Annotated in this window: 50 protein-coding genes (2 of these 50 only partly in view); 33 read left to right on the top strand and 17 right to left on the bottom strand. The window is 72.7% G+C overall.

All coding sequences use genetic code 11. The features are described from left to right. Window positions 1-1,468, bottom strand: the 5' portion of a protein-coding gene (locus TAE01_RS11140) for an aminopeptidase P family protein (protein ID WP_147066387.1). Its footprint begins 74 nt before the window's first position; only the first 1,468 of its 1,542 coding nucleotides appear in the window; the start codon lies at window positions 1,466-1,468; the stop codon falls past the left edge of the window. A 64-nt stretch (window positions 1,469-1,532) separates the two neighbouring features. On the opposite strand from TAE01_RS11140, the gene TAE01_RS11135 reads away from it, so the two are divergent. From TAE01_RS11135 to TAE01_RS11110, 6 genes are all read left to right on the top strand, one after another. After that, entirely contained in the window at window positions 1,533-2,375 is an 843-nt protein-coding gene (locus TAE01_RS11135) for a serine hydrolase (RefSeq protein ID WP_147066385.1), read from the top strand. A gap of 50 nt (window positions 2,376-2,425) precedes the next feature. Beyond that, window positions 2,426-3,979: a threonine/serine exporter family protein gene (locus tag TAE01_RS11130; RefSeq protein ID WP_246111283.1), complete on the top strand. Its 1,554-nt coding sequence runs from the start codon at window positions 2,426-2,428 to the stop codon at window positions 3,977-3,979. Window positions 3,980-4,083: 104 nt separating this feature from the next. Next, window positions 4,084-4,638: a MaoC family dehydratase gene (locus TAE01_RS11125; RefSeq protein ID WP_147066383.1), complete on the top strand. Its 555-nt coding sequence runs from the start codon at window positions 4,084-4,086 to the stop codon at window positions 4,636-4,638. Window positions 4,639-4,805: 167 nt separating this feature from the next. Continuing rightward, a complete protein-coding gene (locus tag TAE01_RS11120; protein ID WP_147066381.1) occupies window positions 4,806-5,759 on the top strand; it encodes a type IV toxin-antitoxin system AbiEi family antitoxin domain-containing protein in 954 nt (317 codons plus the stop codon). A gap of 138 nt (window positions 5,760-5,897) precedes the next feature. Beyond that, window positions 5,898-6,776, top strand: a complete 879-nt coding sequence (locus TAE01_RS11115) for a PHP domain-containing protein (protein ID WP_147066379.1) — start codon at window positions 5,898-5,900, stop codon at window positions 6,774-6,776. Between the two features lie 151 nt (window positions 6,777-6,927). Beyond that, complete coding sequence (locus tag TAE01_RS11110) at window positions 6,928-8,178, top strand: acetyl-CoA acetyltransferase (RefSeq protein ID WP_147066377.1); 1,251 nt, start codon at window positions 6,928-6,930, stop codon at window positions 8,176-8,178. On the opposite strand, the gene TAE01_RS20880 is transcribed toward TAE01_RS11110, so the two are convergent. Then, window positions 8,147-8,482 carry a hypothetical protein gene (locus tag TAE01_RS20880; RefSeq protein ID WP_246111282.1) on the bottom strand — a complete coding sequence of 112 codons (336 nt, stop codon included), beginning with the start codon at window positions 8,480-8,482 and terminating at the stop codon, window positions 8,147-8,149. The two genes, TAE01_RS11110 and TAE01_RS20880, sit on opposite strands and share 32 nt — an antisense overlap. On the opposite strand from TAE01_RS20880, the gene TAE01_RS11105 reads away from it, so the two are divergent. The 8 genes from TAE01_RS11105 (at window position 8,366) to TAE01_RS11070 (ending at window position 16,996) form a co-directional block, all read left to right on the top strand. After that, a complete protein-coding gene (locus TAE01_RS11105) occupies window positions 8,366-9,766 on the top strand; it encodes a carotenoid oxygenase family protein (RefSeq protein ID WP_246111289.1) in 1,401 nt (466 codons plus the stop codon). The two genes, TAE01_RS20880 and TAE01_RS11105, sit on opposite strands and share 117 nt — an antisense overlap. Continuing rightward, window positions 9,750-10,754 carry a winged helix-turn-helix transcriptional regulator gene (locus tag TAE01_RS11100; protein ID WP_147066375.1) on the top strand — a complete coding sequence of 335 codons (1,005 nt, stop codon included), beginning with the start codon at window positions 9,750-9,752 and terminating at the stop codon, window positions 10,752-10,754. The genes TAE01_RS11105 and TAE01_RS11100 overlap by 17 nt, the downstream gene beginning before the upstream one ends. 6 nt (window positions 10,755-10,760) lie before the next feature. Further along, window positions 10,761-12,485, top strand: coding sequence for a class I adenylate-forming enzyme family protein (locus TAE01_RS11095; RefSeq protein WP_147066373.1), 1,725 nt, complete (start codon window positions 10,761-10,763; stop codon window positions 12,483-12,485). Next, on the top strand, window positions 12,482-13,420 hold the full coding sequence (locus tag TAE01_RS11090) for an NAD(P)H-dependent flavin oxidoreductase (RefSeq protein WP_147066371.1): 939 nt from the start codon (window positions 12,482-12,484) through the stop codon (window positions 13,418-13,420). Before TAE01_RS11095 ends, TAE01_RS11090 begins: the two co-directional genes overlap by 4 nt. A gap of 52 nt (window positions 13,421-13,472) precedes the next feature. After that, the gene (locus TAE01_RS11085; RefSeq protein WP_246111281.1) at window positions 13,473-14,357 is read left to right on the top strand and encodes a RecB family exonuclease; all 885 of its coding nucleotides are present in this window, start codon (window positions 13,473-13,475) and stop codon (window positions 14,355-14,357) included. Beyond that, complete coding sequence (locus tag TAE01_RS11080; RefSeq protein WP_147066369.1) at window positions 14,350-14,991, top strand: maleylpyruvate isomerase N-terminal domain-containing protein; 642 nt, start codon at window positions 14,350-14,352, stop codon at window positions 14,989-14,991. Before TAE01_RS11085 ends, TAE01_RS11080 begins: the two co-directional genes overlap by 8 nt. A gap of 26 nt (window positions 14,992-15,017) precedes the next feature. Continuing rightward, window positions 15,018-15,845 carry a ParA family protein gene (locus TAE01_RS11075; protein WP_246111280.1) on the top strand — a complete coding sequence of 276 codons (828 nt, stop codon included), beginning with the start codon at window positions 15,018-15,020 and terminating at the stop codon, window positions 15,843-15,845. A 104-nt stretch (window positions 15,846-15,949) separates the two neighbouring features. Then, window positions 15,950-16,996, top strand: coding sequence for an NAD(P)-dependent alcohol dehydrogenase (locus TAE01_RS11070; protein WP_147066366.1), 1,047 nt, complete (start codon window positions 15,950-15,952; stop codon window positions 16,994-16,996). 140 nt (window positions 16,997-17,136) lie between these two features. Here TAE01_RS11070 and TAE01_RS11065 read toward each other — a convergent pair whose 3' ends face one another. Next, window positions 17,137-17,745, bottom strand: coding sequence for a pyridoxamine 5'-phosphate oxidase family protein (locus tag TAE01_RS11065; RefSeq protein WP_147066364.1), 609 nt, complete (start codon window positions 17,743-17,745; stop codon window positions 17,137-17,139). Window positions 17,746-17,949: 204 nt separating this feature from the next. Then, a complete protein-coding gene (locus tag TAE01_RS11060; RefSeq protein ID WP_147066362.1) occupies window positions 17,950-19,770 on the bottom strand; it encodes a DEAD/DEAH box helicase in 1,821 nt (606 codons plus the stop codon). 239 nt (window positions 19,771-20,009) lie between these two features. On the opposite strand from TAE01_RS11060, the gene TAE01_RS11055 reads away from it, so the two are divergent. Next, complete coding sequence (locus tag TAE01_RS11055; RefSeq protein WP_246111279.1) at window positions 20,010-20,750, top strand: ferritin-like fold-containing protein; 741 nt, start codon at window positions 20,010-20,012, stop codon at window positions 20,748-20,750. Window positions 20,751-20,902: 152 nt separating this feature from the next. On the opposite strand, the gene TAE01_RS11050 is transcribed toward TAE01_RS11055, so the two are convergent. The 4 genes from TAE01_RS11050 to TAE01_RS11035 form a co-directional block, all read right to left on the bottom strand. Continuing rightward, entirely contained in the window at window positions 20,903-21,166 is a 264-nt protein-coding gene (locus TAE01_RS11050) for a GlsB/YeaQ/YmgE family stress response membrane protein (RefSeq protein ID WP_147066360.1), read from the bottom strand. A gap of 188 nt (window positions 21,167-21,354) precedes the next feature. Further along, a complete protein-coding gene (locus TAE01_RS11045; RefSeq protein WP_147066358.1) occupies window positions 21,355-21,627 on the bottom strand; it encodes a GlsB/YeaQ/YmgE family stress response membrane protein in 273 nt (90 codons plus the stop codon). Window positions 21,628-21,858: 231 nt separating this feature from the next. After that, window positions 21,859-22,080, bottom strand: a complete 222-nt coding sequence (locus TAE01_RS11040; RefSeq protein WP_147066355.1) for a DUF3107 domain-containing protein — start codon at window positions 22,078-22,080, stop codon at window positions 21,859-21,861. A gap of 56 nt (window positions 22,081-22,136) precedes the next feature. Beyond that, a complete protein-coding gene (locus tag TAE01_RS11035) occupies window positions 22,137-22,838 on the bottom strand; it encodes a TetR/AcrR family transcriptional regulator (protein ID WP_147066353.1) in 702 nt (233 codons plus the stop codon). A gap of 101 nt (window positions 22,839-22,939) precedes the next feature. Here TAE01_RS11035 and moeB point away from each other — a divergent pair, with 101 nt between their 5' ends. The 5 genes from moeB (at window position 22,940) to TAE01_RS11010 (ending at window position 30,190) form a co-directional block, all read left to right on the top strand. Further along, window positions 22,940-24,118 (top strand): molybdopterin-synthase adenylyltransferase MoeB, encoded by a 1,179-nt coding sequence (gene moeB / locus TAE01_RS11030; RefSeq protein ID WP_147066350.1) that lies wholly within the window; start codon window positions 22,940-22,942, stop codon window positions 24,116-24,118. A gap of 10 nt (window positions 24,119-24,128) precedes the next feature. Beyond that, window positions 24,129-24,872 carry an MGMT family protein gene (locus TAE01_RS11025; protein WP_147066348.1) on the top strand — a complete coding sequence of 248 codons (744 nt, stop codon included), beginning with the start codon at window positions 24,129-24,131 and terminating at the stop codon, window positions 24,870-24,872. Window positions 24,873-25,017: 145 nt separating this feature from the next. Further along, window positions 25,018-25,983, top strand: a complete 966-nt coding sequence (locus TAE01_RS11020; RefSeq protein ID WP_147066346.1) for an ABC transporter ATP-binding protein — start codon at window positions 25,018-25,020, stop codon at window positions 25,981-25,983. Beyond that, a complete protein-coding gene (locus TAE01_RS11015; protein ID WP_147066344.1) occupies window positions 25,980-27,395 on the top strand; it encodes an ABC transporter permease in 1,416 nt (471 codons plus the stop codon). The genes TAE01_RS11020 and TAE01_RS11015 overlap by 4 nt, the downstream gene beginning before the upstream one ends. Window positions 27,396-27,397: 2 nt before the next feature. Continuing rightward, window positions 27,398-30,190, top strand: coding sequence for an alkaline phosphatase family protein (locus TAE01_RS11010; protein ID WP_147066341.1), 2,793 nt, complete (start codon window positions 27,398-27,400; stop codon window positions 30,188-30,190). 72 nt (window positions 30,191-30,262) lie between these two features. Here TAE01_RS11010 and TAE01_RS20515 read toward each other — a convergent pair whose 3' ends face one another. After that, on the bottom strand, window positions 30,263-31,582 hold the full coding sequence (locus tag TAE01_RS20515; RefSeq protein ID WP_186815154.1) for an FUSC family protein: 1,320 nt from the start codon (window positions 31,580-31,582) through the stop codon (window positions 30,263-30,265). A 168-nt stretch (window positions 31,583-31,750) separates the two neighbouring features. Between TAE01_RS20515 and TAE01_RS11000 the strand changes: the two genes are divergently transcribed. From TAE01_RS11000 to TAE01_RS10985, 4 genes are all read left to right on the top strand, one after another. Next, a complete protein-coding gene (locus tag TAE01_RS11000; protein WP_147066339.1) occupies window positions 31,751-32,179 on the top strand; it encodes a Fur family transcriptional regulator in 429 nt (142 codons plus the stop codon). 78 nt (window positions 32,180-32,257) lie between these two features. Beyond that, window positions 32,258-34,441 (top strand): catalase/peroxidase HPI, encoded by a 2,184-nt coding sequence (katG, locus tag TAE01_RS10995; protein WP_222594114.1) that lies wholly within the window; start codon window positions 32,258-32,260, stop codon window positions 34,439-34,441. 93 nt (window positions 34,442-34,534) lie between these two features. Further along, the gene (locus TAE01_RS10990; RefSeq protein WP_147066335.1) at window positions 34,535-37,771 is read left to right on the top strand and encodes an ATP-dependent helicase; all 3,237 of its coding nucleotides are present in this window, start codon (window positions 34,535-34,537) and stop codon (window positions 37,769-37,771) included. Next, entirely contained in the window at window positions 37,768-41,235 is a 3,468-nt protein-coding gene (locus tag TAE01_RS10985; RefSeq protein WP_147066333.1) for an ATP-dependent helicase, read from the top strand. The genes TAE01_RS10990 and TAE01_RS10985 overlap by 4 nt, the downstream gene beginning before the upstream one ends. Window positions 41,236-41,355: 120 nt before the next feature. On the opposite strand, the gene TAE01_RS10980 is transcribed toward TAE01_RS10985, so the two are convergent. Continuing rightward, on the bottom strand, window positions 41,356-42,984 hold the full coding sequence (locus TAE01_RS10980; RefSeq protein WP_147066331.1) for a phosphotransferase: 1,629 nt from the start codon (window positions 42,982-42,984) through the stop codon (window positions 41,356-41,358). 132 nt (window positions 42,985-43,116) lie between these two features. On the opposite strand from TAE01_RS10980, the gene nudC reads away from it, so the two are divergent. After that, entirely contained in the window at window positions 43,117-44,121 is a 1,005-nt protein-coding gene (nudC, locus tag TAE01_RS10975; protein WP_307723841.1) for an NAD(+) diphosphatase, read from the top strand. A gap of 45 nt (window positions 44,122-44,166) precedes the next feature. Here the strand turns inward: nudC and TAE01_RS10970 are convergent, their stop codons facing one another. Continuing rightward, the gene (locus TAE01_RS10970) at window positions 44,167-44,436 is read right to left on the bottom strand and encodes a mycoredoxin (RefSeq protein ID WP_147066327.1); all 270 of its coding nucleotides are present in this window, start codon (window positions 44,434-44,436) and stop codon (window positions 44,167-44,169) included. Between the two features lie 74 nt (window positions 44,437-44,510). On the opposite strand from TAE01_RS10970, the gene ppk2 reads away from it, so the two are divergent. The 5 genes from ppk2 (at window position 44,511) to TAE01_RS10950 (ending at window position 49,098) form a co-directional block, all read left to right on the top strand. Continuing rightward, entirely contained in the window at window positions 44,511-45,350 is an 840-nt protein-coding gene (gene ppk2, locus TAE01_RS10965) for a polyphosphate kinase 2 (RefSeq protein WP_147066325.1), read from the top strand. Then, window positions 45,347-47,497, top strand: coding sequence for an ATP-dependent DNA helicase UvrD2 (locus TAE01_RS10960; RefSeq protein ID WP_147066323.1), 2,151 nt, complete (start codon window positions 45,347-45,349; stop codon window positions 47,495-47,497). Before ppk2 ends, TAE01_RS10960 begins: the two co-directional genes overlap by 4 nt. Before the next feature lie 693 nt (window positions 47,498-48,190). Continuing rightward, complete coding sequence (locus tag TAE01_RS10955) at window positions 48,191-48,478, top strand: WhiB family transcriptional regulator (RefSeq protein WP_147066321.1); 288 nt, start codon at window positions 48,191-48,193, stop codon at window positions 48,476-48,478. A gap of 76 nt (window positions 48,479-48,554) precedes the next feature. Then, window positions 48,555-48,689, top strand: coding sequence for a hypothetical protein (locus tag TAE01_RS21090; RefSeq protein WP_281289284.1), 135 nt, complete (start codon window positions 48,555-48,557; stop codon window positions 48,687-48,689). A gap of 202 nt (window positions 48,690-48,891) precedes the next feature. Then, window positions 48,892-49,098, top strand: coding sequence for a hypothetical protein (locus TAE01_RS10950; RefSeq protein WP_147066319.1), 207 nt, complete (start codon window positions 48,892-48,894; stop codon window positions 49,096-49,098). Window positions 49,099-49,158: 60 nt separating this feature from the next. Here TAE01_RS10950 and TAE01_RS10945 read toward each other — a convergent pair whose 3' ends face one another. The 3 genes from TAE01_RS10945 to TAE01_RS10935 all read right to left on the bottom strand — a co-directional run bounded on the left by TAE01_RS10945 (window position 49,159) and on the right by TAE01_RS10935 (window position 52,138). Further along, the gene (locus TAE01_RS10945) at window positions 49,159-50,484 is read right to left on the bottom strand and encodes an ABC1 kinase family protein (protein WP_147066317.1); all 1,326 of its coding nucleotides are present in this window, start codon (window positions 50,482-50,484) and stop codon (window positions 49,159-49,161) included. Between the two features lie 244 nt (window positions 50,485-50,728). Beyond that, entirely contained in the window at window positions 50,729-51,700 is a 972-nt protein-coding gene (locus TAE01_RS10940; protein ID WP_147066314.1) for a hypothetical protein, read from the bottom strand. A gap of 276 nt (window positions 51,701-51,976) precedes the next feature. Then, window positions 51,977-52,138, bottom strand: a complete 162-nt coding sequence (locus tag TAE01_RS10935; RefSeq protein WP_020143053.1) for a DUF5679 domain-containing protein — start codon at window positions 52,136-52,138, stop codon at window positions 51,977-51,979. 189 nt (window positions 52,139-52,327) lie between these two features. On the opposite strand from TAE01_RS10935, the gene TAE01_RS10930 reads away from it, so the two are divergent. Continuing rightward, window positions 52,328-52,879, top strand: a complete 552-nt coding sequence (locus TAE01_RS10930; protein WP_147066312.1) for a M48 family metallopeptidase — start codon at window positions 52,328-52,330, stop codon at window positions 52,877-52,879. A gap of 84 nt (window positions 52,880-52,963) precedes the next feature. Here the strand turns inward: TAE01_RS10930 and TAE01_RS10925 are convergent, their stop codons facing one another. Then, complete coding sequence (locus tag TAE01_RS10925) at window positions 52,964-53,575, bottom strand: NUDIX hydrolase (RefSeq protein ID WP_246111277.1); 612 nt, start codon at window positions 53,573-53,575, stop codon at window positions 52,964-52,966. Further along, complete coding sequence (locus tag TAE01_RS10920; protein WP_147066310.1) at window positions 53,572-55,353, bottom strand: zinc-dependent metalloprotease; 1,782 nt, start codon at window positions 55,351-55,353, stop codon at window positions 53,572-53,574. The genes TAE01_RS10925 and TAE01_RS10920 overlap by 4 nt, the downstream gene beginning before the upstream one ends. 152 nt (window positions 55,354-55,505) lie before the next feature. Between TAE01_RS10920 and TAE01_RS10915 the strand changes: the two genes are divergently transcribed. Next, on the top strand, window positions 55,506-55,976 hold the full coding sequence (locus tag TAE01_RS10915) for a molybdenum cofactor biosynthesis protein MoaE (protein WP_147066309.1): 471 nt from the start codon (window positions 55,506-55,508) through the stop codon (window positions 55,974-55,976). A gap of 14 nt (window positions 55,977-55,990) precedes the next feature. Then, entirely contained in the window at window positions 55,991-57,112 is a 1,122-nt protein-coding gene (locus TAE01_RS10910) for a YlbL family protein (protein WP_246111276.1), read from the top strand. A gap of 43 nt (window positions 57,113-57,155) precedes the next feature. On the opposite strand, the gene TAE01_RS10905 is transcribed toward TAE01_RS10910, so the two are convergent. Beyond that, window positions 57,156-57,536, bottom strand: the 3' portion of a protein-coding gene (locus tag TAE01_RS10905; RefSeq protein ID WP_147066304.1) for a PPA1309 family protein. The gene runs 150 nt beyond the window's last position; 381 of the gene's 531 nt are visible here — the last part of the coding sequence; its start codon lies off the right edge, out of view — the gene reads right to left on this strand; the stop codon is at window positions 57,156-57,158.

Here is a 57,536-nt window from a genome sequence, read left to right as displayed (position 1 = left end):
GGTTCTCGCAGCCGTCCTCGGTGATGAGGACGTCGTCCTCGATGCGCACCCCGTTGCCGCGCAGCTCGGAGGGGACGAGCTCGTCGTCGGCCTTGAAGTAGAGGCCCGGCTCGACGGTGATGACCATGCCCGGCCGGAGCTCGGCGTCGGAGTACTCCTCGCGGGTCGCGAGCGCGCAGTCGTGGACGTCGATGCCGAGGTGGTGGCTCGTGCCGTGGACCATCCACCGGCGGTGGTACTGGCCGTGGTCGGCGTCGAGGGTGCCCTCGACGTCGACGCCCTCGGGGAGCAGACCCCACTCGTGCAGGTGCTCGGCGATGACGCGGATGGCGGCGGCGTGGACGTCGCTGAACTTGTTGCCCGGCCGGCAGGCGGCGATGCCCGCCTCCTGCGCGGCATACACGGCGTCGTAGATCCGGCGCTGCGCGTCGCTGAAGGTGCCGCTCACGGGCAGCGTGCGGGTGATGTCGGCGGTGAAGAGCGAGTCGACCTCGACGCCGGCGTCGAGGAGGAGCAGGTCGCCGTCCTTGACGTCGCCGGTGTTCTTGATCCAGTGGAGCGTGTTGGCGTGGTCGCCGCTCGCGCAGATCGAGTCGTAGCCGACCCCGTTGCCATGGTGGCGCGCGTGCAGGCCGAAGACACCCTCGACCCAGCGCTCGCCGCGGCCCCGACGGACCGCCTCGGGGAGGTCGGCGATGACGGCGTCGAAGCCCTGGTGGGTGCCGGCGACCGCGTCGCGCATCTGCTCGACCTCCCACTCGTCCTTGACGAACCGGAGCGTCGAGAGGAAGGCGGCCAGCTGCTCGTCGGCCTCACGCTGGCGGTCGACCCGGGTCTCGGCCTCTGCGGACTCGGCGGAACCGGCCGCTGCGGCGCGAGCCTTGTCGACGCGGGTCGCGACCTCGGCGTCGGCGTCGCGCACGACCCGGATGGTGACCTCGCCGGCGTCCTTGCCGACGGCCTCGCCGAACTCGTCGATGTGACGGGCCGTCAGGCCGAGCTCGGACTCGATGTCGGCGAGGGTCGGGCGGGCACCGACCCAGAACTCGCCGTAGCGCGAGTCGCCGAAGAACTCCTCGGTGTCGCGCTCGGCGAGCGGGCGGAAGTAGAGCACGGCCTCGTGCCCGTCGCTGCCCTCGCCGTCGGCCGACGCGCGCGGCTCGAGGACGAGCACGGCGTCGGGCTCGCGGTCGCTGCCCAGGCCGGTGAGGTGGGCGAAGGCGCTGTGCGGCCGGAAGACGTAGTCGCAGTCGTTGCTGCGCACCTTGAGGCCACCGGCGGGCACGACGAGGCGCTCGCCCGGGAAGGCGGCGCTCACGGCCTCGCGACGGCGGGCTGCGTGGTCGGCGACCTCGGCCCGAGGGGTCACCTCGGTGCTGCGGGGTGCCCACCCACTGGCGACGAAGGCCCGGAACTCGTCGGTCGTCGGGCGCTTGCGGCTCGGAGAGGTGTTCTGCTCTTCACTCATCACCGCGTCATCGTGACACGCCATTGCACCTCCGTCACAACCAGATTGCGCCTACGGTCCTCTCATGGATCTCTCAGGCAAGGCGGGCCGGCGCTCCTTCGTGCTCGGTTCGGCGGCCCTCGTGCTGCCGACCGCCTCCGTCGCCGGTGCGGCGACGGCATCGGCGGCGGGGATCGACACCGCGGCCGCGCTGCGGTCGGCGCTCTCCTCGTACCTGAGCACGAGGGTCGGCACCCTGGGGCTGCTCCTGCACGACCACCAGACCGGTCAGGAGGTCACCTGGAACACCTTCCGCAACGAGTCGCTCAGCACCATCAAGGTCCTGGTGCTCGTGACGCTCCTGCGCCGCAGCCAGGAGCGCGGGGTGGCCGTGACCACGAGCCAGAGGGACCTCGCGGGCCGGATGATCCGCAACAGCGACAACGCGGCCACCGACTCGCTCATCACCCAGATCGGCAGCGCCTCGATCCTCCGGGTGGCTCGGGACGTCGGGATGTCCGCGACCGTCGTGCAGACGGGCTCGTACGGCTCGTCGTGGTGGGGCTACTCGACGACCGTCCCCGGGGACCTCGTCAGGCTCCTGCGCGTCGTCGTCGTGGGGACGGGCTACCTCACGGTCGTCAACCGCGCCTACGCGCGCCAGCTGATGTCCACGGTGACGGCCACCCAGCGCTGGGGCGTGTGCGACCCGCCGCTGCCGACGAGCGTCTACACGACGGTCAAGAACGGCTGGGGACCGATGACGGGCGGGTACCGCGTCAACTCGCTCGGCTACGTCCACGGCAACAACCGGTGGTACTCCCTCGCGATCCTCTCGCGCAGCCCCAACGGCTTCACCTACGGCCGGGACACGGTCAACGCCGTGTCGCTCATGGTCTACCGCGCGCTTGACGTGCCGCTGCGCTGAGGGTCACGCCCACCCCCGAGGGCCAGCGGCCGGTGGCATACGGTCTGGGGGTGGCCCGCACCGACCGAACCGCCCGGCCGACCACCGCCCACCGGAGCCTGCCCTCGCTGCGGGCGAGCACCCGGCGCGCCATGAGACCGAGTGGGCCGCCCACCGACGAGATCCCGATCTGGACGACGCCCGACGGCGTCGACTCCGTGACGGCCCAGGCGGTCATCGACCTCGCCATGCGCGCGGGGGTGGCGATGATCGCCACCGGCGCCGCCGCGGCCGACGTGACGGCGACCGTGCTGACGCTGACCAAGGCGTACGGCCTCAGCTCGGTGCACGTCGACGTCACCTACACCTCGGTCACCGTCAGCTACCACCGCGGCCCGAACGCCGACCCCATCACCGTCATGCGCATCGTCCGCTTCCGCGTGCAGGACTACACGCGCCTCGAGCGCCTGCGCGGCCTCATCGTCGAGCTGTCCCAGGACCCGGTGCCGGTGGACGAGGCGCGGGTCCGGTTCGACTCGGTCATCACGGCGCCGCACCCGTACCGTCGCTGGCTCGTCACCGTCGCGGGTGGCGCGCTGGCCGCCGGGGCCGCGGGCCTCGTCGGCGCCGGACCGTTCATCATCCTGCTCAGCTTCCTCACCGCGACGGTCGTGGGGCGGGTCCTGACGTGGCTCACCGGCGCGGGGGTCGCAGCCTTCTTCGCCCAGTGCGTCGGCGCCGCGATACCGACCGCCGTGGCGACCCTCGTCGTGGTCGCCCAGTCGGCGGGCCTCACCTTCGTCGGTGACGTGTCGCCCTCGCTTGTCGTGGCGTCCGGGATCGTCCTGCTGCTGTCGGGCCTCTCGGTCGTGGGCGCGGCCGAGGACGCGCTCGAGGGCTACTACGTCACGGCCGGGGCGCGCGGGTTCGAGGTCATCGTGCTCTCGCTCGGCATCGCGGTGGGCATCTCTGTCGTGCTCTCGCTCGGCAAGCGGCTGGACTACCCGATCGCCATCAGCTCGCAGACGTTGCTCAGCGACAACGTCGTCGTCCAGGTCGTGTGCGCCGTCATCATCTCCGTGGCGTTCGCCGTCATGTCCTACGCGACCGGCACCGCGGTCGCCGTCGCCGGTGTGGCCGGGGGAGCGGGCTGGGTCATGCTGGCGCTCGCCGAGCGGACGCTCCAGCTCGGCGCCGTCACGGCGTCGGCGACGGCCGCCCTCGTCATCGGATTCGCCGCCCGCCTCGTCGCGCGCCGCCTCACGATCTCGCCGCTGGCCGTGACCACCGCCGCCATCGTCCCGCTGCTGCCGGGGCGGATGGCCTACGAGGGCATCTCGCAGCTCGTGACCAACCCCGACGGCAACGGGTTCGCCGTGGGGGTCCCGACGCTCCTGCAGGCCTTCGGCCTCGGCCTCGGCCTCGCCGCCGGCGTGTCGCTCGGCACCTACTTCGCGAGCCTGCTCGTCGCCAAGAAGCAGGGGGTGCGTCCCCGTCCGGCCGCCGGAGCGACCCTCCCGGCCGACCCCGACCCGACGGCCACGGGGAGCACCGCGCCCGTCCTCTCCGAGACGAGCGACCTGCCCGTCGTGGCGGACGACACGGTCGGTCAGGGGCCATCGTGAGCAAGCACACGGCATACGACCATGGGCGTATGCCGTGGGCTCGGGCAGGCTGGTAGCCGCTCGTCCCAGCGGGGCCGGGTGATCACTCTCGACGAGGAGCGGGCATGCAGTTCGGACGCAGCTATGAGGAGTTCGAGGTCGGTGCGGTCTACCGGCACTGGCCCGGCAAGACGGTCACGGAGTACGACGACCACCTCTTCTGCCTGCTGACGATGAACCACCACCCGCTGCACCTCGACACCCACTACGCCGCCGGGTCGACGCAGTTCGGGCAGAACGTCGTCGTCGGCAACTACGTCTACTCGCTGCTGCTCGGCATGTCGGTGCCGGACGTCTCGGGCAAGGCCATCGCCAACCTCGAGATCGAGTCGTTGCGCCACGTCGCGCCGACCTTCCACGGCGACACGATCTACGGAGAGACGACCGTGCTCGACAAGTGGGAGTCGACCTCGAAGGACGACCGTGGGGTCGTGCACGTCGAGACGATCGGTTACAAGCAGGACGGCACGGTCGTGTGCATCTTCCGCCGCAAGGTCATGGTGCCCAAGGAGAACTACCTCGAGGCCCGCGGCGGCGAGCAGCCCGGTCGTCCGGTGCCGGTGCCGGACCGGAACTGGCCCGGCCGCGACGTGCCGGCGCCCGAGTCCCACCCCTCCTGACCCCGCAACACACCGAGTAGGTCACAACACACCGCGATCGGACCCCGGCGGGTTGTGACCTACTCGGTGCGTTGCGTTCGTCCACAGCCGGTGCGCCTGCGGCGGCACTGTCCACAGGTGCTGCTGCTGCCCCGAACAGTTGCTCGTTTGCCGCGGAGTCTGCTCACATGGACCCACGAATCGAGGCGCTGGCCGGCTCCCAGGGCGGGGTTTTCGCCGCACACGAGGCCCAGGCCGCCGGGCTCACCAAGGCGGATCTACACCGAGCGGTGCGGTCCCGGCAGCTGGTTCGGGTGCGGCGCGGTGCGTATGTCCGCGCGACCGTCTGGCAGCAGGCAACCGGGGACGAGCGCTATCGGCTCCGTTGCCTCGCAGTCGCCAGATCCAGGCCCGGTGACGCCCTGAGCCACCATGCCGCTATCGGGATGCTGGGTCTGCCGCTCTGGAACGTTGATGCCGACCGCATCGACCTCGTCTCCGATACCGTCCAGAGTGTGCGGCGCGGTGCGGTCTGGCTCCACCCCGATGACGGTGTCGCGGTGGTTCGAGCCGCGGACGCGGTCTGCGTCTCACCTGCTCGCGCCGTCGTGCGGACTGCCCTGACCATGGGCCAGGACTGCGCCGTCGTGGCGGGAGACGCTGCTCTGCACCGGGGACTGGTGACCCTGGACGATCTGATGACCGAGGTTGCCGCCGTTTCCCCGCACCAAGGACGCGGCCGGGCACTGGAAGCCGTTCTGCTCATGGACGGTAGGAGTGAGTCGGTAGGAGAGTCTCGGACCCGCCTCGCGCTTCGACGCCTGGGCCTGCAGCCAGAGAGCCAAGTGGTTCTCCGTGACGAGGAGGGCCGTTTCGTGGCGAGGGTCGATCTGCTCGTGGACGGAGTGGTTCTCGAGTTCGACGGCTTGGTGAAGTACGCGCGACAGCGCGATGCCGAGGATGGTGCGCCGAGGCCTGAGGAGGTCCTCTGGCTCGAGAAACGACGTGAGGATGCGATCAGGAGGTTGGGGCACCCCGTCGAGCGGGTCATCTGGAACGAGCTGGAGCGCCCCGGACTCATCGGCGCGCGGGTTCGGTCTGCCAAGGCGCTCGTCGTCGCTCGTCCGCCACGCCCCGCCTGAAGCCGCTAACTGTTGCATGCTGCAACACACCGTGTAGGTCCCGCCTCACCCGCGATCTGACCCCGGCGTGTTGTGACCTACTGGGTGTGTTGCGGAGTTGGGGGCGGGCCGGGAGCGGGGCGGCCCTAGGGTGGGGGCGTGGGAGCCACCGGGGCAGGAGCGGGTCCGGTCATCGACCTGCACGCGCACTCGGCGGTCAGCGACGGCACCGAGTCGCCCAGCGAGCTGCTCGCCGCGGCTGCCGAGGCGAGGGTCGACGTCCTCGCCATCACCGACCACGACACGGTCGCCGGCTGGCCCGAGGCGGCGACGGCCGCGCGCGCCCTCGGCGTCACCCTGGTGCGCGGCATCGAGATCTCCTGCGCCTGGCGCCACTCCTCGATCCACCTGCTCGGTTACCTCACCGACCCGGACGACGCGGCCCTCACCGACGAGCTCGAGCGGGCCCGCGACTCCCGGTCGACCCGGCTCGAGCGGATGGTCGCGCTCATGGCCGCGGACGGCATACCCCTGGGTTACGACGAGGTGCTCGCTCAGGTCGGGCCCGGCGCCACCCCCGGTCGACCGCACATCGCGGACGCCCTCATCGCGAACGGCACGATCCGGCACCGCGACGAGGCGTTCCGGTCGTGGCTCGGCGACGACTCGCCGTACTACGTCGGTCACTACGCGCCCGACCCGGTCCGGGCCGTCGAGCTCGTCCGCGCAGCAGGCGGGGTGCCGGTGATCGCGCACCCGTTCACCCGGACCCGGTCCGGCGCGCTGGACGACACGCTCGTCGAGCGGATGCGGGACGCCGGTCTGGCGGGGCTGGAGGCCTACCACCGCGACCACGGACCGGCCGAGATCGCTCGCGCCACGGAGCTGGCCGCACGTCTCGGCCTGCTGCTCACCGGGTCGAGCGACTACCACGGAGAGGGCAAGGTGAACCGGCTCGCCGAGAACACCACGGCACCGGCGGTGCTCGACGCGATCGAGGCCGCCTCGAGCGGCGCCACCGAGGTGCTCAGGCCGTGAGCGTCCCGACCTGACGATCGTGCCCCAGCCCCGTCAGGAGCACGGTCGCGTCACACCTCCGCGCTCGCAGGAGTGGCTCTGTCAGCTGTAGTACCGTGCCCGGTGAAGGGCAAGCTGGGCACCGACGGCGGCGTCGGGAGCGGAGGCGGACATGACGGCCGGCAGCCCGAGCACCTCCCTCACGGGAGTCTGGGTGCTCGGTGGGTTCCAGACGGACTTCGCGCGCAACCTCACCCGTGAGGGTCGCGACGTGTCCGACCTCGTCGGCGAGGTCGTCGACGGCACCCTCGAAGCGGGTCGCACCGCGGCGACGGAGGTGGAGGTCGTCCACGTCGGCAACGCCTTCGGGCAGCTCTTCACCGGCCAGGCCCACCTCGGGGCCGTGCCGGCCACCGTGCGCCCCGATCTCTGGGGCCTGCCGGCAAGCGCGCACGAGGCTGCCTGCGCGTCCGGGGGAGTGGCGCTGCTCGCGGCCATGGCCGACCTGCGCGCCGGACACTACGGCTGCGCCCTCGTGCTCGGTGTCGAGCTGGAGAAGACGGTGCCCGGCGACGAGGCGGCTCGACACCTCGGCGCCGCGGCCTGGGTGGGGCGCGACGGTGAGGGAGCCCGCTTCATGTGGCCCCACGTCTTCAACGCCGTCGCCGGCGAGTACGACCGCCGCCACGGCCTCGACGACGCGCACCTGCGCGCCATCGCCGCGCTCAACCTCGCCAACGCCCGCCGCAACCCGAACGCGCAGACCCGCGCCTGGGACGTCCCCGACCTCACCGGTCCGGACGCGACCGACGACGCGCTCAACCCCGTCGTCGAGGGCCGGCTGCGCCGCTACGACTGCAGCCAGGTCACCGACGGCGCCGCAGGCGTCGTGCTCGTCTCCGACGCGTGGCTGCGCGACCATCCGGGGCGCCGACCCGTCGCCCGGATCGACGGGTGGGGTCACCGCACCGTCGGGCTCGGGCTGCGCCAGAAGCTCGACCGGGACCGGGACGAGCTCTACGTCCTGCCCCACGTGCGTCGGGCCGTCACCGACGCGTTCGACCGGGCCCACGTCACGCTCGAGGACCTCGACGGCTTCGAGGTGCACGACTGCTTCACGCCGTCCGAGTACCTCGCCATCGACCACATCGGACTCACCGGGCCGGGGGAGTCGTGGAAGGCCGTCGAGGACGGGTCCATCGCACCGGACGGCCGTCTGCCGATCAACCCCGGCGGTGGCCTCATCGGTGGCGGGCACCCGGTGGGAGCCAGCGGCATACGCATGCTCCTCGATGCCGCGCGGCAGGTCAGCGGCACCGCGGGGGACTACCAGGTCGAGGGCGCGCGACGGTTCGGCACGCTCAACTTCGGGGGCAGCACCGCCACCACCGTCAGCCTCGTCGTCGGCGCCGTCGACGACTGACCAGCACGTCCGAGATCACCAGAGAACACTCGAGCACCACTGAGAACCACTGCGAGCCAAGGAGGCCCGGATGGATGTCGACATCGTCGGTCGGATGCTCTCGACGCTGCCCGCGGACGACGCCCATCCCTAGCGCACGGGTCCGTGGAGGCCGCAGACCACCGAGTTCCGGGCCGACGACCTCGAGATCGTCGAGGGGGAGGTACCGGCGGACCTCGACGGGGTCTACCTGCGCAACACCGAGAACCCGGTCCACCCGTCGCTCAAGCACTATCACCCGTTCGACGGTGACGGGATGGTCCACGTGGTCGGCTTCCGCGACGGAAAGGCCTTCTACCGCAACAGATTCGTCCGCACCGACGGCCTCCTCGCCGAGCAGGAGGCCGGGCAGTCGCTGTGGGCCGGGCTCGCCGAGCCGCCCTACCTCGCCCTCCGTGAGGACGGCTGGGGCGCGCGTCGCCAGATGAAGGACGCGTCGTCGACCGACGTCGTCGTGCACCGCGGCACGGCGCTGACGAGCTTCTACCAGTGCGGCGACCTCTACCGGCTCGACCCGATGTCGGCCGAGACCCTCGGCAAGGTGACGTGGAACGGCCGCTTTCCCGTCGACTGGGGCGTCTCCGCGCACCCCAAGGTCGACGACCGCACGGGTGAGCTGCTCTTCTTCAACTACAGCAAGGACGCGCCGTACATGCACTACGGCGTCGTCGACGAGGCCGACGACCTCGTCCACTACGTCGACGTCCCGCTGCCGGGGCCGCGACTGCCGCACGACATGGCCTTCACCGAGAACTACGTCGTCCTGGGCGACTTCCCGCTCTTCTGGGAGCCCGAGGCCCTCGCCAAGGGCGCCCACGTCGCGCGCTTCCACCGCGAGATGCCGAGCCGCTTCGCCGTCGTCCCGCGGCGCGGGCAGACGAGCGACATCCGCTGGTTCGAGGCCGACCCGACCTACGTCCTGCACTTCGTCAACGCCTACGAGGACGGTGACGAGATCGTCCTCGACGGCTTCTTCCAGGGCGACCCCGAGCCGCAGGACAACGGCATGGGCAACCGGTGGGAGCGGGCCTTCCGCTTCCTCGCCCTCGACCGCATGCAGGCCCGGTTGCACCGCTGGCGGCTGGACCTGCGCACCGGCCTCGTCAAGGAGGAGCCGCTCTCCGAGAGCATCACCGAGTTCGGGATGATGAACGGCGCCTACGCCGGCGGGAAGTACCGCTACGCCTACGCCGCCACCGGCAAGCCCGCCTGGTTCCTCTTCGACGGCCTCGTCAAGCACGACCTGCACACCGGGAGCGAGGAGCGGTACTCCTTCGGCGAGAACGTCTTCGGCAGCGAGACCGCGATGGCGCCCCGTGTCGGCTGCACCGGCGAGGACGACGGCTATCTCGTGACCCTGACGACCGACATGAACGCCGACGCGTCCTACTGCGTCGTGTTCGACGCGGCCCGGGTCGCGGACGGCCCGGTCTGCAAGCTGCGCCTGCCGGAGCGGATCTCGAGCGGCACCCACTCGACCTGGGCACCCGGGTTGGAGCTGCGCCGGTGGAGCACGGCGGAGACGGCAGCGGATGCCATCGATCTCTGAGCCCGTGGTCGACGAGGTCGACCTCGGCACCGCGCCCACCCGGCTCGAGCCCGGGACGACGAACGCCATCGGCCGCATGCTGGGCCTGCTCGGCGACGAGTGGACCCTGCTCATCCTCCAGCGCGCGTTGCGCGGCACGACCCGGTACGGCCAGTTCCTCGACGAGCTCGCCATCTCCAACGCGGTGCTCACCTCCAGGCTCGCGACGATGGAACGCGAGGGTGTGCTGCGCCGCGTCGTCTACCAGGACCGACCGGTGCGAGCCGAGTACGTCCTGACGCCGCGGGGCCGCGGGCTGTGGCCCGTCACGATCGCGATCTGGGACTGGGAGCGCCAGTGGGTCCCCGGTCACGCGCAGACCCTCCCGGCCATGCGGCACGCCCTGTGCGGGCAGGACTTCGCCCCCGACCTGACCTGCCGCGTATGCCGTGGGGCCGTGCCCTCGAGCACCGTGCACGCCGAGTGGGGCCCGAGTGGGTCGTGGGAGCGGTCCGTCCCGGACTCGGCCACCCGGAGACGGTCGGACGCGCGGGCCGACCGCTCCTCCGCGGGCCTCTTCCCCGAGACGATGTCGATCTTCGGCAACCGCTGGTCCTCGGCCCTCATCGGTGCGTCCCTGCGGGGGCTGACGCGCTTCGGTGACTTCGTCGACGCGCTGGGCGCGCCGCCGGCGCTCGTCGCCGACCGGCTGAGGGCCTTCTGCGACATCGGCGTGCTCGAGGCCCGGGGCCGGCGCGGTCCCGGACGCGTGGGCCGTGCGGAGTACCACCTCACCGCCAAGGGGCACGCCTTCTACCCCGTCGTCGCCGTCGCCATCGACTGGGCGCAGCACTGGTATGCCGCCGAGGAGGGCCCTGCGCTCGTCCAGCAGCACGTGCCGTGCGAGGCGCCGCTCGGGGTCGCGCTCGCCTGCGACCAGTGCTCGGCCGACCTCCACGGCAGCGACATCGAGATCGTCCCGCGTTCGGCCCGACGAGGGGCGCGGTAGCCGGCCATGCCGCTGGCCCGCGGTCTGCACCCGCCGGAGAAGGTCGCCGACTACCGCTCGAGGGGGTGGTGGGGCGAGCAGACCCTCGACGGGCTCTTCGCCGACCGGGTCCGCGCCCGGGGCCCGGCGCTCGCCGTCGTCGACCCCGCCAACCGGGAGGCACTGCTCGGCTCGCCGCCACGCCGCCTGACCTGGCACGAGCTCGACGCCGAGGTCACGGCGCTCGCCGCTCGGCTCCTCTCGCTCGGCCTCGGCCGCGGGGACGTGCTCGGGGTGCAGCTGCCCAACACCGTCGAGCTCGTCGAGGCCTACCTCGCGGCCTGGCGCCTCGGGGTCGTCGTCTCGCCGCTGCCCGTGCAGCTGCGGGAGCGCGAGGTGGCCACGATGTGCGCCCGAGCGGGCGTGACGGCATACCTCAGCTGTGCGCGGTTCGGGGAGCGAGCCCTCGCCGAGGAGGCGGCCACGGCGCTCGCCGACGTCGACTCGGTGCGCGCGGTCGTCGCCTACGGCCCCGAGCGCGAGACGGCCGAGGTGCCCATCGGGGTCCGCGTCTGGAACCCGGCCCCGGCCACCGACGCGGACCGGGACGCGGTGGAGGCCTACGCCGCCGAGGACCCCAACGAGGCCAACGACGCCGTGACGATCTGCTGGACGTCGGGGACGGAGAGCGCGCCGAAGGGCGTGCCCCGCTGCCACATGGACTGGCTCGCCGTCGGCGTCGCGACCACAGAGGCTCCGCAGGTCACCGTCGACGACGTGCTGCTCAACCCCTTCCCGATGATCAACATGGCCGGCATCAGCGGGATGTTCCTGCCGTGGCTGCTCACGGGGTGCGTCCTCGTGCAGCACCATCCCTTCGACCTGCCGACCTTCCTCGGGCAGGTGGCGCACGAGCGCGTCACCTACACGTGCGCGCCGCCCGCGCTGCTCTGGATGCTGCTCGGCAACGAGGAGCTCATGGCGTCGGTCGACGTCAGCAGCCTGACCCGGATCGGCTCCGGCTCGGCGCCGCTGCAGCCGGCCATGGTCCGCGGGTGGCAGGAGCGGCGTGGCATCAGCGTCATCAACTTCTTCGGGTCCAACGAGGGGATCGGGCTGCTGTCGAGCCCGGTGGACTTCCCCGACCCGGACGAGCGGGCGCAGTTCTTCCCCCGGTTCGGGGCGCCAGGCGTGACGTGGTCGACGCGGGCCGGGGAGTGGACCGACACCCGGCTCGTCGACATCGTGACGGGCGAGGAGGTCACCGAGCCCGGGCACCCGGGCGAGCTGCACATCAGCGGCCCGAGCGTCTTCGCCGGCTACCTCCACGGCGAGCAGCTGCCGAGCCCGTTCGACGACCGCGGCTACCTCCGCACCGGTGACCTCTTCGAGATCGCGGGGGAGCGGGGGCAGTACCTCCGCTACCTCGACCGGGCCCGCGACCAGGTGATCCGCGGCGGCATGAACATCGCCCCGGCCGAGCTCGAGGGCCTCATCGCGGACCACCCCGCGGTCGCCGACGTGGCCGTCATCGGCGACCCGGACGAACGGCTCGGTGAGCGCGTCGCGGCCGTCGTCGTGCTGCGTCCGGGCGCGAGCCTGACGCTCGACGAGCTCGTCGGGTGGCTGCGGGGGCGGAGCATCGCCTCGTTCAAGCTCCCCGAACGGCTCGAGGTGCGCGACGAGCTGCCCCGCAACGCGGTCGGCAAGGTGCTCAAGCGCCTGCTGCGTCGGCCTGAAGCCTCGCCGTGACGCGGGAGGAGCTGCTGCGCTCGCTGCGCCTCCCGGTCGTCGCGGCGCCGATGTTCCTCGTGTCCGGTCCCGAGCTCGTCGCCGCGGCGGCCCGGGCGGGCGTCCTCGGGGTGCTGCCGACCCAGAACTGCCGCAGCGCCGGGGAGCTCGACGAGTGGCTGGGCGCCATCGCCGCCGCTGCCGGCACCGGACCCTGGGCGGTCAACCTCATCACCCACCGCACCAACACGAGGCTCGCCGACGACCTCGCCCTCGTCGCGGAGCACCGCCCGCCCGTCGTCATCACCGCGCTCGGGTCGCCCCGACCGGTCATGGAGACGGTCAAGGGCTACGGCGGCCTCGTCGTCGCCGACGTCATCGACCTCGGGCTGGCGCGCAAGGCGGTCGAGGCCGGCGTCGACGGCCTCGCGTGCGTCAGCGCCGGCGCCGGTGGCCACACGGGGCACCTGTCGCCCTTCGCGTTCGTCTCGGCCGTCCGGGACCTCTTCGACGGCCTCGTCACCGTCGGGGGCGGCATCGCGGACGGCGCCGGTGTCGCCGGTGCCGTGGCGGCCGGCGCCGACCTCGTCTACATGGGCACGCGGTTCCTCGCCACCACCGAGAGCCGGGCGGCCGAGGAGTACAAGCAGATGGTCATCGACCACGGCCCGGACGACCTCGTCGTCAGCGACGGCATCACGGGGGCCGACGCGTCGTGGCTGCGCCCGAGCCTCGTGGCGCACGGTCTCGACCCCGACCGCCTCGGCAGCGACGCGGTGCGCGACTACGACGTCGGGGTCGGCGAGGCGAAGCGGTGGTCGCAGCTGTGGGCGGCGGGCCAGGGGCTGCAGGCCATCCGCTCCGTGACGTCGGTGGCCGAGGTCGTCGACGTGCTCGAGCGCGAGTTCCACGCCGCCGCAGCGCGACTCGCGCAGGTCGCGGGCGCGTCGCGCTGAGGCGTGTGGATGTCGTCCGGTCGATGTCGGGTGCGGGTCGTAGGGTGTCGGCGTGACGACGGGACCCGCTGAGCAGACGACCTTCGCCGGCATGCCCACGCCGCTCTACTCGGGCTCTCCGTCGCGGCTGCTCGCCTGGCTCGACTGCCCGCGGCGCTACCGCATGCAGTACCTCGACCGCCCGCGCCCGCTGGCCCGCCCGCAACGGGCGCACACCTCCGTCGGCATCGCGACCCACAACGCGCTCCGCGACTTCTGGGACCTCCCGGCGGCCCGGCGCACGCCGGCCGGGGTCGCCGAGCTCGTCCGCTCGTCGTGGATCGACGTCGGCTTCCGCGACCCCGAGCAGTCCGCCGCGTGGCGCCTCCGGGTCCGTGACGCCGTCACCGACTACCTCCGCGCCAGCGACCGCGACAACCAGCCCGTCGGCATCGAGCGCAGCGTCTCGCTCAAGACCGACGAGGTCGCCATCACCGGCCGCATCGACCGCCTCGACGACCGCGACGGCGAGCTCGTCGTCGTCGACTACAAGACGGGCCGGCAGGTGCCCACCGACGACGACGCGCGCACCTCCCTCCCGCTCGCGCTGTATGCCGTCGCGGCCGCCCGCATGTTCCGCCGGCCCTGCCACCGGGTCGAGCTGCACCACGTTCCCTCCGGCACGATCGCCGCGCACGAGCACACCGACGAGTCGCTGGCGCGCAAGATCGCCGAGGCCGAGTCCATCGCCTCCGACCTGCGCCGCGCCGACGCCGAGTTCAAGCAGGTCGGCGTCGAGTCGACCCGGTTCGCGCCCCGGACCTCGGCGATCTGCTCGTGGTGCGACTTCCGGGCGCACTGCCCCGAGGGCCAGCAGATGGGGCCGGAGAAGTCTGACTGGGCCGGTCTCGAGCCCGCCGGTTACGACAGCAGCCCCGTGGAGCGTGACGATGCCTGACCCGGACCTCCGAACGGCCTTCCTGGCCGCCACCGACCACGTCATCTCGATCCTGTCGCGCGACGACGTCGCCGCGGCCTGGCACGAGCCCAGCGTGCTGCCCGAGTGGAGCGTCGGCGGACTCGCCGCCCACCTCGCGAGCCAGCCGCCCACGGCGGCGCGGCTGCTCGCCGCCGAGCCGGCCGCCGAGGCCATCACGCTCGACGAGCACTACGCCCGCTCGCGCTGGGTCGCCGCGCCCGTCGACGACGACGTCAACGTCTCGATCCGCGCGAGCTCGGACGAGCAGGCGGCGCTGGGCCCCGCCGAGGTGCTGGTCCAAGTGCTCGGGGCGCGAGAGGCGCTCCCTGCGCTGCTCGAGGCGCAGTCCGCCGACCGGGCCGTCCTCATCCCGTGGACGGGCTGGGCGCTGCGCCGTGACGACTTCCTCACCGGCCGGATGATGGAGGTCGTCGTGCATGGCGAGGACGTCGCCGCGAGCATCGGTTTCACCGCCCCGACCCTGCCCGACGAGGTGCTCACGCCGGTCGTGACCCTGCTGGCCCGGCTGGCCGCCGGCAGGCACGGTCAGGGAGCCCTGGTGTCGGCTCTGTCACGCTCCGAGCGTGCCCCACGGACGATCTCGGCGTTCTGAGCCGGCGAACTGACACACTGGGCCGCATGGCGCCCCGCACCCGCACCTCCGGCCCGTCGACGGCGCGCACGGGTGCCGGGACCGACGCACCCGCCGGACCCACGGTCATCGCCCTCGCCAATCAGAAGGGCGGGGTCGCCAAGACGACGTCGGTGGCGAGCATCGGTGCCGCTCTCGCCGAGCTGGGCCAGCGGGTGCTGCTCGTCGACCTCGACCCGCAGGCCTGCCTCACCTTCTCCCTCGGCGTCGACCCCGACACCGTCGAGCGCTCGGTCCACGACGTCCTCACCGGGTCCGCCGAGATCGGCGACGTCGTCGTCACGTGCGAGGAAGGTGTCGACCTCGTCCCGTCCGCCATCGACCTCGCCGGCGCCGAGGCCATGCTCCTGCCGCGACCCGGCCGCGAGTACGTCCTGCGCTCGGCCCTCGACGGCGCCGACACGGCATACGACGTCGTGCTCCTCGACTGCTCGCCCAGCCTCGGGGTGCTGACCCTCAACGCGCTGACCGCCGCCGACGGCCTCATCATCCCCATGCCGTGCGAGATGCTCAGCCACCGCGGCGTCGGCCAGCTGCTCGACACCGTCGCCGACGTGCAGAAGATCCTCAACCGCGACCTCGAGGTGTGGGGCATCCTGCCGACTCTCTTCGACGGCCGCAGCAACCATGCCCGCGAGGTGCTCGCCGACGTGGGGGAGCGCTACGACCTGCCGGTCCTCGAGCCGCCGATCCCCAAGACGGTGCGCTTCGCCGAGGCCCCGGCCGTCGGGCGGTCGATCCTGTCGACGGCCCGCTCGTCCAAGGGCGCGCAGGCCTACCGCGACGTCGCCACGTCTCTGCTCGCGAGACTGTGACCGAGGTCCCATCCGTTCGGAACGACCCGGCGACGGGGAATGAACCGTGGTGAGGCGGCGCTGGACCTGAGAGCGTCGCCACCCACCACGAAGGAGACACCCCCTTGATTTCCACCCCTGCACTGGTCGCACCGAGCGCCGGAGCCGCCTTCGAGGCCCGGACCGTCGAGCACCGCGACCTGCGCGACGACGACGTCCTCATCGACATCAAGTTCGCCGGCATCTGCCACAGCGACATCCACCAGGTCCGCGAGGAGTGGGGCAGCGCGATCTTCCCCATGGTCCCCGGGCACGAGATCGCCGGTGTCGTGTCGGCCGTCGGTGACGGCGTCACGAAGTACAAGGTCGGCGACCGCGTCGGCGTCGGCTGCATGGTCGACTCGTGCGGCGAGTGCGAGTTCTGCAAGAACGGCGAGGAGCAGTTCTGCTCCAAGGGCGCCGTCATGACCTACAACGGCAAGGGCTACGACGGCGAGCCGACCAAGGGTGGCTACGCCCAGCAGGTCGTCGTCTCCGAGCGCTTCGCGGTCGGCATCCCCGACGGCATCGAGCTCGACGTCGCCGCTCCACTGCTCTGCGCCGGCATCACCGTGTGGTCCCCGCTCAAGCGCTGGGGCGCCGGCCCCGGCAAGAAGGTCGCCGTCATCGGTCTCGGCGGCCTCGGCCACATGGCCGTCAAGCTCGCCGCCGCCCTCGGCGCCGAGGTCAGCGTGCTGAGCCGCACCGACGCCAAGAAGGGCGACGGCGAGGCGCTCGGCGCGACGAACTACTACGCGACCGGTGACGAGGGTGTGCTGAAGGGCCTCAAGGGCACCTTCGACATCATCATCAACACCGTCAGCGCCGACCTGCCGATGCAGACCTACATCGGGCTGCTGCGCCCGCTCGGCGTCATCGCCAACGTCGGACTGCCCGCCGGCAACTACGACTTCGCCCCCGGCGCCGTCGTCGGCGGCAGCCGGGTCGTGGCCGGCTCGAACATCGGTGGCATCCCCGCCACGGCCGAGATGCTCGCCTTCTGCGCCGAGCACGGCATCGGCGCGACGATCGAGAAGATCTCCGCCGACGAGGTCGACGCGGCCTACGACCGCGTCGTGGCCGGCGACGTGCGCTACCGCTTCGTCATCGACACCGCGACGATCAGCGCCTGATCCTCGAGCGCCCCGACGAGGGCGTATGCCGTGCGGCCGGGTCCCTCAGGGGCCCGGCCGTCGGCGTCCCCGCCGACACCCCCGCCGACAGCCCCGCCGACAGACCCGCCATGAATGCCCGGCAACACACCGGGCAGTGGTCAGCTCGCGCCGGTTGCAACCGGCGCGGTTGGCGACTGCCCGGTGTGTTGCGGGGTGGGGGTGGTGGGGTCCAGGGCCGGGAGACCGTCGATGGACGCGGCGTTCTTCGTGGCCCGGTAGGTCGCCAGGCCCTCCTCGCCACGGTTGCCGGCCCACCGGGTCAGCAGGTCCCGGTCGGCCTCGTGGCTCATGAAGGGGACGGCATACCCGCACGAGTCGGAGACCCGCTCGACGTCGACGACGACGACACCCCTCGCGCCGGGGTGGTCGGCGAAGAGCCCACGGTACGAGTCGAACTCGACGTCGTGCAGGGTGATGTAACGGCCTGTGCCGTGCAGGCGCACGATGTTCGGCGGCCCCTCGAAGGCGCAGAACATGACGGTGATGCGACCGTTCTCGCGCAGGTGGGCCACCGTCTCGGAGCCGCTGCCGGTGAGGTCGAGGTAGGCCACGGAGTGCTCGTCGAGGACCGCGAACGTCCCGTCGAGGCCCTTGGGGGAGAGGTTGACGTGACCATCGGCATCGAGCGGCGCCGTCGCGACGAAGAAGAGGTGCTGCGCCTCGATGAAGGCGCGCAGGCGATCGTCGATGCAGTCGTGCAGCTTCATGGGAGTCCTCCTCGGTGCCGTGGTCTCCCGCCAGCGTAGGAGCGTCTCCCGGGGCCGACCCGCTGTGACCGCACCGTGGACCCGCAGGCCGGGGCGCGCCTCGTCGGGGTACGCGAAGGCCCGGGCGGGACACCGTGGTGTCGACCGCCCGGGCCTGTCACGTGCTCGGTGCGACGTCAGCCGCTGGGGCTCGACGTCGCGGGGTCACTCCGCAGCGGTGGTCGCGGGTGCGGACTCGCCACGCCCGGCACCGCCCCGACCGGAACCACCACGACGGCGGCGACGCGGCGGACGCGAGGCGCCCTCGCCGGCGTCGGACGCGCCGGAGTCGGACGCGCCCTCGGCGGGGGCCGACGACTCGTCGCCGCCGGTCGCGCCCGCGGCGCCGGCGGCCGCGGCCCCGGCTCCACGCGTACGGCGGCGGTTGCGGCTGCGGCGGGGGCGGCTCTCGCCGTCCTCGGCGGGAGCGGACGGGTCGGCGGACTCGGGGGCCTCGGTCGGCTGGGCGTCGCCGCGGCCGCGGTCGGAGCGCGAGCGCCCCCGGTCGCCCCGGTCGCCCCGGTCGCCCCGGTCGCCCCGGTCACGGTCGCTGCGCTCGCCACGGCCCGCACCGGCGGACTTGCCGTGGCGCTTGCCCGTCTCACCGAGGTCCTCGATCTCCTCGGCGCCGAGGCCCGCGAGCTTCTGCTGCGAGCGGCGCAGGCGGCCCTTGGCATCGGTGGGGATGTCGAGGTCGGTGAAGAGGTGGTCGGAGCTCGAGTAGGTCTCCTGGGGCTCGGGGATGCCGAGGTCCAGGGCCTTGTTGATGAGCGTCCAGCGGTGGAGGTCGTCCCAGTCGACGAACGTCACCGCGACACCGGTGTTGCCGGCGCGCGCCGTGCGACCGATGCGGTGCAGGTAGGTCTTCTCGTCCTCGGGGCACTGGTAGTTGATGACGTGGGTGACGTTCTCGACGTCGATGCCACGGGCGGCGACGTCGGTCGCGACGAGGATGTCGACCTTGCCGTTGCGGAACGCCCGCAGGGCCTGCTCGCGCGCCCCCTGCCCGAGGTCGCCGTGGATCGCGGCGGCCGCGAAGCCGCGCTCGACGAGCTCGTCGGCGACCTTGGCGGCGGTGCGCTTGGTGCGGCTGAAGATGATCGTCAGGCCGCGGCCGTTGGCCTGCAGCATGCGCGAGAGCATCTCGACCTTGTCCATGGCGTGGGCGCGGTAGACGAACTGCTCGACGGCCTTGACCGTGTGGGCGTTCTCGTTCTCGTCGCCCATGGCGCGGATGTGCGTCGGCTGGGACATGTAGCGGCGGGCCAGGGCGACGATCGCGCCGGGCATGGTCGCCGAGAAGAGCATGGTCTGGCGCGAGGCCGGCGTCAGCGACATGAGGGTCTCGACGTCGGGCAGGAAGCCGAGGTCGAGCATCTCGTCGGCCTCGTCGAGCACGACGGTGCGGGCTTGCGACAGGTCGAGGTGGCCCTGCTTGGCGAGGTCGATGAGGCGGCCGGGCGTGCCGACGACGACCTCGACGCCGGCCTTGAGGGCCTCGATCTGGGGCTCGTAGGCGCGGCCGCCGTAGACGGTGAGCACGCGCACGCCGCGCTTGCGGCCGGCGCGCTCGAGGTCGCTCGCGACCTGGACGGCGAGCTCGCGGGTGGGGGCCACGGCGAGGGCCTGCGGCTTGCCGGGACGGGCCTGGGCCTCGAAGCCCTCGTCACCGCGGGCGAGCACGCGGTTGAGGATCGGCACGCCGAACCCGAGCGTCTTGCCCGTGCCGGTCTTGGCCTGGCCGATGATGTCGTGGCCGGCGAGGGCGACGGGCAGCGTCATGGCCTGGATGGGGAAGGGGTGGACGATCCCGTGGTCGGCGAGCGAGGCGACGATGTCGGGGTGCACGTCGAAGTCGGCGAAGGTCAGCTCGACGGCCGGCTCGGCAACGGTCTCGGGGGCCGGCTCGACCGTGGTGTCGACGACGGTCTCGGGCGCGTCCGTGGCGACCTCCGCGTCGGCGGAGATCTCGTGGGGCTGGGTCATGGGCATCTCTCGATCGGCACGAGCACCCCGGCGGTGCGGGAGCTCAGTGGCGCGTGACGGGCCGATCGGAGACTGTCAGGGACGGTGGGTGGCTCTCGCAGTGGTGCGGGCTCCACCGGTGCGCGGGGAGTCCGCGAGCACCATCTGGGCAAACTAAGGGCCGACCGGGCACCGAGTTGTCCGGTCCAGTCTACCGGCATGGGGGCAGAACGCCCGAACTCCTTCACTAGATTGGGCGCATGAGCGACGACGCGGCGCCCGAGACCACCGAGCAGACCCCGCCCTGGGCGCACGCCCAGACGCCGGGCGAGCAGGACGGCGAGCCCGGCTACCTCGCGGCGGTCACCGACCTGCTCGGCGCGCTGGCCTACGGCGAGCTGCGGGCCTTCAGCCAGCTCGCCAAGGACGCGGAGCTCGCCCCCTCACTGCGGCACAAGTCGGCGCTCGCGGTCCTGGCCGCCCACGAGCTGCGCAACTACTCGGTGCTGACCGAGCGGCTCCAGTCCCTCGGCGTCGAGCCGGAGTCGGCGATGCAGCCGTTCGTCCCGGCCGTCGACGCCTTCCACGAGCGCACGAACCCGTCCGACTGGCTCGAGGGCCTCGTCAAGGCCTATGTGGGCGAGGGCATCGCGCAGGACTTCTACCGAGAGATCTCGCGCTACGTCGACGAGGACACCCGGGCCCTCGTCGTCAGCGTGCTCGAGGACACGGGGCAGGCCGAGTTCGCCGTCACCGTCGTGCGGGAGGCCATCGCGGCCGAGCCGCGGCTCGCCGGTCGTCTCGCGCTGTGGGGCCGTCGGCTCGTCGGTGAGGCCATCACCCAGGCCCAGCGGGTCGGGGTCGAGCGCGACGCCCTCGCCAGCATCCTCGTCGGCGCCCCGGGCCGGGCCGGCGCCGACCTCGCCGAGCTGGGCCGGATGTTCGCCCGCCTCACGGACGAGCACTCCCGACGCATGGAGCGCCTCGGCCTCTCGGCCTGACCGCCGGCCGTATGCCGTGCGCCCGGGCCACGCGCCGGTGCGCGGGCCCACGCCACGGGGCACACGGCATACATAGGCAGCTGCGAGCGCACAGGCCCCGGACACGCCGAAGGGCCCGACCGCGTGGTCGGGCCCTTCGGTCGCGTCGTGGGTCAGACCGACTTGTGGCTCATGCGGCCGTACAGCACGATGATGATCGCGGCGACGATGGCGCCGAGGATCAGCGGGATCCAGGCGATGCCGCCGTTGTTCGAGTAGCCCAGCTGGCGCACGACGAACGTGACGATGACGTTGGCGACGATGCCGATGAGGATCGTCACGACGATCGAGATGTTCTGCTTGCCGGGGAGGATCAGCCGACCGAGGGCGCCGATGATGGCACCGACGATGATGGCTCCGATGATGGTGCTGACCATGTGTCACAGCTCCTTCTGGTCACGGGTGACCGTTTGATCCGCGAGGGGTGCGGACGAATATGTGCAACGAGTTCAATGTCCCACCGCTTGAGGCGGGAGTGGTGGATGTGGCGGGTGCCATTTCCACGGGATTCCGCCCATCGACGGACGAAGGCGACACGGCGGCTGACGAGCACCCGCCCTGCGGCTCAACGCGTCTGGCGGTTGCCGGTGATCATGCCGTAGCCGACGATGAGGGCGGCCGCGACGACGACGCCGATGAGGCCGGAGATCCAGTCGATCCCCTTGGTGTCGGTGACACCGGTCGCCTTGTAGTAGATGAAGGCGCCGATGAGGGAGCCGATGGCCCCGAGGACCACGGTGAGCAGGACGCTGATGTGCTGCCTGCCCGGAAGCACCAGTCGGGCGAGCGGTCCCACGATCGCACCCGCGACGAGGGCGGCCAGGATGGTTCCGATCATGACGGCGCTTCCTCCTTCGAGCCCGCGGTGCGGGCGGCGACGACCCGGCGGTCCCGACTCGTTCCCTCTCCCTGTACCCGCCCGACGCTCTCAGGTCACGCTCAGGTTGATGGGAGCAGCGAAAGGGCCGCCGACCCGTCGGGTCGGCGGCCCTTTCACCGCTGCGGGCTCACGTCGTCACGCGAGTGCGAGTGACGCGATCGCTTGCGGCAGAGCTGTTGTCGTATGCGTTCAGTGAGCGCCGAACCCGACGCCACCCTTGCGCTCGGCACCCGTCGTCACGTAGCCGATCGAGGCGGACGGGACGATGATGCGCCCACCCTTGTCGTCGACCAGCTCGAGGACGTCTGAGCCGAGTGCTGCCGTCACGGCGGCGTGGATCTCGTCGGACGACTGCGTCGTCTCGAAGGTGATCTCGCGCGCCACGTTCTGCACGCCGATGCGGACCTCCACGTCAAACCTGCTTTCTCAGTTCCGGTGGACGCGGTCGGCCGCGCCCTGTCGTCACCTTAACCAGCCGGCGTGCCGACCGATTCCCTGGCCGTGCCTGACGGCCGGTCGTCCTCGACCGCGCCGTCGGCCCGCCCGTCCGCGCGACCCACGAGCGGGAAGGCGCCGAACCCCCGGCGGATGAGCGCCGCCGTGATCCGCACGGCCGTCTCCTTGGACAGGGTCGCCTCGTGGGTCAGCCAGTGCCGCGCCGAGGTCTGGGCGAGGCCGACGAAGGCGACGCCGACGAGCACCGCCTCCTCCTGGTCCATCGAGGTCTCGCTGCGGATGATCGTGGCCATCGCCTCGGCGCAGGTGAGGTCGATCTGGTCGAGGCGCCTGCGAACCTCGGGCTCGTTGGCCAGGTCGGACTCGAAGATGAGGCGGAAGGCGGCGCCCTCCTGCCCGACGAAGTCGAAGTAGGCCCGGGTCATCGTGTTGATGCGCGACTTGTTGTCCGCGAGTGCGAGGGCGTCTCGGACGAGCTGCTCGAGCTCTCCGGTGTGCTGGTCGATGAGGGCCAGGTAGAGCTCGAGCTTGCCCGGGAAGTGCTGGTACAGCACGGGTTTGGAGACTCCGGCACGCGCGGCGATGTCGTCCATCGCGGCGGCGTGGTAGCCGTTCTCGACGAACACCCCGAGCGCGGCGTCGAGCAGCTGCGCGCGTCGCTCGGATCGGGGCAGGCGCTGGCCTCGGCCGGGCGGGGTCATCTCGTCTGCCATGCGGATCCTCTTCGGGTCTGGGCGCTCGATCGTCCGTTCGTGCCGTCCGCCACCGCAGACGACCGTGTCCGTCTCACCATACCGAGCAGTACGGTGAGGGCATGCCGACGGATCCGCTGGTCAAGACGGGTCGCGCCCTCAGCACGGCCGAGACGACGAGGTACGCCCGTCATCTCCTGCTGCCCGACGTCGCGCGGGACGGGCAGGAACGCCTCGCCAACGCGCGCGTCCTCGTCGTCGGCGCCGGCGGCCTCGGGTCACCGGCGCTGCTCTACCTCGCTGCGGCGGGCGTGGGCACCATCGGCGTCGTCGACGCCGACGTCGTCGACCTCACCAACCTCCACCGCCAGGTCATCCACTCCGACGCCGACATCGGCCGCCCCAAGACCGAGTCGGCCGAGGCGGCCGTGCACCGGGTCAACCCGCACGTCACGGTCGAGCGCCACGACGTCGCGCTGGACTCGTCCAACGCGCTCGAGATCATCGGCGGCTACGACCTCGTCGTCGACGGCACCGACAACTTCCCCACGCGCTACCTCGTCAACGACGCCTGCGTGATGCTCGGCAAGCCGCACGTGTGGGGCTCGATCCTGCGTTTCGACGGGCAGGTCTCGGTCTGGTGGGCCGGCCACGGGCCCTGTTACCGGTGCGTCTTCCCCGAGCCGCCCCCGCCCGGGTCGGTGCCGAGCTGTGCCGAGGGGGGCGTGCTCGGCGTGCTGTGCGCGGCCATCGGGTCGGTGCAGTCGACCGAGGCGATCAAGCTGCTCCTCGGTATCGGCGAGCCGCTCGTCGGCCGGCTCATGGTCCACGACGCGCTGCGTCAGACCTGGGACACCCTGACGGTGCGGGCCGACCCGCAGTGCCCCGTCTGTGGCGACGACCCGTCTGTCACCGAGCTCATCGACTACGTCGAGTTCTGCGGTGTGCCGGGTGCGGCCGCCCACGACGAGGGGGACCTGCCGACGGTCACCGTCCACGAGATGGCCGAGGAGCTCGCGGCAGCACGTCCGCCGCTCCTCGTCGACGTCCGTGGCGACGAGGAGCGGGCCATCGCCTCGATCCCGGGTGCGGTCGCGATCCACCTCGACCGGTTCCGGTCCGGCGAGGCCTTCGACGAGCTGCCTTCGGACAGAAGGGTGCTCATCCACTGCAAGGTGGGTGGTCGCTCCGCCGAGGCCACCCGGCTGGCGCTGCGCGCCGGGCTGACCGACGTCGCGAACGTCGAGGGCGGCATACTCGCCTACCTCCGGGAGATCGACCCGAGCCAGCCCGAGTACTGAGAGGACGTCCGTGTCGCTGGAGGACCATGCCGAGCGGGTGCTCGACCTCGTCGCCACCATCCCCGAGGGACGCGTGCTCGCCTACGGCGACATCGCCAAGCGCCTCGGAGGCATGGGGCCGCGCACGGTCGGCACGGTGATGAGCCGCTACGGCTCCGACCTGCCGTGGTGGCGGGTCATCCGCTCCGACGGCCGGCCACCACAGGGGCTCGAGGACGAGGCGCTCGAGCACTGGCGCGCGGAGGGCACCCCGATGGTCGGTGGCCTCGTCGAGGGTGGACGGGCCGACATGGCTGCGGCGAGGTGGGACTTCGGCGGGGCGAGCGTCCCGTCAGGAGCGCCCGGCGGGGGAGCGCCGTCGCGCGGAGGGCTCCACCACGTCGAGATCTGGGTCGACGACATCACCGCCGCGGGGCGCGAGTGGGGCTGGCTGCTCGGCCGGCTCGGCTTCCGACTGGGCGACGACTGGGGGCACGGTCAGGCCTGGGAGCTCGGGGCGCTCTACGTCGTCGTCGAGGCCGGTCCCGATGTCGTGGCGGGTCGCCACGAGCGCACGCGTGCCGGTCTGAACCACCTTGCGTTCCATGGTGGTTCGCGTGCCGAGGTCGACGCGCTCGTCGAGGCGTGCGGCGACGGCGGGTGGACGCTGATGTTCGCCGACCGGCACCCCTACGCCGGAGGACCGCAGCACTACGCCGCCTACCTCGAGAGCGGCGAGGGCTTCGAGGTCGAGCTCGTCGCGACCGACGAGTAGGTAGAGGTCGGAGGGGCGTCCGGCCCCGCAGGGGTCGCGTCTGCCCTACCGAAATGTGACGTTTGCCCAGGGTTCAGGCTCCCGCCGCCCCGGGCCCTCCCGGCCTCCCTAGCGTCGTTGTCGTTCGACGATCTGGAGGCACCACATGGAGAGCTCGGCCGCAGTCCGCTCCCGCAGCACGACGAAGTACTACGGCGACGTCGTCGCCCTCGACGGGGTCGACCTCGACATCCCCCTCGGCCAGGTGCACGGCCTCGTGGGACCGAACGGCGCGGGGAAGACGACGCTCCTCGGGCTGCTCCTCGGGCTGTCCGTCGCCGACCGGGGCACCCTCGAGATCCTCGGCAGCCCGGTCCGCCGGGTTCTCGGGACCCCGGGCGGCGTGTCCGGCTTCCTCGACGGACCCGGTCTCTACCCGTCACTGACCGCCCGGCAGAACCTCGCCGCCCTCGCGGCCCTCCGCGGGCACGGGGCGCACGTGACCCGCGAGGTCGAGGACGCGCTCGAGCAGGTCGGTCTCAGCGACGTCGCCGACGACCGTCCCCGGGGCTTCTCGCTCGGGATGCGCCAGCGACTCGGCCTGGCCGCAGCCCTGCTCGCCCGGCCCCGCCTCCTCGTGCTCGACGAGCCCTCCAACGGTCTCGACCCCGCGGCCAAGCGGCACATCCACGGTCTGCTGGGTGAGCTCGCCGCCGGTGGCGCCGCCGTGGTCGTCTCCAGCCACCACATGGACGACGTGGCGGCCCTGTGCTCGGAGGTCACGCTCCTGTCGAACGGACGGGTGGTCTTCTCCGGGCCGGTCGAGAAGCTGGCCGCCGAGAGCGGACGGCTCGACTACCGGGTCGTGACCTCGGACCCTGCCGTGGCGCGTCGTGTCGTGGGCGAGACGCCGGGACTCGAGCTGGTGTCGGCCCCCGGCGGTGTGCGTGCCGAGGACGACGTCGTGGTGGCTCGCGGTCCCGTCAGCGCCGTGGACGAGCTCGTCGTCCGGCTCGTCGGAGCCGGCGTCGCCGTCCGCGGGCTGGGACCGACCGTGACGCCGCTCGAGGCGGCGTTCCTCGCGCTGACCGAGTCCGGGAGCACCCTCGCGCCGCTCGGGGGACCCCGGTGAGCCCGACGCCCGCGGCCGCACCTGCTCCCGAGGCGCCGGCGGCCCCAGCACCCACGGCGGCCACGGTGGCCGCCCCCGTCGCTCCCGCCCGTCCGGCGGACCTCGCGCCCATCGTCCGCTTCGAGCTCGTCAAGCTGCTCACCCTCTGGCGGGTGCGGATCGTGCTGCTGGCCTGCTGGCTGGCGCCGGCCGCCTTCATCGTGGCCGTGGGCCAGCAGAGCACCCTGCCGAGCGACACGGTCTTCGGTCGCTGGATGTTCGCGACCGGCTGGGCCGGCTCGCTCGTCGTGCTGGGGTTCGCCTCCACGTGGGCGCTCCCGCTGCTCACCGCCCTCGTGGCCGGTGACGTCTTCGCCGCGGAGGACCGGCTCGGCACCTGGCGCCACCTCGTCATGGCGGTGCGCTCACCGAGGCGGATCTTCGCCGCCAAGGCGCTCGCCAGCACCGCCGTGATCCTCGCCATGGAGGTCGGTCTCGCCGTGTCCAGCATCGGCGGCGGCCTCGCGGTCATGGGTGACCGGGAGCTCGTCGGCCTCGACGGCCAGCTCATCGACCCGGGGCAGAGCGCCCGGCTCGTGCTGCTCGCCTGGGTCTGCGCCATGGTCACCTCCCTCGCCTTCGCGGCCGTCGGCCTGCTCGGCTCGGTCGCCCTCGGCCGCTCGCCCATGGGGCTGCTCCTGCCGGCGGTCCTGGCCTTCGTCCTGCAGGCGGCGCAGCTGCTGCCCATGCCGGCCGCCGTGCGTCTCGCCCTGCCGAGCCAGGGGTTCCTCGCCTGGCGCGGCCTGTTCAGCGGGCCGCCCCAGACCGGACCGCTGCTCATCGCACTCGTCGTCAGCGTCGTCTGGGTCGTCGTCGTGACGGGCCTGGCCCTCCTCGTCTTCGTGCGCCGCGACTTCACCGACGTCGCCCACGACGGTCCGGGTCGACGGTCACTGGCGCTCGGGGCGCTCCCCGTGGCCGCCCTGACGGCGATGAGCATCGCCGTCGTCGCGGTGGCCACGCCCTCGACCGGCTCCGGGATCGACCGGACCAAGATCGAGGGCTCGCTCGCCGCCTCGTTCGCCCACCTCTACCGCCTCCAGTCCCGCGAGCTCCACCGGCCCGACGTGACCGAGGAGCAGCTGCGCACCAGTGCGTCCTGCTACCGCGCCGGCTCGCCGGGGGACGACGAGGGAGCGGGCAACGACTGGCGCTGTGCCGTGTCGTGGCACATCCCCGGTGCCACGGCCGTCGGTACGGCCCTCTACCAGCTCGACGTCGCCGCCGAAGGGCGGTACGTCGCTGACGGGGACGGCCCCAAGGAAGTGAACGGCTACTTCCAGGTGCGGACCCCCAGCGGGGACGCAGCCAACCCCCTGTGGCAGATCGACAGCCTCGTCGACCTGTCCTCCCGCAGTTCCTCGAAAGGATGATCATGCAGGTCACTCGTCAACGGCTCTCGGCCTCCGGGCCGGCTCCTGAGCGCCGTCGCACCACCCGCAGGGTCCGCGTCGCCGCGGCCGGCACCGCTGCCCTGACCATCGTCGGCGGCGGCATCGCCACCGCCGCGACCGGGGGCTTCGGCAACCGCACCGTCGGCACGCAGTACGCCAACGGTCTCCAGGTCTCCGACAACCAGGTGATCAAGCCCATCGGCTCCCGGATCATGACCGAGTACGGCAAGTTCATGGGTTCGACGGTCAGCGCCGACGGCCGCTTCCTCGCCGCCAGCAGCGCCGACAAGAACGTCGTCCTGCAGGTCTTCGACCTGGCGACCGGCAAGCTGATCGACCGCGTCGGCAAGGCGGCCGGAGTCGACCAGAAGCTCGCCGACGGCAGCGTCGGGCAGGAGGGTCCCACCTACTCTCCCGACGGGAAGTTCCTCTGGCTGTCCCAGCAGGACGCCCTGACCCGCTTCCCGGTCAACGCCGACGGCACCCTGGGCACGGCCTCGCGGTTCGCCCTCCCGCAGGTCGGCGGGCACTCCGCCCTGCCCGGCAGGTCGGTCTACTCGCCCGACGGGTCGACGCTCTACGTGGCGGTCAACGGCCAGAACACCGTCGTGGCCCTCGACCCGTCGACCGGTGCGGTCCGGCAGACGTGGAACGTCGGCATCGCTCCGAGGCACCTGACCTTCGTCGGTGGCAAGCTCTACGTCAGCAACGAGGGGGGCCGGCAGGCCAGGCCGGGCGAGCCGACGATCAACTCGTACGGCAGCGACGTCCCCTCCGACCCCTACCTCGGCACCTCGACGACCGGCACCGTGAGCGTCATCGACACCGCGGCCCCCTCCACGGCCGTGAAGTCGATCGACGTCGGACTGCACCCGACTGCGCTGTATGCCGCCGGCAACGCCCTCTTCGTGGCCAACACCAACAGCGACACCGTCTCGGTCATCGACACCCGCAAGGACGCCGTCGTCCAGACCATCGCGACCCAGCCGTGGCCCAAGGCCAAGGTGGGCTACGAGCCCACCGGCATCGCGCTCGCCAAGGACGGTCGCCTCCTCGTCACCCTCGGCCGCGCGAACGCGGTCGCCGTCTACCGCTACGCCGGGACGCCCCAGGCGCCGGTCGGCTACGTCGGCCTGCTGCCCACGGACTACTACCCGTCCGACGTGGCGACCGTCGGCAACCGGGTCGTCGTGACCAACACCCGCGGCATCGACGCGCGTGGCCCCGCGATCACGACGAACAAGGGCTACGGCGTCCCGGTCGTGAGCGGCCACGACACCCACAGCACGACCGCGTCGCTGACGAGCTTCACGCTGCCCAGCGACAAGGAGATCGACCGCTACACCGCGACCGTCTTCGCCCAGAACGACTGGGGCCACGACGACGTCAAGCAGGCCGAGGGCAACCGCGCCAAGGCCGTGCCGGTCCCCGTCCGGCTCGGCGACCCGTCGACGATCAAGCACGTCTTCATGATCGTCAAGGAGAACCGGACCTACGACCAGGTCTACGGCGACGACACCCGCGGCAACGGCGACCCCTCGCTCGTGCAGTTCGGGCAGAAGGTCACCCCCAACCAGCACGCGCTGGCCAGGCAGTTCGGCCTCTACGACAACCTCTACGACATCGGCACCAACTCCGCCGAGGGCCACAACTGGCTCATGCAGGGTGACAACCCGGAGTACACCGAGTCCAGTGCCGGTGAGTACGTGCGCAGCTACGACACCGAGGACGACGCCCTCGGGCACCAGCGGTCCGGGTTCCTCTGGACCGCAGTGCAGTCCGCGGGCAAGACCGCCCGCAACTACGGCGAGTTCACCCAGTTCCTGACCAAGCCGGCGGGTGCGACGTGGCAGAAGTACTACTGCACGGCCAAGCAGGTCGAGGCCGGCGGCGACCCCAGCGCGCTGACGGACCCGTCGGTGAAGTCGGACACCGAGTCGCCGATCCCGTCGCTCAACGCGATCACCCAGCACGACTACCCGAAGTTCGACGTCAACATCCCCGACATCTACCGCTTCCAGCTCTGGAAGCAGCACTTCGAGAAGGAGGGCCCGGCCAACTTCAACATGCTGTGGCTCTCCAGCGACCACACCGGCGGGGCCCCGGACGCCCGGGCCCAGGTCGCCGACGGCGACCTCGCCGTCGGCAAGGTCGTCGACGAGATCTCGCACAGCAAGTACTGGAAGGACTCGGCGATCTTCGTCGTCGAGGACGACAGCCAGGACGGTGCCGACCACGTCGACGGGCACCGGGCCCCGGTGCAGGTCATCAGCCCGTGGGCCCAGCACGGCAAGGTCGTGAGCACCTACTACTCGCAGATCAACATGGTGCGCACCATCGAGCAGATCCTCGGCGCCCAGCCGCTCAACCAGAAGCTCGCGGCGGCGACCCCGATGTTCGACGCGTTCCAGTCCAAGCCCGATCCGACGCCCTTCACGACGCAGCCCAACCAGATCCCGCTCACCGAGCAGGTCAACCCGGCGCCGGCGTGTGGTCAGGACACGACGCCTGCGACGAGCGGCGCTGCGGCCCAGCAGAGCTCGGCCACCGTGCCGGCATCCGAGAAGGCCGTCGCTGCGCAGTGGGAGGCCTGGCGCGTCAAGCAGGGCTTCAACGGCAGCAACCCGTCCCCGGACACCGCGGCCCCCGAGCTGATGAACCGGTTCACGTGGTACCAGGCGCGCAACTGGAGCACCCCCTACCCGGGTGACTCGAAGATCTACACGCCCTCGCAGGTGCCGGGCGGCTACATCCCCAGCGCCGACGGGCAGTGACCCGCAGGCAGGGAGCAGCATGACGGTGTGGGCCGGTCGACGGACGTCGACCGGCCCACACCTCGTGTCCCCTCATCGCTGGTCGGGGCGGCCTCGCCGCCGGACGCGGCCCGGCTGCAGGCCTCGGGGATAGGGCCGGTCGGGGTGGGGGAGGACGTCGTGCACGAGGCGGGGCAGCTGGGCGAGGGGCCGCCGGTCCTGCTCCTCCTTCCACTGGCGGTGCACCCGGGCCCGGTCCTCGAGGTCGAGCCGGGCGAGCACCTGCTCGACGGCGGCGAGGATGGAGCCGCGCAGCAGCCACGAGGAGGTGTCCTCCCGCGCCCGCACGAGGATGAGCTCGGTCAGGATCGCCTGCGTCTCGCGGAGGATGTCGAGGCTCTCGGCCAGTGCCTGCTCGGTGTCCTGCTCGCGGCCCTCCGACTCGGCGATGACGAAGCCGCCGAACGCGCGCAGGCAGTCGGCACTGTCGTGCAGGACCACGGCGAACGCCGACCGGAGCTCGTCGCCGTAGGTGTCCTCCGGCGCGCCCTCGGGCGGCAGCTCTGCCAGCAGGAGGGTGAAGAGGGCGCGGATCGCGAGCAGGCAGTGTTCGAAGGTGTCGAGGGCCGAGGCCAGGACGGGCTCGACGTCGACGGTGCCCAGCGCGCGTGGGTTGAAGCGCCGGCTGTCCCTGAGGTGGCCGATCGTCTCGGTGGCGCGGGCGACCTCACGGTTGGCCGAGCGGACCCGGCCGATCCACTCGGTCACCTGCCCGCGGGTCACCGGGCCCGTCTCGAGGGCCTCGGCCGCGGTGTCGAGGGCGGACGCCGCCGCCTCGACGACGCGCAGCAGCGCCTGCCTCGCCTGGCCGATCGGCATGGCCGGCGGGTAGACGACGCTGAAGGCCACCCCGACGGCAGCGCCGATGAGGGTGTTGAGGATCCGCGTCTCGGAGGCGATGTCGTGGTTGCTCACCCCGAGGATGAGCATCGCGCTGATGGGCGTCTCGAGGGCCTGCTCGCCGAGGCGCAGCACCTTGGCCAGCAGCAGGGACGCCGCGATGGCGGCGGCGAGGCTCCACCAGGTCAGGCCGATCCACGTCGACAGGAGCGTGGCGACGAGGATGCCCGAGAGCACCGCGCCGACCCGGACGGCACTCATCTTGATCGTCGAGAAGGCGGAGGCCTGGACGACGAGCAGGGCCGTCAGGGGGCCGGTGAGGTCGGGCGTGCCGGGGGTGACGACCTGCGAGATGACGTAGGCCGCGACCGCCGCCGCCGTGAGGCGGAAGACCGTCCCCAGGGTGGGCCGCAGCCGCGCCGGCACCTCGCGCCACGTCGCGGGGTGGCTCGGCCAGGCCCATGCCGCCAGCTGGCGCCACGGGGACTCCCGGAAGCCGTTCTCTGGTGACATGCGCCGCCCTCGGATGTGCGATCTGGTCCCGCGTCTCAGCGGGGCGGTCCGGACCCGCTCGCCCCGTCCGCATCGTACGAGAAGGGGCCGGGTCTCCACCGGTGCACGCGTTCCACCGGGCCGCTCCGAAGACTTGATTGTTTCCAGAAAGGGGGCCAGACTCGGACCATGCCCGAGTCCGCCGTGGAGGTGCAGCTGCGCGAGTCGGGCCTGCGCGTCACGCGGCAGCGCGTCGCGGTGCTCACGGTCCTGCACGACCACCCGCACACCGACACCGACACCATCATCCGCCGGGTCCGTGAGGTCGCCGGCGACGTGTCGCACCAGGCCGTCTACGACGTGCTGCGGGCGCTCACCGACGCCGGGCTCGTGCGCCGGATCCAGCCGACCGGCTCGGTCGCCCGCTACGAGGTGCGGGTCGGCGACAACCACCACCATGTCGTATGCCGTTCGTGCGCGGCCATCGCCGACGTCGACTGCGCCGTCGGCGAGGCCCCCTGCCTCACGGCATCCGACACCCATGGCTTCCGCATCGACCAGGCCGAGGTGACGTACTGGGGACTGTGTCCCGCGTGCGCCGCAGCGGCCGCCTCCTGATTGCCCACCCGAAGAAGAGAAGGACGTCCCGTGTCTGAGCAGCAGCACACCGCCAAGCCTGACGCCGAAGTCGGCGAGATGAACGAGCCCGAGGCCGCCCAGTGCCCCGTGGCCCACGACCGCTCGACCCGCCCCGCGGGCACGAGCAACGAGGACTGGTGGCCGAACCGCCTCAACCTCAAGGTCCTCGCCAAGAACCCCGCCGTCGCCAACCCGCTCGGTGCGGACTTCGACTACGCCGCGGCGTTCAACAGCCTCGACCTCGCCGCGGTCAAGGCCGACATCGCGGCCGTGCTCACCGACTCCCAGGACTGGTGGCCGGCCGACTTCGGGCACTACGGGCCCTTCATGATCCGGATGGCCTGGCACAGCGCCGGCACCTACCGCGTGCAGGACGGCCGCGGCGGCGCGGGCGCCGGCCAGCAGCGCTTCGCCCCGCTCAACTCCTGGCCCGACAACGGAAACCTCGACAAGGCCCGCCGCCTGCTCTGGCCGATCAAGAAGAAGTACGGCCAGAAGCTGTCGTGGGCCGACCTCATGGTCCTGACCGGCAACGTCGCGCTCGAGTCGATGGGCTTCGCGACGTTCGGCTTCGGTGGCGGCCGCGAGGACGTCTGGGAGCCGGACGCCGACGTCTACTGGGGCTCGGAGTCCGAGTGGCTCGGCGACGAGCGCTACACGGGCGACCGCGACCTCGAGAACCCCCTGGCCGCAGTGCAGATGGGCCTCATCTACGTCAACCCGGAGGGCCCCAACGGCAAGCCCGACCCGCTGGCCGCGGCCCGCGACATCCGCGAGACCTTCGCCCGCATGGCGATGAACGACGAGGAGACGGTCGCCCTCATCGCCGGCGGTCACACCTTCGGCAAGACGCACGGCGCCGCCGACCCGCTGAAGTACGTCGGCAAGGAGCCCGAGGCCGCCGGCCTCGAGGAGCAGGGCCTCGGCTGGAAGCAGTCCTTCGGCTCCGGCAAGGGCAAGGACGCCATCACCTCGGGCCTCGAGGTCACGTGGACCCCGACCCCGACCCAGTGGGGCCAGGGCTTCTTCGACATGCTCTTCGGCCACGAGTGGGAGCTCTCGCAGAGCCCCGCCGGCGCCAACCAGTGGGTCGCCAAGGACGCCGAGCCGGTCATCCCGGCCCCCGACGCGGGCGGTGCCAAGCGACTGCCCACGATGCTGACGACCGACCTCTCGCTCCGGGTCGACCCGGCATACGAGAAGATCTCCCGCCGCTTCCACGAGAACCCGGCCGAGTTCGCCGACGCGTTCGCCCGCGCCTGGTTCAAGCTGACCCACCGCGACATGGGGCCCGTCGAGCGCTACCTCGGCCCCGAGGTCCCGCAGGAGGAGCTGCTCTGGCAGGACCCGCTGCCCGCGGCCACCGGCCAGGCCGTCGGCGCCGACGACGTCGCGACCCTCAAGCAGGCCATCGCCGACTCCGCCCTGACCGTCACCCAGCTCGTCAAGGCCGCCTGGGCGTCCGCGTCGACCTTCCGCAGCAGCGACAAGCGCGGTGGCGCCAACGGTGCGCGCGTGCGCCTCGAGCCGCAGAGTGGCTGGGACGTCAACGACCCCGCCGAGCTCGCGACCGTGCTGCGTGCCCTCGAGGGCATCCAGGCCGACTTCAACGGGCGCGGCGGAGCCACCGTCTCCCTCGCCGACCTCATCGTCCTCGGCGGCAACGTCGCGGTCGAGCAGGCCGCTGCCGCAGGCGGATTCACGGTCGAGGTGCCCTTCCGTGCCGGCCGTGTCGACGCCTCGCAGGAGCAGACCGACGTCGAGTCGTTCGGCTACCTCGAGCCGAAGCACGACGGCTTCCGCAACTACGTCGGCAAGCCCGGCCGCGTGCCCGCCGAGTACCTCCTCGTCGACCGCGCCAACCTGCTCGGCCTCTCGGCCCCGCAGATGACGGTCCTCGTCGGGGGCCTGCGCGTCCTCGGTGCCAACACGGGCGGCTCGAGCACCGGGGTGTTCACCGACCGCGTCGGCACGCTGAGCAACGACTTCTTCACCAACCTCCTCGAGCTCGGCACGACGTGGACAGCCGTGGGTGAGGGCGCCGACGAGTTCACCGCGACGAACGCCGCGGGCGAGCAGACGTGGACCGGCAGCCGCGTCGACCTGCTCTTCGGCTCCAACTCGGAGCTACGGGCGCTCGCCGAGGTCTACGCCAGCGACGACGCCGCCGAGAAGTTCGTCCACGACTTCGTCGCCGCGTGGTCGCAGGTCATGGAGGCCGACCGCTTCGACGTCAGGTGACCGGCTGACGCGCCGCACGGGCCCGGGATGGCGTATGCCGTCCCGGGCCCGTGGCGTGCGCGCGCTGTCGGTCGGGCGTGATGGAATCCTCCGGTGGTCATCCTCCGTCGAGCTCCCGCCCTCGCCCCGGCGCAGGTGCAGCTCGACGAGCGCCAGCAGGCGGCGCTCGGGTCCTCGGCCCGGGTGCTGCGGGTCCTCGGAGGTCCCGGCACCGGCAAGTCCACCCTCGCGGTCGAGCTCGTCGTCGACGCGGTGCGGCGGCAGGGGCTGCGCGCGGACTCCTGCCTCGTGCTCACCTCGACCCGCAGCGCGGCGGCGCAGCTGCGCCAGCAGGTCACGGCGCGCCTCGGTGGCACGTCCACCGAGTCGCTCGCGCGCACGTGGCAGGCGTTCGGCTTCGGGGTGCTGCGCGTCGAGGCAGCCCTGCGCGGCGACCCGCCACCACGGCTGCTCAACGGTCCCGAGCAGGACGTCATCCTGCGCGACCTGCTCGCGGGGCACGCCTCGGGCGAGGTGCCCGGGCCGGAGTGGCCCGAGGGGCTGCGCGAGGCGCTGACGACCCGCGGCTTCCGCAACGAGCTGCGTGACCTGCTCATGCGCGCCGTCGAGCTCGGGCAGGGGCCGGACGAGCTGGCCGAGCTCGCGGTGGTCCACGAGCGTCCCGAGTGGGCCGCGGCCGCGCACGTCCTGCGCGAGTACGACCAGGTCACCTCGTTCAGCCGGCACGGGTCCTACGACCCGGCGTGGGTGCTCACGGCCGTGGCGGAGCTGCTCGACGAGGACGCGTCGGCGCTCGACCGTCTCAACGAACGCATCCGTCTCGTCGTCGTCGACGACGCCCAGGAGCTGACGTCCGCCGCGGCCAGGCTGCTGCGCGTCGTCGCCCGGCCCGGAGGCCCGCGCGTCGTGCTGCTCGGCGACCCCGACGTCGCCGTCCAGACCTTCCGCGGCGCCGACCCGCGCTTCCTCGCCGACGGCTGGAGCGACCTCGCCGAGCCGGTGCGTGACCCGCGATTCGTCGGTGGTCTCTTCGACCTGCTCGACGACCCCGACGACGGTGCGGGTGAGACCGTCGTGCTCGACCGCACGCACCGGTTGGGCACCGCCCTGGTCGGCGTGGCCGACCGCGTGTCCCGGCGCATCGGCGCCCTGGGCGGCGGTGAGCAGCGGCGGATGGGCTCCGCCGCGGCCGACCCGTCGCGGGGCACCGTCGAGGTCGCGCTCCTGCGCTCCGCGGCGCAGGAGACCGCCCATGTCGCGGCCGTGTTGCGGCGCGCGCACCTCGTGGAGGGGGTGCCGTGGACCGACATGGCCGTCGTGGTCCGTGGGTCCGGGCGCGCCGACACGATGCGCCGGCTGCTGGGCCAGTCCGGGGTGCCGGTCGAGGCCGGCAGCGCGGAGACCCCGGTGCGTGACGAGAGTGCGGTCCGTCCGCTGCTGCACCTGCTCGAGGAGAGCATCGCGGTCGCTCGCGCGGAGCAGCGCGGCGAGACCCACGCCATCGACCCGGTGCGTGCCGCCGACCTCGTCCTGTCGCCCGTCGGGGGCAGCGACACGGTGGGACTGCGTCGTCTGCGTCGTCTGCTCCGACAGGACGAGCTCGCCTCCGGCGGTGGGCGATCCAGTGACGAGCTGCTGGCCGAGCTCCTCCAGTCGCCACCGCGTGCCCACCTGCTCGGCTCGACCGCGCGACCGGCCGAGCGCGTCGCGACCGCTCTGGCTGCCGGCGTCGCGGCAGCGAGGGTCGGCGCCGATGGGCGCTGGGCCCGTGGTGTCACCGCCGAGTCGGTGCTGTGGGCCATCTGGCAGGGCGCCGGGGTGGCCGACGGGTGGCGGCGGCAGGCCCTCTCGGGCGGCACGTCGGGGGAGCGGGCCGACCGCGACCTCGACGCCGTGCTCGCCCTGTTCGACGCCGCGGGCGCCTTCGTCGACCGTCTGCCGACCGCCGGCCCGGACAAGTTCCTCGAGCACATCCAGGGTCAGGACGTCCCGGGCGACACGCTGCTCGTCGGTGGGCAGTCGGGCGGACGGGTCGCCCTGCTGACGCCCCAGACCGCCGCAGGGCGGCAGTGGCGCATCGTCGTCGTCGCCGGCGTCCAGGAGGGCGTCTGGCCCGACCTGCGGCTGCGCGGCTCGGTGCTCGGCTCCGAGGACCTCGTCGACGTCGTCGCGCAGCGACCGCTGGGGTTCCGGGCGGCGCAGGCCGCGGTTCGCTACGACGAGACGCGCCTCTTCCTCGTCGCCGTCACCCGGGCCACCGAGCGCCTGCTCGTCACCGCGGTCGGCAACGAGGACGAGCAGCCCTCGGTCTACCTCGACCTCGTCGACCCGCCCGCGACGACCCGCCTGGCCGACGAGGTGCGCCCCCACTCCGAGGTCGCGCGCACCATGACGCTGCCGGGGCTCGTCGGCGAGCTGCGGCGCGAGGTGGTCAGTCCGGACCCCGCCGTCGCCGAGCCCGCGCTCAACCTGCTCGCGGCGGCCGCACGCGAGGGGGTGCGCGGCGCCGACCCCCGGTCGTGGTGGGCGCTGCGGTCGGTCACGAGCGAGCGCCCCGTGCGACGGCCCGACGAGCCCGTCCCCGTGTCACCGTCCAAGGTCACCTACTTCGCCGACTGCGGTCTGCGCTGGTTCCTCACCTCGGTGGGCGGCGAGGGCGTGTCGCTCGGCGCAGCGTCGGTCGGCACCTTCGTCCACGACATCGTCGCCGAGCTGCCCGACGCGCCGCTCGAGCAGCTGCGGCACGAGGTCGACGAGCGGTGGGGGCGGCTCGGGCTCCGGCCGGGCTGGGTCACCGACCGCACCCACCAGGAGGCCCACGACATGGTGGCCCGCTTCGTGTCCTACCGCGACGGCGCCGAGCGCGACTGGGAGCGCGTCGGCATCGAGACGGGCTTCCGGGTCGAGGTCGGGCGGGCGGTCGTGGCCGGTCGGGTCGACCGCATCGAGCGCGCCGCCGACGGACGCCTGCGCATCGTCGACCTCAAGACCGGCAAGTCCAAGCCGACCAGGGCCGAGCTCGCCCAGCACGGGCAGCTCGGGACCTACCAGGTGGCCGTCGAGGCGGGTGGCTTCCCCGAGCTCGGCGAGAGCAGCGCGGGTGCCGCGCTCGTCTTCATCGGCAAGGGTGGCCTGTCCGGCCTCAAGCCGAGCGTGCTGCCGCAGCCGCCCCTCGCGAGCAGCGACGACCCGGGCTGGGCACGGGCGCTCGTCGAGCAGACGGCCGAGGGCATGGGGGCCGGCGAGTTCCACGCCACCCAGGGCAAGGCCTGCGAGACGTGCCCCGTGCGGTCCTCGTGTCCCGTGCAGCCCGAGGGGGACGCCCTGTGACGACCGTCGAGACCGCGACTGCCACGGGACGGGCGTCGAGCGCCCGGCACCGTGCCCTCGACATCGCGACCGCCCTGGAGATGCCGCCGCCCACCGCAGAGCAGGCGGCCGTCATCGAGGCCGGCGCCCGACCCCTGCTCGTCGTGGCCGGCGCCGGGTCCGGCAAGACCGAGACGATGGCCGCGCGCGTCGTGTGGCTCGTCGCCAACGGCCTCGTCGACCCCGACCAGGTGCTCGGCCTGACCTTCACCCGCAAGGCAGCGGCCGAGCTGTCCCAGCGCATCGCCAAGCGCCTGCGTGGTCTCGAGCGCGCCGGCATCTGGACGCCGCCCGCCGACGACGGCACGGGCGCCGAGGTGCTGGGCGGCACCCCCACCGTCTCGACCTACCACGCGTATGCCGGTCGCCTCGTCCGCGAGCACGCGCTGCGCGTGGGCATCGAGCCCGAGTTCCGCATCCTCACCGAGGCGGGGGCCTGGCAGCTCGCCGCCGAGGCCGTGTCGCGGTGGGACGGTCCGATGGACGACGTCGTCAAGAGCGAGGCCACGGTCATCCAGGCCGTCATGGCCCTCGCCGGTGAGATGGCCGAGCACGTCCGCACGCCGGGCGAGGTCATGGCGCACCTCGACGAGGTGCTCGCGCGACTCGACGCGCTGCCCGACGGCGACGGCCGCGGCTCGCTCACGGCCGCGCGGGACGCGGTCACCGTGCTGCGCGAGCGACGCACCGTGCTGCCCATCGTCGAGGCCTTCCTCGACCTCAAGCGCGAGCGGGAGTCGCTCGACTTCGCCGACCAGATGGCCATCGCCGCCCGGCTGACCAAGGCGGTGCCCGCGGTGGGGGAGATCGAGCGGGAGCGCTTCAGAGCCGTGCTGCTCGACGAGTTCCAGGACACCTCCGAGGCGCAGCTCGAGCTGCTGCGGTCGCTATTCCACCACCCCGGGGTGGCCCTGACGGCGGTCGGTGACCCCAACCAGTCCATCTACGGCTGGCGCGGCGCGAGCGCCACGACCCTGCTGCGCTTCCCCACCGAGTTCGCGAGCGATGAGGGGCCGGCCGACGTCCTGCCGCTCTCGACGAGCTGGCGCAACGACGCCCTCATCCTCGAGGCGGCCAACACCGTCGCCGCGCCGCTCGCCACCGAGCACGTGCAACCGCTGCGGCCCCGTCCCGGGGCCGGGGTCGGCACGATCGAGGTCGCCCGGCTCGAGACCGCCGAGGAGGAGGCCGACCACCTGGCCGGCTGGATCGCCTCGCACTGGTTCAGCCCGAGCGGTCGGCGCACGGGCCGCAGCGCCGCGGTGCTGTGCCGACGACGCTCCACGTTCCCGCTCGTCCTCGAGGCGCTGCGACGCCGACAGCTCCCGGTCGAGGTCGTCGGCCTCGGCGGGCTGCTCGTGACCCCTGAGGTCAGCGACCTCGTCTCGGCCCTGTGGGTCGTCCAGGACCCGACCCGGGGCGACCAGCTGATGCGCCTGCTGACGGGTCCCGTCGTGCGCCTGGGCGCCGCCGACCTCGCCGGCCTCTGGGCCTGGGCGCGCGAGCTGCACGGGCGTACCCCACACCCCGGCACGTCGACGACCGCCCCCGCGGCGCCCGAGCCGGGCGCGACGCAACCCGGTGTTCCGGCCTCCGTGGACGAGACCCCGGGCGGGGTTGCGGCGACGCCCGCCGAGGAGGGGTCGGACGGGGCCACCGCCGACGACCGCCGCGGTTCCGACCTCGCCGCCGACAGCGCCGACACCGCCACCCTCGTCGAGGCCCTCGACGACCTGCCGCGGCCCGGGTGGACCGCCCGCGACGGCGCGCGCATCAGCGACGAGGCCCTGACCCGGCTGCACGACCTCGGTGAGGTCGTGCGCCGCCTGCGCCGCCTCACCGCGCTGCCCCTCGTCGACCTCGTGGCCGAGGCCGAGGTCGCGATCGGGCTCGACATCGAGGTGCTGTCCCGCCCTGAGCACACGGCCTCGACGGCGCGCGTGCACCTCGACGCGTTCGCCGACGTCGCGGCCCGCTACGCGACGACCAGCGACCGGCCGACCCTCTCCGGCTTCCTCAGCTGGCTCGACGCGGCGCGGGACCAGGAGCGTGGCCTCGATGCCGGGCACACCGAGTCCGACGCCGACGCGGTGCAGGTGCTCACCGTTCACGCGGCCAAGGGTCTCGAGTGGGACGTCGTCGCCGTCCCCACCCTCGTCGAGGGCGTCTTCCCGGCCCACGGCGCGACGGCCGTGGCGCCCGTCACCGACAGCGACCCCACGGCCTACGCGTGCTCGGGCGACGTCAAGGACAAGGGCTGGCTCGTCGGGCTCGACTCGCTGCCCTACGACCTCCGGGGCGACCGCGCCGGACTGCCTCACCTCGACTGGCGCGGCGTCCCGGACCGCAAGGCGTTGAGCGCCGCCATCGACACCTTCGTCCTCGACGGCGGTCGTCATGCCGTCGCGGAGGAGCGCCGCCTCGCCTACGTGGCGCTGACCCGTGCGCGCTCCTCGATGCTGCTCACGACACACCTGTGGGGCGCGGCGAAGAAGACCCTGTCGGTGCCGTCGCGCTTCCTGACCGAGGTCGAGGACTCCCTGCCCGGCTCCGTGACGCGGACGGTCTGGGTGGCCGCGCCCGAGCCCGTGGTCGACGACAAGGGCAAGGCCGTGGCGCCCACCAACCCCCACCTCGCCGTCCCGCTCTCGCAGCTGTGGCCCCACGACCCGATGGGTACGAGGCGTCAGGCGCTCCTCGACGCGCACCGGCGCATCGCGTCCCTCGTCGAGGTGGGACCCCATGTGCCGCACGGTGATCCGCGGGTCGACGACCTGCGCATCCTGCTCGCCGAGCAGGCTGCCCGCCGGTCGAGGGGAGAGCCCGTGGTCGCCGTCCCACGGCACCTGTCGGCCTCGGCAGTCGTGTCGCTCGCGCGTGATGCCGAGGCGTTCGCGATGTCGCTCCGCCGTCCCATGCCGAGCCCGCCCGCCGTCGCGGCCCGCCAGGGCACGGCCTTCCACGCGTGGATCGAGGAGCACTACTCCCGGGCCGCGTTCGTCGACCTGCTCGACCTGCCCGGCAGCGCCGACGAGGGCGCCGCCGACGACAGCGACCTCGACGCGATGAAGGAGCGCTTCCTCGCCAGCGAGTGGGCCGACCGCATTCCGGAGGAGATCGAGATGTCGATCGAGACGATCATCGACGGCATCGCCGTCCGCGGCCGCGTCGACGCCGTCTTCCCCCGCGACGACGGCGGCTGGACCGTCGTCGACTGGAAGACCGGCGCCCGGCCCACCGGGCGCGACGCCACCGTCCGTGCCCTCCAGCTCGGGGCGTATGCCGTCGCCTTCGCCCGCCTGCGCGGCGTCGACCCGACCCTCGTCGATGCGGCGTTCTACTACGCGGGCGAGGGAGTCACCGTGCGCCCGGACCTTCCCGGCGAGGCTGCGCTCGGCGACCTGCTCCGCACCCTCCCCGAGTAGCCCGGAGCAGGTCGACGAGCGGCTCCCGCCGCCTGCGGGTCCGGCCCTCGCCACCGCCCCGACGTGGACCTGCCGCGAGGGCATCGCGGGACCACGCGAGTGGCGGGAACCGTTGCGCCGTCAGCGGCGGTCAGCGTGCGGTTCGTGCGCGGGGTGGTGCTCGACGGGCACGAAGTCGGAGGCGCCCTCGTGCAGGTCGAGCACGCCGTCGGCCTCTTCCGGCAACGCCTCGACCTCGTCGATCTCGAACGGCGACGCGTCGGAGTCGGCAGCCACCACCGGCACGGGCTGCGAGTCCTCGACCGAGTCCTGAGGCGAGTCCTGAACCGGGTCCTGAGGCGAGGCCTGAATCGAGTCCGTGACCTCGTTCTGGCTCTCCGGCGTCCCGGGGTGGGCTCCGTCCTGAGTCCCGCCCCCGGTGCCTGCGGCGTCTCGCGCGTCGCCCGGCGTCGGCGGGGCCTGATCCGTCGAGGACGGGGACGTCGTCGCGGGCGCCGTGAGCGGCTGCTCCCAGTGCTCCGTGGCAGGCGCGTCCGGAGCGGGCTCGGACGGCTCGGGGGACTCGAGAGACCCGGGGGACCCGGCGGCGGGCGGCGGGGGCGACGCGGCATACCCCTGCGACTCCTCGAGGAGGGGGTGCATCGAGATGGCCTGGGTCGCGCCGAGCATCGGGAAGGGCACGTGGGGCTGCGTCGCGTCCCAGTCGGGTTCGGGGCGCTCACCCGTCGGAGGTCGCTCCGGGTCGTCGGGGTCGATGCCGACGGAGGGCTCCTGCGAGCGTCGGGTGCGCTCGCTCCGCTCGGCGTCCTCGAGGGCGTGGCGGCGATCCTGCGCCACGACCCGGGCGTCGAGGCGGCGCAGCTCGCCCGCGGTGCGTTCGACGACGTCGAGCTCTCCCGCGGCGAGCGCGTGGAGCAACCGGCGCAGGGGGGCCATCTCGGCCGAGAGCCGGGCCCGGCGGACGAGGTGCACGTCCGGACGCTCGACGCGTGAGGCGGCGTACGCCTCGAGGACGGCGTCCACGGTGTCGGGCTGCGCGATGCTGGCCAGCTCGGCGAAGTCGTCGGCGGGGTCGCCGATGCGGCTCGCCTCCCAGGCGAGGACTCCCCGCACGTGGCCGGACGCCGAGTCGTCGTCGTCGTCGAACGAGGCCAGGACGTTCTGGCCGGTGAAGGTGCCGTGGACGGGGGTCGGCGCGAAACGCCACAGCGACACGTCCTCGAGGGCGTGCTCCCAGCGGGTCAGCAGACCGGTCGGCACGTGCCCGGTGGCGGCGGCCCGGTCGAGCTCGGAGAGCTGGCGCCGGCGGTGCGCCTCGGCGTCGTACGACGGACGCCCCGCCTCCTCGAACAGCAGGTGCTCGACGTTGTGGATGTGCGCGAGGGTGCGCCCGAGCTCGGCCGCCAGCGGACCCGGCCCGAGGCCGGCGAGGTCGAGCGGCCGCCCCGGGACCCGGAGGTAGACGGCGGCGCGACCCTCGGGCACCGGGGCGAAGCCGCGCACCATGGGCATGGCCACCTCGAGCCGACGCCCGAGCAGGCCGGAGAGCGCGGAGACGTCGTCGAGCATCGCGCCGGCCGCCTGCGTGCACGGCGCCTTGACGACCCATCGTCGGTCCTGGCTGTCCTGCACGTAGGCGATCTCGAAGAGGTCGCCGGGCTCGCTCGGCACGCCCTCCACCGTCACCGGGTCGAGGCCCGGCACGGCCGAGCTCGCCAGGGCGGCGAGGAAGAGAGGGCTGCGCGTCACGAGACCACCGTAGGTCGCAGGGCGCGTCGAGCGTGGGAGGCGACGCCTGGGCCGGTCGGTGCGCCGGGTCGGACGGTCGCCGCGGACCGACACCGCAGGAACGCGACAGGACGCCGTTCTAGGGTGGTCGGTGTGGCACTGACCGAGGAGACCCTGGCCGACCTCGCGCTCTCGCGCAGCTCACTGGACCGGGTGGCGCTCGAGCGCCGGCGCCCCGACGTCCTCGGCGAGCTGCTCGGCGACGCGCGGACCTGGGTGGTCGAGGTCCGCGGCGACCGGATGCAGGTCACGCCCGGCACCGCCGCACCCCACGGCGCCGGCGACGACCGCTCCGCCGACGACGCCGCCACCGACGACAGCCTCCGGCTCGTGCTCCGGGCGCCGGAGCCCGCGGACCGTGACGGGCTGGGTCTGCACCTCGGGCGCGACACGGACGGCACGGCATACGTCGGCATCGTGACCCGGGGCGCGGACGGCGACGCCGACCCCGCCGAGGACGGCTGGCTGACCCTGCGACAGGCCGGAGAGGCGCTGGCGGCCCGCGACGCCGGCATCTTCACCACGGCGCTGGCGCTCGCCAACTGGCACGCCACGCACCGCTTCTGCCCGCGCTGCGGCGCCCCCACCGTGCCCGTCCAGGCGGGCTGGGTGCGGCGGTGCGAGCGGGAGGGGAGCGAGCACTACCCGCGCACCGACCCAGCCGTCATCATGTCGGTCGTCGACCCGGACGGCCGGCTGTTGCTCGGTCGCGGGGCGCAGTGGCCCGAGGGCCGGTTCTCGGTGCTGGCCGGCTTCGTCGAGCCGGGGGAGTCGTTCGAGGCCGCGGTCGCCCGTGAGGTGGCCGAGGAGGTCGGCGTCACCGTCGACGACGTGCGCTACCTCGGCGACCAGCCGTGGCCGTTCCCGTCGTCGGTCATGATCGGCTTCGAGGCGACGACCCGGGAGACGGCGCTGACCATCGACCCGGTCGAGATGGCCGAGGCTCGCTGGGTCAGCCGAGACGAGTACCGCGACCTGCTGCGCAGCGGCACGATCCGCACGCCGAGCGGCATCTCGATCGCCAAGCGCATCATCGAGCACTGGCTGGGGCAGACCGTGGAGTCCGTCGTGCCGCCGGGCACCGGCACCGCCTTCTGAGACGCGTCGGACTGCGGGTCACGCGGGTCAGGCGGGTCAGGCGGGTCAGCCGGCGAGGCGGGAGCGCACCTCGGCGAGCGAGGGGTTGGTCGCGGCCGAGCCGTCGGGGAAGACGACCGTCGGCACCGTGCGGTTGCCGCCGTTGACGTGCTCGACGAAGTCGACGTGCTCGGGGTTGGCCTCGAGGTCGATCTCGGTGAACGGCACGCCCTCGCGGGTCAGCTGGCCCTTGAGGCGCGTGCAGTAGCCGCACCACGTCGTCGTGAACATGGTGATGGAGCCCTGCTCGGGCGTGACCTGGGTGCTGTCGGGCATCGGGTTCCTCGTCATCCGTTCGTGGGGTGGGGACGGCTGCCGCGGCCGTCGTCCCTCGGTGCAAGGATGAGCCCATGGCCAAGCACGGCGCAAAACGACCCCGGAAGATGGACCTCGACGTCTACGAGACCGAGGTCCGTCGACTGCAGGCCGAGCTCGTGGCGTTCCAGGAGTGGGTGCGGGCCACGGGCCAGCGCGTCGTCGTCGTCTTCGAGGGTCGCGACGCCGCGGGCAAGGGGTCGGCGATCAAGCGCATCACCGAGTACCTCAGCCCGCGCGTCGCACGCATCGCGGCCCTCCCGGCGCCGACCGACCGCGAGAAGTCGCAGTGGTACTTCCAGCGCTACATCGCCCACCTGCCCGCCGCCGGGGAGATCGTGCTGTTCGACCGGTCCTGGTACAACCGGGCGGGGGTCGAGCGGGTCATGGGCTTCTGCACCGACGAGCAGTACGACCGCTTCCTCGAGCAGGCTCCCGTCTTCGAGCAGATGCTCGTCGACGACGGGATCATCCTGCGCAAGTACTGGTTCAGCGTCTCCGACGTCGAGCAGGAGCGCCGATTCCGCTCCCGCGCCAAGGACCCCATGCGGCAGTGGAAGCTCTCGCCCATGGACCTCGAGTCGATCACCCGCTGGGAGGACTACTCCGAGGCCAAGGACATCATGATGGCCCGCACGAGCACCGACCACGCGCCGTGGCACGTCGTCGAGTCCGAGGACAAGCGCCGCTCGCGGGTCAACGTCATGCACCACCTGCTCAGCTCGATCCCGCACGCCGAGGTCGCCCCCTCCGTGCCACCCGTCCCGAAGCGCCCGGCGCCGCGCGGCTACGAGCGGCCGCCGCAGCACGAGCAGAACTACGTGCCCGACCACGCCGCGAGCGTGCTGGCCACCTCGAAGGGTGATCACTCCTGAGCGCAGTACCCGCGGCACCCTCGGCCGACCAGATCCTTGAGGGTCTCGACCCGGAGCAGCGCGAGGTCGCGATGGCCCCTCCGGGTCCTCTCTGCATCCTCGCCGGTGCCGGCACGGGCAAGACCCGGGCCATCACCCATCGCATCGCGTATGCCGTTCACTCGGGCGCGCAGCAGCCGCAACGGGTGTTGGCGCTGACCTTCACCGCCCGCGCCGCCGGTGAGATGCGCACGCGTCTGCGCGGGCTCGGGGTGCAGGGAGTCCAGGCCCGCACCTTCCACGCAGCCGCCCTGCGCCAGCTGCACTTCTTCTGGCCGCAGGCCATCGGGGGAGCGGCGCCCGAGGTGATGAGCCACAAGGCGGCCGCCGTCGCCGAGGCGGCGAGCCGGCTGCGCATGCAGTTCGACCGCACCACCGTGCGCGACCTCGCCGCCGAGATCGAGTGGGCCAAGGTCAACCTGCTCACGCCGCAGTCGTATGCCGCCCGCGCCCGGGAGCAGCGCCGCGAGCCCCCGGGCCTCGACCTCACGGCGATGGCGAGGCTCTTCGAGGCCTACGAGGACGTCAAGCAGCGGCGCGGGGTCATCGACTTCGAGGACGTCCTGCTCCTCACCGTCGGCATCCTCGACGAGCGCGAGGACATCGCGCGCACCGTCCGGGGCCAGTACCGCCAGTTCGTCGTCGACGAGTACCAGGACGTCAACGACCTCCAGCAGCGCCTGCTCGACCAGTGGCTCGGGGAGCGCAAGGACATCTGCGTCGTCGGTGACCCGGCCCAGACGATCTACTCCTTCACCGGGGCCAGCCCGCGGCACCTCGTCGGCTTCCCCCAGCGCTTCCCCGGTGCCCGGGTCGTGCGTCTCGTGCGCAACTACCGCTCGACGCCGCAGATCGTCGGCCTCGCCAACACCATCGTCAGCTCCGGCACCCAGGCGGCCCGCGACGGAGCCGTGCGCCTGCTCGCCCAGTCCGAGCCGGGCCCGGCGCCGGAGCTGACGAGCCACCCGGACGACCCCGCCGAGGCTGCGGCGGTGGCCGAGCGGATCCGTGGGCTCGTCGCGGGGGGCCATCCGGCCGCCGAGATCGCCATCCTCTTTCGCACCAACGCCCAGTCCGAGGCGTTCGAGTCGGCGCTGACCGACGCCGGCGTGGCCTACCTCGTCCGCGGCGGCGACCGCTTCTTCGCGCGCAAGGAGGTGCGCGACGCCGTCCTGCTCCTCCGGGGCGCCGCACGCAGCGACGACGACGAGAAGCCGCTCGGCGAGATCACCCGAGACGTCATCACCGGCGCAGGCTGGTCGCACGAGCCGCCGTCGGGCAGCGGAGCCACCCGCGAGCGCTGGGAGTCGCTGACGGCCCTGGCCACGCTCGCCGACGACATCGCTGCGGCCGCCCCCGAGGCGCGGCTGCCCGAGCTCGTCGCCGAGCTCGAGCGCCGGGCGGCCGAGCAGCATGCTCCGGCCGTCCAGGGAGTGACCCTGGCCAGCCTGCACGCGGCCAAGGGCCTCGAGTGGGACACCGTCTTCCTCGTCGGCGCCTCGGACGGGCTCATGCCGATCTCCATGGCCGAGGGCCCCGACGCCATCGAGGAGGAGCGCCGGCTGCTCTACGTGGGGCTGACGCGGGCGCGCAAACAGCTGTTCCTGTCGTGGTCCGGGGCCCGCACGCCGGGGGCGCGCGCCACCCGCCGGGTCTCGCGCTTCCTCGCTCCGGCGGCCGACATCCTCGGGCAGGGCGCTCGCAGCGAGGCCCGCTCCGGAGGGTCCAAGCGGTCAGCCCCCAAGGTGGCCCGACTCGCCCACTGCCGCAGCTGCGGGGCCGAGCTCGTCTCGGCGGCGCAGCGCAAGACCGGGCGCTGCGACGACTGCCCGCCCACCTACGACGAGGCGACGTTCGAACGGCTTCGCGCCTGGCGACTGGCCGTCGCGCGCGACGCGAGCGTGCCGGCCTACGTCGTCTTCACCGACGCGACGCTCACGGCGATCGCCGAGAACGCCCCGTCCGACGAGGGCGGCCTGTCGGTGATCAGTGGGGTGGGCGCCCGCAAGCTCGAGCAGTACGGCAGTGACGTGTTGGCGATCCTGGCCGGCGCCGACCCGCAAGAACTGATTGAAAAGCGTTCTGCGACAAAGGATTCCGATGACTAGTGCAGTCCCGCAGAAATAAGTTCCGAAAACTTCGTTAAATCAGTTGTTCGCCCGCGAGGCGCACGCGTACCCTTGACGAAGTCAAGCCCAGTGGTCTCGGTGGCCAGCTGGGGCCCGTGAGCAGAAGTGAGGAGGTCGGCCTGATGGACAACACCACGATGACGATGAACGCAGTCTCCTGCGTCCTTTCCGTGCGTCTGCGGCCGACCACCGGCGATGTCCGCCTGGCGGCCACGCGCGCTCCGGAGCAGGGGACCACTGTGTCCGTCGCCGCCCGCACGGGCAGCCGTGTCGCTGACTTCCGCGCCCCGTTCCAGGGAGACGTCTCGGTCATCCGCCTCACGTCCGCTCCTGCCTACAAGACCCTCGATGTCGTTCGCTCCCGCTCTGGGAGGCCCCCGGTCTGACCAGACCCGAAGCCTCACCTCCAGGCCGCGAACCCGACATCACCGGGTCCGCGGCCTTCGTGTTTCCCGGGGGGAGTTCTCCCGGTCGAATGCCGCTCCACACCGCACCACCGACACCGCCAGAACAGCACCGGACCAGGTGCCAGACAGATCAGGGACACAGATGACCCCCCGGATGCCGAGCAGCAGGACCGAGACCCGCACCACGGGTGCCGGTCTTCGGGCCAAGCCAGACACGAGTGAGCAGGGGCACCCCACGGGCGCCCAGGAGACGGAGGTGAGAACGATGCAGCTGAGCGAGTTGATCGACCTGAGGAGCGAGGCGGAGCAGGTCGGCGAGACCATTCCGTGCCGCGACTACGACGCGGAGCTCTGGTTCGCCGAGCGACCCGAGGACGTCGAGTTCGCCAAGACGCTCTGCGGGCTCTGCCCCGCACGCGTCCAGTGCCTCGCGGGCGCCCTCGACCGCCAGGAGCCGTGGGGAGTCTGGGGCGGGCAGCTGCTCGTCCAGGGCGCCATCGTGGCTCGCAAGCGGCCGCGCGGCCGGCCGCGCAAGCACCCCGTGGCCGCCTGAGGGCGTGCGTGACCACGCATGACCCAGACACAGACGGCCGACAACACCCACCTTGTGCACAGACCAGGAGATCGTCATGAACCAGCTCGAGATGCTGGCTCGCGAGCGCATCAACCAGCACAGTCAGCGCCACGAGCGCCGCGGCGTTCGCCGCAGCGCCCGGCTGATCGCACTGGAGATCCGCGCCAGCCGACGCCACAACGAGAAGTGATCGACCGCGCCACGAGGCGCGTTGCAGGACAACTGAATCGAGTGAGCCAGCCGCGGGTGACGCGCACGTCACCCGCGGTTCCTCATGTCCGGGCGCACTACCGCCGCCCCTGACCCGCCCACGTCGCGCGGGCTCAGCTCCAGCGTGGCGTCACGGCTTGAGGCGACGTCGGCGGATACTCGTGGGGAGAAGGGAGCACCCCATGGACACTCCTGACGGCTCGACCGAACACGACCAGCCGCTCGTCTGCGCCAGCTGTGGCGCATCCCCGCCGCCCGGCCAGGAGGCTGCGGCCCGGCTCTCGTGGAGCCGCGGCTCCGAGCGCGGCCGCACGACCTGGACCTGTGACCGCTGCAGCAGGGCGAACCTGCGCTCGATCGAGGGCAAGCTCGACCCTGCCTGGTGGTGACCGGGCTGGTGACGCGGCCGGTGAGGCGGCTGGTGACGCGGGCCGGCGGTGGTCTCAGGCCTACTCGTCGACCGGCGGCAGGTCGGCGCCCGGGAGCAGCTCGTCGACGATGGCTCGTCCGTGGACGGTCCCCCCGAGCTGGCTCAGCACGCCGATGCCCCCACCCCACACGCGGTGGATCAGGAGGTACTCCGGCGGCAGGTTGAGCTTGTACGCCACGGCGTAGTTGGGCTGGCGTGGGTCGTTGATGTGCGCGAAGACCCCACGCAGCCAGTCCCGGCTGAAGGTGAACGTGTCGGTGCGGAACGGCGCCATGAACGGTTCGAGGTAGTCGAGGAGCCGCTCCGGGTCGAGATCGATGCGCTCCTTGACGAAGCCGATCTCACGCAGTCCCTCGAGGACGTCCTCGGCGCTGCCCTCGAGCCCGGTCGTCAGCAACGGTCCGATCTCGGGCGGCATGCCGTCCGGGAGGCGGTTGACGGCCCCGAAGTCGATGACGCCGAGGCGTCCGTCCGGGGTGATCCGGAAGTTGCCGGGGTGGGGATCTGCGTGGAGCAGACCGGCGCGCGCCGGGCCGGCCAGCAGGAAGCGCAGGTAGAGCTGCGAGGCGGTGTCGCGTTGCTCCTGGGTGCCCTCGGCGATGATGCGTGACAGCGGGAGGCCGTCGAGCCACTCCGAGACGATGACGTGCTCGCGACCGTCGACGACGTGGGGCACGGCGAAGTCGGGGTCGTCCTCGAAGGCTGCGGCGAAGGTGGCCTGCGACTCGGCCTCGAGGCGGTAGTCGAGCTCCTCGGCCATCCGGTCGCGCAGCTCGTCGAGGATCGGGCCGAGCTCGATGCCGGGCACCCAGCCGGCCGCCACCTTGGCGACCCGGCTGATCTGTCGGATGTCGCTCATGAGGGCCGCACCGGCGCCGGGGTACTGGATCTTCACCGCGACGTCCCGGCCGTCCTTCCAGACCGCACGGTGCACCTGGCCGATCGAGGCCGAGGCCACGGGCTGGTCGTCGAAGGACTCGAACTTGCTGCGCCACCGCGTGCCGAGATCGGCGCGGAGGACGCCGTGAACCGAGCTCGTCGGCATCGGGGGAGCGCTGTCCTGCAGCTTGGTCAGCATCGTGCGGTAGTGCACGGCGAGGTCCTCGGGCAGAGCCGCCTCGAAGATCGACAGGGCCTGGCCGAACTTCATGGCGCCGCCCTTGAGCTCGCCCAGCACCTGGAAGAGCTGTTGAGCGGTGCGGGCCTGCAGCTCGGCGGCCACCATCTCCGCCGGTCGGCCGCCGAGGCGCTTGCCGAGGCCGAGCGCCGTGCGGCCCGCGAACCCGAGCGGCACCGAGGCGAGCTTGGCCGAGCGCACCACGGCCTTGCGGGGCAGATCGGTCACGTCGCACCTCCTCGGGCGGGTCGGGAGTCTCTGGTGGAGCCGGCCGTCACGGCCTGGGGCTGAGCCGGCCCGGCCGGTCGGCCGGACGTCATCGCCCGGTGGCGGTAAGGCGCCCCACCCTCGACTCTATGTGTACCCAGCCGGGACGGTGCAGCCGCCGAGCCCGGGTGTACAGCCTTGGGACCGTCGGGCCGTCGACGGACCCGTCGTGGGCGCTAGTGAGCCGCGTCGCTCGGGTGCCGGCTCAGGCTCCGCGCCGGAGCGGCTCGTCCGTCCGGTGGCCGGGCCCGCCGGGAGCAGCGGTCGCCGGGAGGTGTGCCCGGAGCGCCTGGTCGGACGGGTGCTCCGGGCAGAGCGGGTGCGTCGGCCAGCGGCGATGGTCCATCCGCGGCCACGGCAGGCTCACCTCGACCGACACGCCCGGTGGGGGCGGGTGGCCCTCGAGCAGTCCCGTGACGAGGAGGGTGACGCTGCCGACGACGAGGTGCGACAGGCCGGGGCTGAGCGCATCGTGCGAGCCCTCCGAGGGCCCGGCGAGCGCCAGTGCGCGAGCGGGCGTCGCCTGGCTCATGACGGCAGGCCACGCCTCGTCGCGGTCGGCTCGGTGGCGTTCGAGGCACCACAGGCACGGGGCGCCCGCGGAGTCGTCGACGAGCGGTCCGACGACGGTGCGCGGACCGGCCGGGGCCACGGGCAGGTGGGGCACCCCATGGCGCCGCCACAGCTCGCCCCGGCGGGGGTCGACCACGGGGGAGCCGACGATGACGACGAGGTCGGGACGCGGGCGTTCGGGGGAGGCCACCGCGCGGTCGACCGCGGCGCGGCCGTGCACCACCGTCGTCCCCGTCCGCACGAGGGCGTCGGCGATGCCGGAGGCGACCTCGCCGCACCCGTCGACGACGACACGCCCGCGCGGCGCGCGCTCGCCGACGGGCGCATGGGTGGTGCCCTCGGTGAGCAGGCCGAGGTCGCTGGTCAGCTCGAGCAGGGCGCGCCACCGTGCCATGCCGACACCCGCGTCGGCCGCGACGCGGTCGGTCACGGACAGCGGGAGGGCGCCGTCGAGTCGCGCCAGCAGGCCCACCTCGGCATCGCTCATCCCCGTGACGACGGGGCCACCGGGCAGCACCCCGAACTGGACCTCACCGGGCCTGCGGGTCAGGGGACGCAGCCAGGCCGGCAGGCGTGGGTGCGGCGGGACGGCAGCAGCGGACATGGGACCTCCAGACCCGGTGGCTCCTCCAGCAGCGGGGCCACCCTCGGTCGTCAGGCTCGCAGTCGCCCCGGAGGTCGCGCAGGAGTCGTCCACAGCCGCGCCGCTCGCCGAGGGAGGCTCCGGGCTCGTTCGGGCTCACCCCGGGGGCTCCCGGGGCCTCCGGGGCCACCCGGGGTGCACCTGCTGACCCATCAGGGCCCGGGGACGCGCGAAGGGGCGGGACCGTGTGGTCCCACCCCTTCGCGATGCGGCGTCAGCGACGCCGGCGTGACCTGGTCAGGCCTTGCCCAGAATGCGGTTGAGGTTCGTCCCGCAGACGGGGCACTGTCCCTTGGCCATGCGGCGACCGTTGTCGGAAACGACAACCTTGCCCTCGGCCTCGCGCTTCTCCTTGCACTTCACGCAGTAGAACTCGCCCTTGTAGGTCTCGTCAGCCATTGATGTCTCCTTGTTGACGGCACCCATCCGACGGGTGCCTCGACTCGTTCAACCCTAAGGCACGCTGAGCACGAAATCATGCTCATCCCCGCTTGGCGCGCCCACGCCGGATGCGGTATGTCGCGTGGGCGCGCCCGTGTCGCGGTCGCGCTCCGGGCCGTTGTCCCCGGCCTGACCTACCCTGCCCTCATGGCGACGGTGCGACGCGAGGTGGTGCACACGGTGGTCGACGGGGTCACCGTCGAGGTCCGCCGCAGTGCCAAGCGTCGCCGCACCGTCTCGGCGTACCGCCAGGAGGGGCGCCTCGTCGTCCTCGTGCCCGCACGCATGAGCCGCGCCGAGGAGGGCGAGTGGGTGCGCACCATGGTGGCCCGTGTCGCCGCCTCCGAGCAGCGCCGCCAGCGCAGCGACGGCGACCTCGAGCAGCGCGCCCTCGCGCTGTCCCGTGCGCACCTCGGTGGCCGGGCCGTGCCGAGCAGCGTGCGCTGGGTGTCCAACCAGAACTCCCGTTGGGGGTCCTGCACGCCAGCCGAGGGCTCGATTCGCTTGTCCGACAAGCTCCGTGGCATGCCCGGCTGGGTCGTCGACTACGTCCTGCTGCACGAGCTCGCCCATCTCCTGCAGCCCGGTCACGGGCCGGAGTTCTGGGAGCTGCTGCGCGGCTACCCGCGTCTCGAGCGCGCCCGCGGCTACCTCCAGGGAGTCTCCGCCGCGGCCGGTCTCGACCTCAGCGACGAGTGACCCCACCCGCCCGCGTCACCCGACGGCATACGACGGCGTATGCCGGGTGGCGGCGGTGGGCGGCGCCGTCCGGCAGTCGGCCGGTCAGCGGTGGGTCGCTCGTCGGGCCGCGGTGACGAGCGGCAGCAGGTCCTCGCGCGATCCCTCGGGCAACGCGTCCACGGACCACCAGCGCACGTCGATGGACTCGGCGCTCACCGCAGCCGACGACGCGGGCGGCGCGACGGCGGCGAACCGGATGTCGAGGTGCTCCCGACAGTGGCCGAAGTCACCGACGAGGACGTGACGATCGAGCTGCACGATGTCCGGAAAGGGCGATATGTCGGCCATGCCGGACTCCTCGCGCGCCTCACGCATCGCTGCGTGCCACACGGACGCGTCGCCCGGCTCGAAATGGCCCCCGAACTGGAACCATGCCCGCGCCCGACGGTGCAGGGTGAGCAGGACCGAGTCGCCCTGCTCGTCGAGGACGACGACGCTGCCCGTGAGGTGCGCGGGCGGGCCGGACTTCCTCATGGCGTCAGGGTGCTCGCGCAGGTGCTCGAGGAACTCGAGGCGAAGGCTCTCCTGCTGCTCGTCCGGCGCCACCCACGCCTCGAGCCGGCTGACGGCGTCGTCGTGCAGCCGGCGCCAGGCGTCCGTGCTGTCGGTGGGTGGCTCGTGCGGAGTCGGCGTGACGGCGTCGGTCCCCGTCACGCTCGCGGACCCGCGTCGCCCGAGCCGGACCCACCGGACTCGCCGTCAGGGTCCGAGCCCGAGTCGTCGCCGTGACCCGCGTCCCCGCCCGACGAGCCGGCACCCGTCGAGTGGCCCGTTTCGCGCTCGCGGTCGGCCTCCTCGAGGATGCCCTGCAGCACCGAGTCGAGGTCGGCGCCCAGGCCGTCAGCGGCCTCGGGCAGCGCCCCCGTCGACGACGTGCCGGTGGCCCGCTCGACGTAGCCGATGGGGTCGTCGAGGTCGGCCGAGGTCGGCGCGAGGTCCGGGTGGGCCCAGCGCCCGTCGCGCAGGTTCGCCCCTCCGGCGCTCTCGAGCGCGGCCCAGAGGTTGGCCGCGTCGCGCATGCGGCGAGGGCGCAGCTCGAGCCCCACGAGGCCGGCGAACGTCTTCTGGGCCGCGCCACCGGCACGCCGGCGCCGGATCGTCTCGGCCAGCGCCGCCGACTGCGGCAGGTGCTGGGCGGTGGTGCGGTCCGTGACGTGGTCGACCCACCCCTCGGCCAGGGCGAGCAGCGTCTCGAGCCGGTCGAGCGCGGCCCGCTGGGCCGGGGTCGGGTGCGGGCGGAACAGGTTGCCCTGCAGGGCCGAGCGCATCGCCTCGGGGTCGGACGGGTCGATCGTCGACAGGGCGGACTCGATGGCCTCGGTGTCGATGGTGATGTTGCGCGCGTAGTCGGAGACCGCCGAGAGGAGCTGCGGGCCGAGCCACGGCACCTCGGAGAAGAGCCGGACGCGCGCGGCCTCGCGCACCGCGAGGTAGAGGCGCACCTGCGCCACGTCGATCTCGAGGGAGTCGGCGAGCTGGGTGACGTTGCCGGGCAGGAGGGCGACGACACCGGGGTCGGTCAGGGGCAGCCCGACCTCCGTGCCGCTCACGACCTCGGTGGCCAGCGTGCCGACGGCCTGTCCGAGCTGCGCGGAGAACATCTGGCGGCTGAGGTTGCCGAGCATCGGCGCCCACTGCTCGACCATCTGGCGCGGGTCGAAGCCCTCGGGCAGGCCTTCGGGGAGCGCGTCGCCGAACGCGTCGGGGCCGAGCTCGCCGACCTGCTTGCGCATCGCGTCGGACGTCGCGGCCGTGACGCCGTCGGACACGGGCTCGATGAGCTCGAACCACCGCGGCATCGTCGCCTCGACCCACTCGGCACGGCTCAGGCCGGTGGCCCGCCACGCGGGGGAGGCGAGGGTCGTCTGCTCGTCGAGCCAGAGGGTCGCGACGGCCACGGCGTCCGCCACGGCGCGAGATGCGGCCTCGTCGTGCACGTCGTTGCCCTCGACGCCCATGACGTGCCGGCGGGCGACCTCGGTCGCCATGTCGCGCGACCCGGTGGGCGACTCCTGGGCGGCCATGAAGGTGCCGAGCTGGGCGCGCATCGCCGCCTGGGTCGCCGGGTCGGTGGGGTCGACGCCCATGCTCTTCATGACCTCGGCCAGCTCGGGGTTGTCGGCGGCCTCGCCGAGCACCTTCTCGAGCATCGCGCCGAGGTCGGAGGGGTCCATGCCGCCGAGGTCGGGCAGGCCCGGGAACCCGCCACCTGAGCCGCCCCCGAAGCCAGCCCCGGAGCCAGCCCCGAAGCCACCGCCGGCTCCCGCTCCGAAGCCCACGGGGCCTGAGCCGCTGCCCGGCGATCCGCCGCCGGGGCGCCCCAGCGGCAGCCCGAACGGGGACTCGTCGCGACCGTGGGACTCCTCGCCGGTGTCCGGCTGATCGTCCTCGTCGCTGTGGTTGTCGTCACCGCGTCCACCGTCGTCGGCCATGCCTGCTCATCCCCACTCGAACGGAACTCGTGCCGGCCGTCTGGCCGCACATCAAGACAACCACGGATCGAGCCGGTTGGTTCCCCACCCCGCGTGTTCGCCGCCGCGCGGGCGGCGGTCGTCGGACGCGGGGGTCGGCGACCCGGCATACCATGTCCCGCGTGACGGTCACCCTTGCCGAGATCCGCGAGACGCCTCTGTCTGTCGACGAGGTGCTCGCCAGCGTCTCCTCGCCCCGGGCGGGTGGTGTGTGCCTGTTCGTCGGGACCGTCCGCGACCACGACGGACCGTCAGCTGCCCACCCCGACGGGCACCCCGGGCACCGGGCCGACCAGGCGGTCGCCGCGCTCGACTACTCCGCGCACCCGCAGGCGGCCGACGCGGCCCGGACGCTCGCCGAGCGGCTGGCCGCCGACGGCCGCGCCGTCCGGATCGCCGTCGTGCACCGCGTCGGGCACCTCGAGGTCGGCGACGTCGCCGTCGTCGTCGGGGTCAGTGCCGAGCACCGCGGTGAGGCGTTCGACGTGTGCCGTGAGCTCATCGACGAGTTCAAGGCCACGATCCCGATCTGGAAGCACCAGAGGTTCGCCGACGGCGCCGACGAGTGGGTCGGGCTGCCGTGAGGACCATCAAGCGCGTGCCGGAGCAGCCGGCCGACGGCACCCTCGCCACGCGGGCCGACGTGCTCGAGGGCGAGAGCCGCGGCCGCCTGACGCGCGGCAACAAGGCGATCCTCGCCGCCTTCTTCTTCTTCCTCGTCGTCATGGTCGTCGGATCGCTCGTGCACCTGCCGTATGCCGTCATGAGCCCGGGGCCGACCCAGGACACCCTGGGCACCTCGGCCGACGGCAAGAGCACGCCGATCATCTCGATCTCAGGGCTGCCCACCTACCCGACCGACGGCGCCCTGCGCTTCACGACGGTCCGCGTCGAGGGCGGCCCGGGCTACCCCGTCGACGTGTGGGACATCCTGCAGGCGTGGATCGACCCGGCCCGTGACGTCCTGCCCGTCGACGACGTCTTCGACCCGCAGGTCACCCAGCAGCAGGTGGCCGAGGAGAACGCCATCCAGATGGAGGGCTCCCAGGAGGAGGCCACCGCCGTCGCGCTGCGCGCCATCGGCAAGCAGGTGCCCACCCACATCGCGATCGCCGGCATCACCGACACGTCCAAGGCCAAGGGCGTGCTCCAGGTGGGCGACCGTCTCGACCGCATCGACGGGACGGCGATCACCACGAGCGAGGGCGTGCGCGACGCGCTCCAGAAGAAGAAGCCGGGCGACACGGTCTCGATGACCGTGACGCGCAAGGGCAAGGAGCTGACGCTGGACGTCCCGACCGTGGCGGGACAGGGCGGCCGGACCGCGCTCGGCGTCCTGCTCGGCCTCGACCACGACTTCCCCGCCAAGATCACCATCGACGCGGGGTCCATCGGCGGCCCCTCGGCGGGACTCATGTTCTCGCTCGGGATCTACGACAAGCTGACTCCCGGCCCCCTGGCCGGCGGCCGTCAGATCGCCGGCACCGGGACCATCGACGACCAGGGCGTCGTCGGGCCGATCGGTGGCATCCGGCAGAAGCTCGCCGGCGCCCGCGACGACGGCGCGCAGTACTTCCTCGCCCCGGCCGACAACTGCAACGAGGTGGTCGGGCACGTGCCCGACGGCCTCCAGGTCTTCAAGGTCGGGACCTTCGACGAGGGACGGGCGGCCGTCGAGGCGATCGCCAAGGGTCAGACGGGCTCCCTGCCGCACTGCTGACCGGTGCGCCGGTGCGTCGGTGGCGCACCGAGCGCGGAGGCGGTCAGTCCACGAACGTCGCCTTGAGCGCCTCGACGAGGCCGGGCGCGATGTCCTTGCCCGTCGCGACCGCGTCGTCGGAGTCGTGGTCGCGCTGGCGCAGCAGGCAGATCGACGCGCCGCCGCGCAGGACCGCCACGACGAGGCGCACGTCCTTGCGGTCCGGGTGGGAGGCGAGGTGGTCGACGGCGTCCTCGCTGCGCGAGGGCAGCTCACGCTCCGCCTCCGGCGGCACGACCATGCGCTCGATCGCGAAGGCGCAGCCGTCGACCTCGTCGGGCCAGGCCAGGCGGCCGAGGAGGGTCTCGAGCGAGCTCGTCGTCGGCAGGCCCTCCTGCTCGATGGCCGTGAGGGCACCCTCGGCGAGGTCGGAGGGGCCCATCTG

This window comes from Terrabacter aerolatus, from assembly GCF_007991735.1.
Taxonomy (GTDB): Bacteria; Actinomycetota; Actinomycetes; order Actinomycetales; family Dermatophilaceae; genus Terrabacter; species Terrabacter aerolatus.
The sequence above is the reverse complement of the archived record's forward strand: the minus strand, read 5'-3'. Positions and strand labels throughout refer to the sequence as shown.

Excerpts from the sequence above, each read along its gene's own strand:
- TAE01_RS11135 (WP_147066385.1), top strand. The coding sequence starts at position 1,533 with ATGGATCTCTCAGGCAAGGCGGGCCGGCGCTCCTTCGTGCTCGGTTCG.
- TAE01_RS11125 (WP_147066383.1), top strand. The coding sequence starts at position 4,084 with ATGCAGTTCGGACGCAGCTATGAGGAGTTCGAGGTCGGTGCGGTCTAC.
- TAE01_RS11120 (WP_147066381.1), top strand. The coding sequence starts at position 4,806 with ATGGACCCACGAATCGAGGCGCTGGCCGGCTCCCAGGGCGGGGTTTTC.
- TAE01_RS11110 (WP_147066377.1), top strand. The coding sequence starts at position 6,928 with ATGACGGCCGGCAGCCCGAGCACCTCCCTCACGGGAGTCTGGGTGCTC.
- TAE01_RS11100 (WP_147066375.1), top strand. The coding sequence starts at position 9,750 with ATGCCATCGATCTCTGAGCCCGTGGTCGACGAGGTCGACCTCGGCACC.
- TAE01_RS11095 (WP_147066373.1), top strand. The coding sequence starts at position 10,761 with ATGCCGCTGGCCCGCGGTCTGCACCCGCCGGAGAAGGTCGCCGACTAC.
- TAE01_RS11080 (WP_147066369.1), top strand. The coding sequence starts at position 14,350 with ATGCCTGACCCGGACCTCCGAACGGCCTTCCTGGCCGCCACCGACCAC.
- TAE01_RS11075 (WP_246111280.1), top strand. The coding sequence starts at position 15,018 with ATGGCGCCCCGCACCCGCACCTCCGGCCCGTCGACGGCGCGCACGGGT.
- TAE01_RS11065 (WP_147066364.1), bottom strand. The coding sequence starts at position 17,745 with ATGAAGCTGCACGACTGCATCGACGATCGCCTGCGCGCCTTCATCGAG.
- TAE01_RS11060 (WP_147066362.1), bottom strand. The coding sequence starts at position 19,770 with ATGACCCAGCCCCACGAGATCTCCGCCGACGCGGAGGTCGCCACGGAC.
- TAE01_RS11055 (WP_246111279.1), top strand. The coding sequence starts at position 20,010 with ATGAGCGACGACGCGGCGCCCGAGACCACCGAGCAGACCCCGCCCTGG.
- TAE01_RS11050 (WP_147066360.1), bottom strand. The coding sequence starts at position 21,166 with ATGGTCAGCACCATCATCGGAGCCATCATCGTCGGTGCCATCATCGGC.
- TAE01_RS11045 (WP_147066358.1), bottom strand. The coding sequence starts at position 21,627 with ATGATCGGAACCATCCTGGCCGCCCTCGTCGCGGGTGCGATCGTGGGA.
- TAE01_RS11035 (WP_147066353.1), bottom strand. The coding sequence starts at position 22,838 with ATGGCAGACGAGATGACCCCGCCCGGCCGAGGCCAGCGCCTGCCCCGA.
- moeB (WP_147066350.1), top strand. The coding sequence starts at position 22,940 with ATGCCGACGGATCCGCTGGTCAAGACGGGTCGCGCCCTCAGCACGGCC.
- TAE01_RS11020 (WP_147066346.1), top strand. The coding sequence starts at position 25,018 with ATGGAGAGCTCGGCCGCAGTCCGCTCCCGCAGCACGACGAAGTACTAC.
- TAE01_RS11010 (WP_147066341.1), top strand. The coding sequence starts at position 27,398 with ATGCAGGTCACTCGTCAACGGCTCTCGGCCTCCGGGCCGGCTCCTGAG.
- TAE01_RS20515 (WP_186815154.1), bottom strand. The coding sequence starts at position 31,582 with ATGTCACCAGAGAACGGCTTCCGGGAGTCCCCGTGGCGCCAGCTGGCG.
- TAE01_RS11000 (WP_147066339.1), top strand. The coding sequence starts at position 31,751 with ATGCCCGAGTCCGCCGTGGAGGTGCAGCTGCGCGAGTCGGGCCTGCGC.
- katG (WP_222594114.1), top strand. The coding sequence starts at position 32,258 with ATGAACGAGCCCGAGGCCGCCCAGTGCCCCGTGGCCCACGACCGCTCG.
- TAE01_RS10970 (WP_147066327.1), bottom strand. The coding sequence starts at position 44,436 with ATGCCCGACAGCACCCAGGTCACGCCCGAGCAGGGCTCCATCACCATG.
- ppk2 (WP_147066325.1), top strand. The coding sequence starts at position 44,511 with ATGGCCAAGCACGGCGCAAAACGACCCCGGAAGATGGACCTCGACGTC.
- TAE01_RS10955 (WP_147066321.1), top strand. The coding sequence starts at position 48,191 with ATGCAGCTGAGCGAGTTGATCGACCTGAGGAGCGAGGCGGAGCAGGTC.
- TAE01_RS21090 (WP_281289284.1), top strand. The coding sequence starts at position 48,555 with ATGAACCAGCTCGAGATGCTGGCTCGCGAGCGCATCAACCAGCACAGT.
- TAE01_RS10950 (WP_147066319.1), top strand. The coding sequence starts at position 48,892 with ATGGACACTCCTGACGGCTCGACCGAACACGACCAGCCGCTCGTCTGC.
- TAE01_RS10940 (WP_147066314.1), bottom strand. The coding sequence starts at position 51,700 with ATGTCCGCTGCTGCCGTCCCGCCGCACCCACGCCTGCCGGCCTGGCTG.
- TAE01_RS10935 (WP_020143053.1), bottom strand. The coding sequence starts at position 52,138 with ATGGCTGACGAGACCTACAAGGGCGAGTTCTACTGCGTGAAGTGCAAG.
- TAE01_RS10930 (WP_147066312.1), top strand. The coding sequence starts at position 52,328 with ATGGCGACGGTGCGACGCGAGGTGGTGCACACGGTGGTCGACGGGGTC.
- TAE01_RS10920 (WP_147066310.1), bottom strand. The coding sequence starts at position 55,353 with ATGGCCGACGACGGTGGACGCGGTGACGACAACCACAGCGACGAGGAC.
- TAE01_RS10915 (WP_147066309.1), top strand. The coding sequence starts at position 55,506 with ATGTCCCGCGTGACGGTCACCCTTGCCGAGATCCGCGAGACGCCTCTG.